58 protein-coding genes (1 of these 58 running past the window's edge) are annotated in these 56,675 nt (G+C 63.0%); 24 read left to right on the forward strand and 34 right to left on the reverse strand.

Annotated features, from left to right (window positions below; all coding sequences use genetic code 11):
* The first annotated feature begins 186 nt into the window (after window positions 1-186).
* Entirely contained in the window at window positions 187-504 is a 318-nt protein-coding gene (locus tag H7C86_RS12145; RefSeq protein WP_020907542.1) for a DUF2322 family protein, read from the forward strand.
* On the opposite strand, the gene H7C86_RS12150 is transcribed toward H7C86_RS12145, so the two are convergent.
* Window positions 475-1,152, reverse strand: a complete 678-nt coding sequence (locus H7C86_RS12150; RefSeq protein ID WP_020907541.1) for a Pr6Pr family membrane protein — start codon at window positions 1,150-1,152, stop codon at window positions 475-477. The two genes, H7C86_RS12145 and H7C86_RS12150, sit on opposite strands and share 30 nt — an antisense overlap.
* A 53-nt stretch (window positions 1,153-1,205) precedes the next feature.
* On the opposite strand from H7C86_RS12150, the gene hrpA reads away from it, so the two are divergent.
* Window positions 1,206-5,111, forward strand: a complete 3,906-nt coding sequence (gene hrpA, locus H7C86_RS12155; RefSeq protein ID WP_047889277.1) for an ATP-dependent RNA helicase HrpA — start codon at window positions 1,206-1,208, stop codon at window positions 5,109-5,111.
* Between the two features lie 286 nt (window positions 5,112-5,397).
* Here the strand turns inward: hrpA and nrdR are convergent, their stop codons facing one another.
* Both nrdR and H7C86_RS12165 read right to left on the reverse strand, forming a co-directional pair.
* Window positions 5,398-5,895: a transcriptional regulator NrdR gene (gene nrdR, locus H7C86_RS12160; protein ID WP_020907539.1), complete on the reverse strand. Its 498-nt coding sequence runs from the start codon at window positions 5,893-5,895 to the stop codon at window positions 5,398-5,400.
* A gap of 195 nt (window positions 5,896-6,090) precedes the next feature.
* Window positions 6,091-6,831, reverse strand: coding sequence for a LysM peptidoglycan-binding domain-containing protein (locus H7C86_RS12165; protein ID WP_047889278.1), 741 nt, complete (start codon window positions 6,829-6,831; stop codon window positions 6,091-6,093).
* A 301-nt stretch (window positions 6,832-7,132) separates the two neighbouring features.
* On the opposite strand from H7C86_RS12165, the gene lexA reads away from it, so the two are divergent.
* The gene (gene lexA / locus H7C86_RS12170) at window positions 7,133-7,861 is read left to right on the forward strand and encodes a transcriptional repressor LexA (protein WP_020723648.1); all 729 of its coding nucleotides are present in this window, start codon (window positions 7,133-7,135) and stop codon (window positions 7,859-7,861) included.
* 91 nt (window positions 7,862-7,952) lie between these two features.
* Here the strand turns inward: lexA and H7C86_RS12175 are convergent, their stop codons facing one another.
* From H7C86_RS12175 to H7C86_RS12185, 3 genes are all read right to left on the reverse strand, one after another.
* Entirely contained in the window at window positions 7,953-9,095 is a 1,143-nt protein-coding gene (locus H7C86_RS12175) for an acyl-CoA dehydrogenase family protein (protein ID WP_019748214.1), read from the reverse strand.
* A 185-nt stretch (window positions 9,096-9,280) separates the two neighbouring features.
* A complete protein-coding gene (locus H7C86_RS12180; protein ID WP_020907537.1) occupies window positions 9,281-10,561 on the reverse strand; it encodes a uracil-xanthine permease family protein in 1,281 nt (426 codons plus the stop codon).
* Window positions 10,562-10,636: 75 nt separating this feature from the next.
* Window positions 10,637-12,310, reverse strand: a complete 1,674-nt coding sequence (locus H7C86_RS12185; protein ID WP_182261598.1) for a putative PEP-binding protein — start codon at window positions 12,308-12,310, stop codon at window positions 10,637-10,639.
* A 191-nt stretch (window positions 12,311-12,501) separates the two neighbouring features.
* On the opposite strand from H7C86_RS12185, the gene H7C86_RS12190 reads away from it, so the two are divergent.
* From H7C86_RS12190 to H7C86_RS12205, 4 genes are all read left to right on the forward strand, one after another.
* On the forward strand, window positions 12,502-13,269 hold the full coding sequence (locus tag H7C86_RS12190; protein ID WP_182261599.1) for a DeoR/GlpR family DNA-binding transcription regulator: 768 nt from the start codon (window positions 12,502-12,504) through the stop codon (window positions 13,267-13,269).
* Window positions 13,266-14,261 (forward strand): 1-phosphofructokinase family hexose kinase, encoded by a 996-nt coding sequence (locus H7C86_RS12195; RefSeq protein WP_021344070.1) that lies wholly within the window; start codon window positions 13,266-13,268, stop codon window positions 14,259-14,261. Before H7C86_RS12190 ends, H7C86_RS12195 begins: the two co-directional genes overlap by 4 nt.
* A gap of 18 nt (window positions 14,262-14,279) precedes the next feature.
* The gene (locus H7C86_RS12200; protein WP_182261600.1) at window positions 14,280-16,343 is read left to right on the forward strand and encodes a fructose-specific PTS transporter subunit EIIC; all 2,064 of its coding nucleotides are present in this window, start codon (window positions 14,280-14,282) and stop codon (window positions 16,341-16,343) included.
* A 97-nt stretch (window positions 16,344-16,440) separates the two neighbouring features.
* Entirely contained in the window at window positions 16,441-16,698 is a 258-nt protein-coding gene (locus H7C86_RS12205; protein ID WP_003942144.1) for an HPr family phosphocarrier protein, read from the forward strand.
* A gap of 7 nt (window positions 16,699-16,705) precedes the next feature.
* Here the strand turns inward: H7C86_RS12205 and H7C86_RS12210 are convergent, their stop codons facing one another.
* The 7 genes from H7C86_RS12210 to H7C86_RS12240 form a co-directional block, all read right to left on the reverse strand.
* A complete protein-coding gene (locus tag H7C86_RS12210) occupies window positions 16,706-17,983 on the reverse strand; it encodes an esterase family protein (RefSeq protein ID WP_259349091.1) in 1,278 nt (425 codons plus the stop codon).
* Window positions 17,984-18,038: 55 nt separating this feature from the next.
* Window positions 18,039-19,046, reverse strand: coding sequence for a hypothetical protein (locus H7C86_RS12215; RefSeq protein ID WP_020907531.1), 1,008 nt, complete (start codon window positions 19,044-19,046; stop codon window positions 18,039-18,041).
* Window positions 19,039-20,514 (reverse strand): GTPase HflX, encoded by a 1,476-nt coding sequence (gene hflX, locus H7C86_RS12220; RefSeq protein ID WP_003942213.1) that lies wholly within the window; start codon window positions 20,512-20,514, stop codon window positions 19,039-19,041. Before hflX ends, H7C86_RS12215 begins: the two co-directional genes overlap by 8 nt.
* A 75-nt stretch (window positions 20,515-20,589) precedes the next feature.
* Window positions 20,590-21,459: a diaminopimelate epimerase gene (gene dapF / locus H7C86_RS12225; protein WP_080910529.1), complete on the reverse strand. Its 870-nt coding sequence runs from the start codon at window positions 21,457-21,459 to the stop codon at window positions 20,590-20,592.
* 32 nt (window positions 21,460-21,491) lie between these two features.
* Window positions 21,492-22,163: a class F sortase gene (locus H7C86_RS12230; protein ID WP_019748205.1), complete on the reverse strand. Its 672-nt coding sequence runs from the start codon at window positions 22,161-22,163 to the stop codon at window positions 21,492-21,494.
* 84 nt (window positions 22,164-22,247) lie between these two features.
* Window positions 22,248-23,183 carry a tRNA (adenosine(37)-N6)-dimethylallyltransferase MiaA gene (miaA, locus tag H7C86_RS12235; protein WP_019748204.1) on the reverse strand — a complete coding sequence of 312 codons (936 nt, stop codon included), beginning with the start codon at window positions 23,181-23,183 and terminating at the stop codon, window positions 22,248-22,250.
* Window positions 23,171-23,938: a class III extradiol dioxygenase subunit B-like domain-containing protein gene (locus H7C86_RS12240; RefSeq protein ID WP_182261602.1), complete on the reverse strand. Its 768-nt coding sequence runs from the start codon at window positions 23,936-23,938 to the stop codon at window positions 23,171-23,173. The genes miaA and H7C86_RS12240 overlap by 13 nt, the downstream gene beginning before the upstream one ends.
* Window positions 23,939-24,077: 139 nt before the next feature.
* Here H7C86_RS12240 and H7C86_RS12245 point away from each other — a divergent pair, with 139 nt between their 5' ends.
* A complete protein-coding gene (locus H7C86_RS12245; RefSeq protein ID WP_182261603.1) occupies window positions 24,078-25,463 on the forward strand; it encodes a DUF349 domain-containing protein in 1,386 nt (461 codons plus the stop codon).
* A 92-nt stretch (window positions 25,464-25,555) separates the two neighbouring features.
* Here the strand turns inward: H7C86_RS12245 and H7C86_RS12250 are convergent, their stop codons facing one another.
* Window positions 25,556-26,146: a hypothetical protein gene (locus H7C86_RS12250; RefSeq protein WP_020907525.1), complete on the reverse strand. Its 591-nt coding sequence runs from the start codon at window positions 26,144-26,146 to the stop codon at window positions 25,556-25,558.
* Window positions 26,143-27,690 carry a tRNA (N6-isopentenyl adenosine(37)-C2)-methylthiotransferase MiaB gene (miaB, locus tag H7C86_RS12255; protein WP_020907524.1) on the reverse strand — a complete coding sequence of 516 codons (1,548 nt, stop codon included), beginning with the start codon at window positions 27,688-27,690 and terminating at the stop codon, window positions 26,143-26,145. The genes H7C86_RS12250 and miaB overlap by 4 nt, the downstream gene beginning before the upstream one ends.
* Before the next feature lie 231 nt (window positions 27,691-27,921).
* Here miaB and gluA point away from each other — a divergent pair, with 231 nt between their 5' ends.
* The 4 genes from gluA (at window position 27,922) to H7C86_RS12275 (ending at window position 31,286) form a co-directional block, all read left to right on the forward strand.
* Window positions 27,922-28,650, forward strand: a complete 729-nt coding sequence (gene gluA / locus H7C86_RS12260) for a glutamate ABC transporter ATP-binding protein GluA (RefSeq protein ID WP_007735175.1) — start codon at window positions 27,922-27,924, stop codon at window positions 28,648-28,650.
* 126 nt (window positions 28,651-28,776) lie between these two features.
* Window positions 28,777-29,613 (forward strand): glutamate ABC transporter substrate-binding protein, encoded by an 837-nt coding sequence (locus H7C86_RS12265; RefSeq protein ID WP_020907523.1) that lies wholly within the window; start codon window positions 28,777-28,779, stop codon window positions 29,611-29,613.
* Between the two features lie 99 nt (window positions 29,614-29,712).
* Window positions 29,713-30,393 carry an amino acid ABC transporter permease gene (locus tag H7C86_RS12270; protein WP_019748198.1) on the forward strand — a complete coding sequence of 227 codons (681 nt, stop codon included), beginning with the start codon at window positions 29,713-29,715 and terminating at the stop codon, window positions 30,391-30,393.
* Window positions 30,390-31,286 carry an amino acid ABC transporter permease gene (locus H7C86_RS12275; protein ID WP_007735172.1) on the forward strand — a complete coding sequence of 299 codons (897 nt, stop codon included), beginning with the start codon at window positions 30,390-30,392 and terminating at the stop codon, window positions 31,284-31,286. The genes H7C86_RS12270 and H7C86_RS12275 overlap by 4 nt, the downstream gene beginning before the upstream one ends.
* Before the next feature lie 115 nt (window positions 31,287-31,401).
* Here the strand turns inward: H7C86_RS12275 and recX are convergent, their stop codons facing one another.
* From recX to H7C86_RS12315, 8 genes are all read right to left on the reverse strand, one after another.
* Window positions 31,402-31,980: a recombination regulator RecX gene (recX, locus tag H7C86_RS12280; RefSeq protein ID WP_020907522.1), complete on the reverse strand. Its 579-nt coding sequence runs from the start codon at window positions 31,978-31,980 to the stop codon at window positions 31,402-31,404.
* Between the two features lie 8 nt (window positions 31,981-31,988).
* Complete coding sequence (recA, locus tag H7C86_RS12285) at window positions 31,989-33,026, reverse strand: recombinase RecA (RefSeq protein WP_007735170.1); 1,038 nt, start codon at window positions 33,024-33,026, stop codon at window positions 31,989-31,991.
* A 321-nt stretch (window positions 33,027-33,347) separates the two neighbouring features.
* Entirely contained in the window at window positions 33,348-33,542 is a 195-nt protein-coding gene (locus H7C86_RS12290; RefSeq protein ID WP_003942185.1) for a DUF3046 domain-containing protein, read from the reverse strand.
* Between the two features lie 52 nt (window positions 33,543-33,594).
* Window positions 33,595-34,758: a glycosyltransferase gene (locus H7C86_RS12295; protein WP_021333599.1), complete on the reverse strand. Its 1,164-nt coding sequence runs from the start codon at window positions 34,756-34,758 to the stop codon at window positions 33,595-33,597.
* 12 nt (window positions 34,759-34,770) lie between these two features.
* The gene (locus tag H7C86_RS12300; RefSeq protein WP_084326616.1) at window positions 34,771-36,321 is read right to left on the reverse strand and encodes a glycerol-3-phosphate dehydrogenase/oxidase; all 1,551 of its coding nucleotides are present in this window, start codon (window positions 36,319-36,321) and stop codon (window positions 34,771-34,773) included.
* A gap of 2 nt (window positions 36,322-36,323) precedes the next feature.
* Entirely contained in the window at window positions 36,324-36,962 is a 639-nt protein-coding gene (locus H7C86_RS12305) for a TetR/AcrR family transcriptional regulator (RefSeq protein ID WP_019748192.1), read from the reverse strand.
* Window positions 36,963-37,035: 73 nt separating this feature from the next.
* Window positions 37,036-37,749 (reverse strand): PIG-L deacetylase family protein, encoded by a 714-nt coding sequence (locus H7C86_RS12310; protein WP_182261604.1) that lies wholly within the window; start codon window positions 37,747-37,749, stop codon window positions 37,036-37,038.
* A 17-nt stretch (window positions 37,750-37,766) separates the two neighbouring features.
* Window positions 37,767-37,943, reverse strand: a complete 177-nt coding sequence (locus tag H7C86_RS12315) for a hypothetical protein (RefSeq protein ID WP_003942133.1) — start codon at window positions 37,941-37,943, stop codon at window positions 37,767-37,769.
* 237 nt (window positions 37,944-38,180) lie between these two features.
* Here H7C86_RS12315 and H7C86_RS12320 point away from each other — a divergent pair, with 237 nt between their 5' ends.
* Genes H7C86_RS12320 through H7C86_RS12330 form a run of 3 tightly spaced genes read left to right on the forward strand, consistent with a single transcriptional unit; the run spans window position 38,181 to window position 40,066 of the window.
* Window positions 38,181-38,777: a biotin transporter BioY gene (locus H7C86_RS12320; RefSeq protein ID WP_019748189.1), complete on the forward strand. Its 597-nt coding sequence runs from the start codon at window positions 38,181-38,183 to the stop codon at window positions 38,775-38,777.
* Window positions 38,778-38,783: 6 nt separating this feature from the next.
* Complete coding sequence (locus H7C86_RS12325; protein ID WP_070797201.1) at window positions 38,784-39,464, forward strand: energy-coupling factor ABC transporter ATP-binding protein; 681 nt, start codon at window positions 38,784-38,786, stop codon at window positions 39,462-39,464.
* Complete coding sequence (locus tag H7C86_RS12330; protein WP_019748187.1) at window positions 39,461-40,066, forward strand: energy-coupling factor transporter transmembrane protein EcfT; 606 nt, start codon at window positions 39,461-39,463, stop codon at window positions 40,064-40,066. Before H7C86_RS12325 ends, H7C86_RS12330 begins: the two co-directional genes overlap by 4 nt.
* Before the next feature lie 39 nt (window positions 40,067-40,105).
* Here H7C86_RS12330 and H7C86_RS12335 read toward each other — a convergent pair whose 3' ends face one another.
* From H7C86_RS12335 to pgsA, 5 genes are all read right to left on the reverse strand, one after another.
* Window positions 40,106-40,951 (reverse strand): phage shock envelope stress response protein PspM, encoded by an 846-nt coding sequence (locus H7C86_RS12335; protein ID WP_259349094.1) that lies wholly within the window; start codon window positions 40,949-40,951, stop codon window positions 40,106-40,108.
* A gap of 31 nt (window positions 40,952-40,982) precedes the next feature.
* Entirely contained in the window at window positions 40,983-41,795 is an 813-nt protein-coding gene (gene pspA / locus H7C86_RS12340; RefSeq protein WP_003942098.1) for a phage shock protein PspA, read from the reverse strand.
* 156 nt (window positions 41,796-41,951) lie between these two features.
* The gene (locus H7C86_RS12345) at window positions 41,952-42,332 is read right to left on the reverse strand and encodes a helix-turn-helix domain-containing protein (RefSeq protein WP_003942191.1); all 381 of its coding nucleotides are present in this window, start codon (window positions 42,330-42,332) and stop codon (window positions 41,952-41,954) included.
* Between the two features lie 90 nt (window positions 42,333-42,422).
* Window positions 42,423-42,920: a CinA family protein gene (locus H7C86_RS12350; protein ID WP_021333594.1), complete on the reverse strand. Its 498-nt coding sequence runs from the start codon at window positions 42,918-42,920 to the stop codon at window positions 42,423-42,425.
* Window positions 42,917-43,558: a CDP-diacylglycerol--glycerol-3-phosphate 3-phosphatidyltransferase gene (pgsA, locus tag H7C86_RS12355; RefSeq protein ID WP_003942125.1), complete on the reverse strand. Its 642-nt coding sequence runs from the start codon at window positions 43,556-43,558 to the stop codon at window positions 42,917-42,919. Before pgsA ends, H7C86_RS12350 begins: the two co-directional genes overlap by 4 nt.
* A gap of 120 nt (window positions 43,559-43,678) precedes the next feature.
* On the opposite strand from pgsA, the gene H7C86_RS12360 reads away from it, so the two are divergent.
* Both H7C86_RS12360 and H7C86_RS12365 read left to right on the forward strand, forming a co-directional pair.
* Window positions 43,679-44,203, forward strand: a complete 525-nt coding sequence (locus tag H7C86_RS12360; RefSeq protein ID WP_019748183.1) for an amino-acid N-acetyltransferase — start codon at window positions 43,679-43,681, stop codon at window positions 44,201-44,203.
* Window positions 44,204-44,262: 59 nt separating this feature from the next.
* On the forward strand, window positions 44,263-44,547 hold the full coding sequence (locus tag H7C86_RS12365; RefSeq protein ID WP_020907517.1) for a YciI family protein: 285 nt from the start codon (window positions 44,263-44,265) through the stop codon (window positions 44,545-44,547).
* 10 nt (window positions 44,548-44,557) lie between these two features.
* On the opposite strand, the gene H7C86_RS12370 is transcribed toward H7C86_RS12365, so the two are convergent.
* From H7C86_RS12370 to thyX, 6 genes are all read right to left on the reverse strand, one after another.
* A complete protein-coding gene (locus H7C86_RS12370; RefSeq protein ID WP_019748181.1) occupies window positions 44,558-45,538 on the reverse strand; it encodes a TerC family protein in 981 nt (326 codons plus the stop codon).
* 45 nt (window positions 45,539-45,583) lie between these two features.
* Window positions 45,584-48,355 (reverse strand): DNA translocase FtsK, encoded by a 2,772-nt coding sequence (locus H7C86_RS12375; RefSeq protein WP_182261605.1) that lies wholly within the window; start codon window positions 48,353-48,355, stop codon window positions 45,584-45,586.
* Between the two features lie 124 nt (window positions 48,356-48,479).
* A complete protein-coding gene (locus H7C86_RS12380) occupies window positions 48,480-49,103 on the reverse strand; it encodes a TIGR03085 family metal-binding protein (RefSeq protein WP_182261606.1) in 624 nt (207 codons plus the stop codon).
* Between the two features lie 59 nt (window positions 49,104-49,162).
* Window positions 49,163-51,172 (reverse strand): ribonuclease J, encoded by a 2,010-nt coding sequence (locus H7C86_RS12385; RefSeq protein WP_019748179.1) that lies wholly within the window; start codon window positions 51,170-51,172, stop codon window positions 49,163-49,165.
* A complete protein-coding gene (dapA, locus tag H7C86_RS12390; RefSeq protein ID WP_003942142.1) occupies window positions 51,173-52,078 on the reverse strand; it encodes a 4-hydroxy-tetrahydrodipicolinate synthase in 906 nt (301 codons plus the stop codon).
* Window positions 52,079-52,121: 43 nt separating this feature from the next.
* Window positions 52,122-52,874, reverse strand: coding sequence for an FAD-dependent thymidylate synthase (gene thyX, locus H7C86_RS12395; protein WP_020907513.1), 753 nt, complete (start codon window positions 52,872-52,874; stop codon window positions 52,122-52,124).
* 154 nt (window positions 52,875-53,028) lie between these two features.
* Here thyX and H7C86_RS12400 point away from each other — a divergent pair, with 154 nt between their 5' ends.
* The 7 genes from H7C86_RS12400 to nuoD all read left to right on the forward strand — a co-directional run.
* Entirely contained in the window at window positions 53,029-53,508 is a 480-nt protein-coding gene (locus tag H7C86_RS12400; protein ID WP_019748177.1) for a toxin-antitoxin system HicB family antitoxin, read from the forward strand.
* 86 nt (window positions 53,509-53,594) lie between these two features.
* A complete protein-coding gene (locus H7C86_RS12405) occupies window positions 53,595-54,029 on the forward strand; it encodes an SRPBCC family protein (RefSeq protein ID WP_020907512.1) in 435 nt (144 codons plus the stop codon).
* A 180-nt stretch (window positions 54,030-54,209) separates the two neighbouring features.
* Window positions 54,210-54,602, forward strand: coding sequence for a response regulator transcription factor (locus H7C86_RS12410; RefSeq protein ID WP_044480360.1), 393 nt, complete (start codon window positions 54,210-54,212; stop codon window positions 54,600-54,602).
* 262 nt (window positions 54,603-54,864) lie between these two features.
* A complete protein-coding gene (locus H7C86_RS12415) occupies window positions 54,865-55,224 on the forward strand; it encodes an NADH-quinone oxidoreductase subunit A (protein ID WP_003942165.1) in 360 nt (119 codons plus the stop codon).
* 80 nt (window positions 55,225-55,304) lie between these two features.
* Complete coding sequence (locus tag H7C86_RS12420) at window positions 55,305-55,859, forward strand: NADH-quinone oxidoreductase subunit B family protein (RefSeq protein WP_003942234.1); 555 nt, start codon at window positions 55,305-55,307, stop codon at window positions 55,857-55,859.
* Complete coding sequence (locus H7C86_RS12425) at window positions 55,856-56,518, forward strand: NADH-quinone oxidoreductase subunit C (RefSeq protein WP_020907509.1); 663 nt, start codon at window positions 55,856-55,858, stop codon at window positions 56,516-56,518. The genes H7C86_RS12420 and H7C86_RS12425 overlap by 4 nt, the downstream gene beginning before the upstream one ends.
* On the forward strand, window positions 56,518-56,675 hold the start of the coding sequence (gene nuoD, locus H7C86_RS12430) for an NADH dehydrogenase (quinone) subunit D (RefSeq protein WP_019748173.1). It continues 1,174 nt past the right edge of the window; the window shows 158 of its 1,332 coding nt (coding positions 1-158); the start codon lies at window positions 56,518-56,520; its stop codon lies beyond the right edge, outside the window. Before H7C86_RS12425 ends, nuoD begins: the two co-directional genes overlap by 1 nt.

Raw genomic sequence — 56,675 nt, forward strand, 5'->3', positions numbered from 1 at the left:
GTTCTTCTCCACAGCGCCCATGTCCGCGAACCCGTGCCACAATGCCGAAGCCATCATTGTCCCCTTCGAATACAAACGATGCTGGTGTGCATACGATGTGCTGCGACTATATCGACACCGGGAATCGGCGCACGACGGCGCTCGCCGGGCACAGGCATTTCCGGGTACACACGTAATCTGTCGACCATGACTTTTGCCGACAATCTCGCCGCACTGCCCACCATCGATCATCTGGCCGCCATCGAGGTACTCGACGCCGACGGAACCGTCATCGACACCGTCGAGAACAAGCCCGGAAAGTCCGGCTCGGTCAAGGTGTACAACCATCTCGCTCAGGTCTACGGCGCGCTCACACCCGAAGCCGCCTCGGCAGGACTGACGATCTTTGCCGAACACACCGAGGACGCGCGGGCGAACCCCGGTAAGCACCCGAACGTGGACCGCCTCGAGCAGGTGCTCGCCTCCGGCAATCCACTAGGACTTCGCAGCGTTCCGTCCGCGTAGCCCGGCTCCCAGCCGTCCGACGGCATTGACCGCCAACGCCATCAGGGCCATCGCGATGCCCAGTACGACAAATCCGATGAACAGGGCCAGATAGCCCTGGTGGCGAGGATCCATGAACGGATACGGATACCAGTCGACGATCGGCCCTCGAATCAACGTGTACACCGCGTAGATCACTGGAAACAGCAGCCACTGCAGCGAGCGGATTTCGGAGATCCTGTGCCTCGAAGCGAAGAACACCCAGTCGAGGAGCATCACCAGCGGAAGAATGCGGTGGAGCGCCGAGTTGATCCACGCGTCGTTCAAATTGACGTCGATGTTCGCCAGTAGAACGGCGTAGATGATTCCGGTGATCACCATGTAGAGCGTCACCGCACCGCGAACCGACTGCCATGTCCGAGACTGCGGATCCCGAAGGGCGCCGACCAGCAATACGATCACCGCAAGGATGTTGCTCTCGATGGTGAAGTAGCTCAGATAGTTCGACAACGAGAATCCGTCGGCGTTTCGAATCGGAATCCACAGCAGCGCCGTGAGTCCGTAGAACGCGAACAACAGGCGAAGTACTCGCACGGCAACAGGCGTCGACGCAACCGGTGCAGCAGCCTCATTTGCGGTATTTGTCGTCACTGGTCGATATTTGCACATCAAAACGATCTGCGAGCGGTAGTTGTGAACGCGTTCGATAGGCTGTCATCAGCATGTCTACAACACCACCGGCCCCACTCTCCCCCAAGCGGAGTGACCTGAAGAGCGCGCTGGCGCAGGTCTCACTCCGCGACGAGAGTCGACTCCGTCGCAAACTCGACCGTGCCCGCACACCAGACGCTTTGGTGGCGCTGGCCGAGGAAATTGAAACGGCGCGCACACGGTTGGCGGCACGATCCGCCAATGTTCCCGCAGTCTCGTATCCGGAAGCTCTGCCCGTCAGTCAGCGCAAGGACGACATCGCGACCGCGATCTCGGAGAATCAGGTTGTCATCGTCGCCGGCGAGACCGGCTCGGGTAAGACAACTCAGATCCCGAAGATCTGTCTCGAACTCGGACGTGGCGTCCGCGGCCTGATCGGACATACACAGCCTCGCCGGCTGGCAGCACGCACCGTTGCCGAACGTATCGCCGAAGAACTCGACACCGAACTCGGCGACGCCGTCGGATACACCGTGCGGTTCACCGACCAGGTCTCGGACCGCACCTACGTCAAGCTCATGACCGACGGCATTCTCCTCGCCGAAATTCAGCGCGACCGTATGCTCCGACGCTACGACACGCTGATCATCGACGAAGCGCACGAACGCAGCCTCAACATCGACTTCATCCTCGGTTACCTGGCTCAGCTGCTCCCCCGCCGACCCGATCTCAAGGTCATCATCACGTCGGCGACCATCGATCCCGAGCGCTTCGCCAAGCACTTCGCTGTCGACGGTAAGCCCGCGCCGATCGTCGAGGTATCCGGGCGAACATTCCCCGTCGAAATGCGTTACCGGCCACTGACCGTCGAGTCCGGCGACATCACCTTCGACCGCGATCCCGTCGACGCGGTCTGCGAGGCGGTCGACGAGCTGAGCGCGGAGGGCGAAGGCGACATCTTGGTCTTCCTCTCCGGCGAACGCGAAATTCGCGACACCGCAGACGCTTTACGCGATCGGCGTCTTCGCAACACCGAAATCGTCCCGCTGTACGCGCGGCTGTCTGCTGCCGAGCAACACAAAGTGTTCTCGCCGCACACCGGCCGACGCGTCGTCCTTGCCACCAACGTGGCCGAGACCTCGTTGACCGTTCCCGGCATTCGGTACGTCGTCGATCCGGGAACCGCACGCATTTCGCGATATTCGGTGCGCACCAAGGTTCAGCGGTTGCCGATCGAGCCCATTTCGCAGGCGTCAGCTCGTCAACGTTCCGGGCGTTGCGGCCGCGTCGCCGAAGGAATCTGCATCCGCCTGTATTCCGAGGAGGACTTCGAGTCACGGCCGGCGTTCACCGAGCCGGAAATCCTGCGGACCAATCTCGCATCCGTCATCTTGCAGATGACGGCCCTCGGTCTGGGCGACATCGCTGCCTTCCCCTTCGTCGAACCGCCGGACCAGCGCGCCGTCAAGGACGGAATCGGACTGCTCGAAGAACTCGGCGCCATCGCGCGAGGTTCCGAGGCAAGCCACCCCGAACTGACGCCGGTCGGCCGCGAGCTGGCCCAGATTCCGGTGGATCCGCGGATGGCACGAATGCTGGTGGAAGCCAAGAACAACGGTTGCCTTCACGAAACCCTTGTCATCGTCGCGGCGTTGTCCATCCAGGACGTTCGCGAGCGGCCCGCCGAGTTCCAGCAGGCCGCCGACGAAAAGCACGCCAGGTTCAATGTCGAGAACTCCGACTTCCTGGCATACCTGAAACTGTGGGACTACTTACGCGAACAACGTAACGATCTGTCCTCCAACCAGTTTCGCAAGATGTGCCGGAACGAGTTCCTGCACTGGCTCCGCATCCGCGAATGGCAGGATTTGCACGGGCAACTCCGGCAGATCACCCGCGGCCTCGGCTGGACGGTGGGTGAGACACCCGCAAGCGAGAACGCGATCCATCAGTCACTCCTCGCCGGTTTGCTCTCACACATCGGGCTACGCGAGGGCGAGAAGCGGGACTACCTGGGCGCCAGGGGCAGCCACTTCGCGATCTTCCCCGGATCAGGACTGTTCAAGAAGCCACCACGCTGGGTCATGGCCGCCGAACTCGTGGAAACGTCGAGACTGTGGGCTCGCATGTCCGCGCGCATCGAACCCGAGTGGGCTGAAAAGCTCGCCCCGCACCTGGTGAAACGGACCTATTCCGAACCTCACTGGTCCTCCAAGCGCGGCTCGGCGATGGCATACGAGCGGGTCACTCTCTACGGAGTTCCTCTGGTGACCGGCCGCGCAGTGACGTACTCACGAATCGATCCCGAGGCCTCTCGCGATCTCTTCATCCGCCATGCGCTCGTGCAGGGCGAATGGCAGACGAACCACAAGTTCTTCCACGAGAACCGTGCACTGCTCGACAACGTCGAGGAACTCGAGAACCGCGCGCGCCGCCGCGACATCCTCGTCGACGACGAAACTCTCTACGAGTTCTACGACGAACGTATCGGCCAGGAAGCCGTATCCGCCAAGCATTTCGACCAGTGGTGGAAGACCGAGCGGCGCAAGAATCCGAGTCTGCTGACTTTCACGCCGGAAACGGTGGTCAACTCCGACGCGGCTGCAGTACTGGGCGGCGAGTACCCGGACGCCTGGCGCCAGGGCGACATGCAGTTTCCGCTCACTTACCAATTCGAGCCCGGAAAGGACGACGACGGCGTCAGCGCGCACATCCCGGTCGGCCTGCTCGCGCAACTTCAGCCGGTCGGCTTCGACTGGTTGGTCCCCGGTATGCGCGTCGATCTGGTTACTGCTCTGATCAAGACGTTGCCCAAGAACATCCGACGCGCTGTCGTACCCGCACCTGACTACGCCGCCGCAGCATTGGCAGCAGTCAAACCTCGATCCGAGCCGTTGATGACCGCAATGGCCCGCGAACTCTCGCACTTGGGCGGGATCCAGATCGACGCCAAGGACTTCGATCCCGCCGCGCTGCCCGACCATCTTCGGATGACATTTGTCGTCGAGGACGAATCGGGCACGGTTCTCGCGAAGGGTAAGGATCTGGCGCAGCTACGACGCACGCTCGCCCCGCGCGTACAGAAGGAAGTGGCCAAGGCGGCAACCGGTACCGAACGGGCAGCGGCAACCGTCTGGACATCCGAAACGCTCGGCGCACTGGAACCGACCATCACTCGCTCCATCGGCGGACAGCAGGTAACCGGCTACCCAGCACTGGTGCCGGAAAACGGCGGAGTTGCCGTTCGTGTCCTGAGTACGCCGGCTGCGCAGGCGCAGGCGATGCGGGAAGGCACTCGGGCGCTTCTTCTCGCGGCCGTTCCCACCCAGCTCAAGGCCGTGACCGCCGGCTTGTCGAACACTCAGCGTCTGGCTCTCGGCCAGAATCCGGACGGCGGCTTGGAGGCACTCGTCGAAGATTGCCGGGTGGCAGCTGCCAACGAAGTGATAGCTGCCCACGGCGGACCGGTACGCACGCCTGAGGCGTTCGACGCCCTGGTGAAGATCGCACGCTCCGAACTGGCCGGACGCGTCTCCGCGATCCTGCGCATGATTGTTCCGATCCTCGAACAAGCACACCAACTGAGCGTCGTTCTGGACCGCTCACGCGGCGAAGCAGCAGACGACGTCCGAGAACAGTTGACCTCACTGCTGTTTCCGGGATTTGTCGCCGAATTGGGCTCGGCCCGCCTACGCGATTTGCCGCGGTATCTTGCCGCAGCAAAATTCCGTCTCGAAGCTCTACCCGCAAGTGCACAACGAGATCAGCAGGCGATGGACGTCCTCGACCGGGTGTACGCAGCGTACGACCGGTTGTTGAGTTCACTTCCCGAAGAGCGTCGCACTGCTCGAGATGTCGACTCGATCAGCTGGATGATCGAAGAACTGCGCGTGAGCCTGTTTGCGCAGTCCCTCGGTACACCCACACCGATTTCCGAAAAGCGAGTCCTGAAAGCTATCGAAGCGATCAAGCGTTGACGTTCAGCGAGAATTGCGCGATCAGTAGATTGTCTGAATGTTGACGTTGGTGAGGAAACCACCAAAGGTGGCAACAGTGTTGGCGAACCCGAGGGTTACCAGGCTGTTCACGACTCCGAGAACTGCAACTAAGTTCATAACGCCTCCGTGAAGATCCGAGATGCGGACGAACGTACTTGGTCGACACTAAGCGAATAACTTGCCCGATTTGTTCGATTGTTCGCTTTGTGTTCTCAGCGTTACCTACGGCCGCTTTGTGCTCTCAGCGTTATCTAAGGCAAAGGCCTCAGTCGACGGAAACGGTCTCGGCGCCGGAAGCCTTGTCGGCAGCACGGGTCTCGGCATGTTCGCGCATGTCGGTGATCTCACGTTCGAAATCCGCGGCAGAACTGAAGGACTTGTACACCGATGCGAATCGCAGGTATGCAACCTCGTCGAGATTTCGAAGCGGATCGAGAATCGCGAGCCCTACCTCGTTGCTGGGAATTTCGGCAGAACCCGAAGCACGTACGGCATCTTCGACCTGTTGGGCCAGCAAATTCAGCGAATCGTTGTCCACTTGGCGGCCCTGGCATGCGCGACGCACTCCTTTGACCACCTTTTCTCGGCTGAACGGCTCCGTCACGCCGCTGCGCTTCACAACCGAGAGAACTGCCGTCTCAACCGTGGTGAATCGGCGGCCACACTCGGGGCACGAACGGCGCCGCCTGATCGCCTGGCCCTCGTCGGCCTCGCGCGAATCGACCACTCGGGAATCAGGGTGCCGGCAGAACGGGCAATGCATCGGGGTTCCTTCGTTGTCGCCGAAATGGCCGCAACTCAGATTCACTACCGACTGCAAATCCTCCGACGATTTACAGAGCAGATCCACGTACTCAACGCGACCACCCGAGGTGGTGGGACTGTCAAGTGGACAGCTTACTCGCTGTGAACCGACTGCTCTCACGCTCGGTACGCCCCCGCCTGGCACGGGGTACGGTCAGCGGCCCGAGGCCGGCACGATCAGCGTTTGCCCAACGGACAGTCCGGAACTCGACATCGCATTGAGATCCATGATCTGCTCGATCACCGAGCCGACAGCCTGGCCAGGCGCAACCTTGGCAGCAATATCACTGAGGGATTCACCCGCAGCAACACGAACCACTTCGGTCGCACCGTTTGTCGCAGCGACATCACCACTCGACAAAGCGCCGATCCCCACCAACGCCAACACTGCCAGTGCAGTGAATACGGCGCCAAGGAACACTGTCTTCCAACTGACGTCCTCGGCAGCCACTTCATGTTCGACCCGTGAGACACCGACTCTGTTTCGGTGCGCGAAACTTCCTCCGTACGGGCGTGACGAATCGTGCTCGCCGTCCCACCGGCGAGGAGATTCACGCAATGAACGCGAACCTGAAACCGCGCCCACCGCCGGAACACGACGAACGACGGCCGCCTGCGGTTCGTTGTCGACATACCTGGCCACGCCCCGCATTTCGGCCGTGCCGCGCCGTTCGAACGACACACCGTCAGCGTCGGATCCACCATCGGGCCCATAGAACGAGGGGTGGTACTTCAACGCCGACGTGCCGTCGAAACCAATCGCGTCATCACCAATCGCGTCATCACCAATCGCGTCGTCGAAAACCCTGTTGCTTCTCAGTGCTGCGTTACCCATCGTGACCTCCGCTGGTCGACACCGATCGATGTGTTCGATCATGCGTTCGATGGAACGCATGTTCGAATTTCTACCACGCCTGGCCGACAATGTCTCTACTTCAAGCGACACGAATCGAACAGATGTTTGAAACCGCGAGCAAATCCGGCTAGATTCGTGTCAGACCACACAGCGGGAATTGCGAAAGCCTCCGTGTTTGTCGACAGCTCGAATGTTGGCAGGAGGCACCGACAGGTTTCTGCGCGATTTGCACCAGGCACTTTTTCAGACACAGCTTTTTCAGACACAGCCTTTACAGACACGACTTCTTCAGACACGACTTCTTCAGACACGACTTCTTCAGACACGGAGGCAACAGGCCATGAAGGACGATCGCTCCAGCACAGCCGCGGAGGCAGGAGCTTCTGCAGTTCCGTCTCCGTCGAGCGAGACGCTCACCGAGCGTCAGCGGCGCGTTCTCGAAGTCATCCGCGATTCGGTGACGGAGCGCGGGTATCCGCCGAGCATTCGCGAGATCGGTGATGCGGTGGGGCTCACCTCCACGTCGTCGGTCGCACATCAACTGCGAACGTTGGAGCGCAAGGGCTTCCTTCGACGCGATCCCAATCGCCCTCGCGCAGTCGATGTTCGAGGTCTCGACGAGGTTGCGGCCGATACCGCCATCGCGTCGGTGTCAAAGCATTCCGGCGAGTACAACAGTGCCGACCCGCTACCGGAGCCGGCGTTCGTCCCCATCCTGGGTCGCATCGCTGCCGGCGGACCGATCCTTGCCGAGGAAGCGGTAGAGGACGTGTTCCCACTCCCCCGCGAACTCGTCGGCCAGGGTTCGCTCTTCATGCTCAAGGTTGTCGGCGAGTCGATGATCGATGCAGCGATCTGCGATGGCGACTGGGTTGTCGTCCGTCAGCAGAACGTCGCGGAGAACGGTGACATCGTGGCCGCCATGATCGACGGCGAAGCCACCGTGAAGACGTTCAAGCGTACGAAGAAGGAGGTGTGGCTGATGCCGCACAACGAACTCTTCGAGCCGATTCCCGGCAACAACGCCGTCATCCTGGGCAAGGTTGTCACCGTCATGCGGAAGATCTGAGTTCGCTCGCACCTCGATCACAAAACTCTGGGCCCCGGCATCAGCTGGGGCCCAGAGTCTTTTCGTGACGATCAGCGGTCCATCACCCGAATCAGAGATTCAGCGAACGTCCGATGATCTCCTTCATGATCTCGGTTGTGCCACCGTAGATGGTCTGCACACGAGAGTCCATGTACGCCTTTGCAACCGGGTATTCCTTCATGTAGCCGTAGCCTCCGTGCAGCTGGAGGCAGCGGTCGATGAGCTTGACCTGAGCTTCGGTGGTCCACCACTTCGCCATCGCAGCTTCCTGCACGGTCAGCTTCTCGGCATTGAGCTGCTCGATGAACTTGTCCACCAGGATGCGCACTGCCGTGGTCTCCGTTGCCAATTCGGCCAGTACGAATCGGGTGTTCTGGAAGCTACCGATCGACTTGCCGAATGCCTTGCGGTCGCGGCAGTACTGGATCGTGCTCTCGAGAACCGATTCCATTGCGGCAGCGGCAACGACGGCGATCGAGAGTCGTTCCTGGGGAAGGTTCTTCATCAAGTAGAAGAAGCCCATTCCCTCTTCGCCCAGCAGGTTGGCAGCGGGAACGCGTACGTCGGTGAAGCTGAGTTCGGCGGTGTCCTGAGCCTTCATGCCGATCTTGTCGAGGTTGCGTCCACGCTCGAAGCCAGGCATGTCCCGCTCGACCACGAGGAGGCTGAAGCCCTGAGCACCCTTGTCCGGGTCGGTGCACGCGACAACGATGATGATGTCGGCGTTGATTCCGTTGGTGATGAAGGTCTTCGAACCGTTGAGGACCCAGTGGTCCCCGTCGCGAACCGCTTTCGTCTTGATGCCCTGCAGGTCGCTACCGGTACCCGGTTCGGTCATCGCGATCGCCGAGATCAGCTCACCCGACGCGAATCCGGGTAGCCAACGCTGCTTCTGCTCCTCGTTGCTCAACTCCAGGAGGTACGGTGCCACGACGTCGTTGTGCAGCGTGAAGCCGATACCGCTGAACCCACCCTTGGTGGTTTCCTCGGTGATGATCGCGTTGTAGCGGAAATCCTTGACACCGCCGCCGCCGAATTCCTCAGGGACCGCAGTTCCCAGGAAGCCCTGCTTTCCGGCCTCGACCCAGACGTCACGATCGACGATGTTCTGCTCTTCCCACTTCTCGTGGTTCGGTGCCACGTGCTGTGCCAAGAACTTCTGGTACGACTCCCGGAAGAGTTCATGTTCCGGTTCGAACAGGGTGCGCTCCACGCCGACTCCTTGCAATTCGATATATGGCACTTCAGTGATGTACCCGCTGGGGATATACCCGCTGGGGTGTATTCGCTGAGACTGGGCACGCCGAAGTGCGCGGGCCCACGTCACTGCCTCCGACGGTAGAACCTGTTGCGATACCCGTCGATGACCCGAACGATCACGATTCGTGACTGTAGCGGTTATCTGTTACTCGAAGTACGGAATTTGGCGAGATATCGCATGATCGGGTACGCGACGAGGATGCCGATCGATCCCCAGGCGATGCCGCCCAACTCGACCGAACCGATGGTCAGCGTCAAGTTCCCGATGCCGGCGACCAACGCCGCCGCAGCGACCGTCAGGTTGACCGGATCGGTGAAGTCGACCTTCGCTTCCATCCAGATGCGCACACCGAGAATGCCGATGAGGCCGTAGAGAACCATCGTTGCGCCGCCGATGACGCCGTTCGGCACCGTGAAGACCAGTGCGCCGAATTTGGGCGAAAATGCCAGGATCACAGCGGTAGCGGCGGCTACCCAGTACGCGGCGGTCGAGTACACACGCGTCGCTGCCATGACACCGATGTTCTCGGCATACGTGGTGGTTCCGGATCCGCCACCGGCGCCCGCCAAGGTAGTGGCGAGACCGTCGGCAAACAGTGCATTGCCGGCCAGATCGTCGAGGGACTTACCCGTCATAGCGGACACCGCTTTGACATGTCCGACGTTTTCGGCGACCAGAACGATCACCACGGGGAGCGCGAGCACGATCACCGACCAGTCGAACGACGGTCCGTGCAGACTCGGCAGCCCGAACCAGTCCGCTTCGCGCAGAGCGGACACTCGTTCACTGTCGAGTCCGCCGATGACCGCGGCGAAGACCCAGCCGATCACGACGCCGACCAGAATGCCCAGCCGGCCGAGCAACCCGGGACCGACGACCGTGACCAGCAGGATCGAAACGAGCGTCACCGTGGCGATCAGCGGCTGCGATTCGAAGGAGCCGACCGCCGTCGGAGCGAGGTTGAGACCGATCAGCGCGACGACAGCGCCCGTCACCACCGGCGGCATGACGGCGTCGATGACCCGGCTGCCGATCAGACGTACGGCGACGCCGATCAACATCAACACGATGCCGACGGCCATGACGGCACCGAGTTGCGCGGCCGGGCCCGATCCTGCCGACGCTGTCAGCGGGGCGATGAACGCGAAGGACGAACCGAGATAGCTGGGGATCCGGCCCCGGGTGATGAGCAGGAACAGCGCGGTGCCGATACCCGAGAACAACAGCGTCGTCGTGACGGGGAAGCCGGTGATGGTCGGAACGAGCAGTGTCGCTCCGAACATCGCGATGACGTGTTGCATCCCGATTCCGATGGTGCGCGGCCAACTCAGTCGTTCGTCCGGCGCCACGACGGCTCCGTCGGCGATCCGCTTGCCGTCTCCGTGGACAGTCCAGCCGATTCCGCCGGCCCCGGTCATTGTTTCTCGTTCGATCACAGGTCGAAATACTAGAGGTCAGGCGCTCGGTCTCCGACCGAGACCGATCAAACCAGTTCAGCTGATTGCGTCAGCCGCCGCTTTGCGCGCTGCCACCGGATCACCGGTTGCCAGCACCGCTGCCGCAGCCGCCTCACATTGCGCCATGGTGACGGATCCGACCTTCGCGCCCACACCCGCGACCGACGCCGCAGCGCACGACAGCGAGGAAACTCCGAGTCCGGCCAGAACACACGCCAACAGTGGATCGGCGGCCGCCTCACCGCAGACGCCGACGCGCTTGCCTGCCGCCTGACCTGCCTGGGCCGTACGTGCGACAAGGGCGAGCACCGCGGGCTGCCATGGATCGGTCAGGTCGGCGAGTTCGGAGGACATCCGATCAGCGGCCATCGTGTACTGAGCGAGGTCGTTGGTACCGATCGAGAGGAATTCGACGTGTTCGAGAATCTGGTCGGCCAACAGCGCCGCCGCCGGGATCTCCACCATCACACCGGGAACAAGATCGCGTGCCCGCACCGCATCGGCAAAACGTTTCGCCTCGGCCGGGGTGGCGATCATCGGTGCCATGACCCACGGGGACGAGTTGGTCGACGCCGCGGCTGCCGCGATCGCGTCGAGCTGGCGGTCGAGAATTCCCATGTCCTGCCAGGCGATACGGACCCCACGAACGCCGAGTGCCGGATTCGCTTCCTCTTGATGGTTGGCGAATTTGAGCGGCTTGTCCGAACCCGCGTCCAACGTGCGAATGATGACCTTCTTTCCTGCGAAGGCCTCGAGAACCTCGGCGTAGATCGCCGCCTGCTCGTCTACGGTCGGTTCGGTCTCACGGCCGAGGAAGCAGAGTTCGGTCCGAAAGAGCCCGATGCCCCCCGCAGCAGTCGACGCCGCGGCGCGAGCGCCCGCGCCGTCTTGAACGTTGGCGAGAACGTCTACCGGCCGGCCGTCCGCCGTCTGGCCCGGTCCGGTCCAGGTGCTGACGCGTTCGCGATCGATCCGGGATTGTTCGACCAGTTCACGCGCGCGCCCGGGATCCGGCTCCGCGATCACGTCGCCGGTTGTTCCGTCGATCAGAATCGGTATTCCTGCCGAGATGGATTCCAATTCCTTCGCGGCGACGATGCACGGGATGCCCAACTGCCTCGCGATGATTGCCGTATGGCTGGTCGGGCCGCCGTAAATGGTCACGAGTCCGATGATCTTGGATGCATCGAGGCCCGCGGTGTCTGCAGGAGCCAGATCGTCCGCGCACAGCACCGACGGTGTCTCTGGCATGGGAACTCCAGGTTCGGGTAATCCGGAGAGTTCGGCGATCACGCGATCGCGGATGTCCTCGAGGTCGGTGACGCGCTCGGCCATCAAACCGCCGACCTTGGTGAACAGCACCACGAACTGCTCCGTCGCCGCGATCGCAGCCTGCACCGGGGGCACTCCGCCGGCGATCGACTTCTTGGCCGCCCCGATCCAGCCACGATCAGCTGCCATCGCCGCGTTGGCCTGCAAAACCTCTGCGGCCGCGCCGGTAGCTTCGGCGGCCCGTCCGAGAAGGCGGTTCTCGACAGCCTTCGCCGCTGCGACGAAGGCGTCCACGGCGGCCTCTCGATCGGCCTCGTCGAGTGCCGGCGCATCGGTGACGAGTTCTGGTCGGCTGGACGGCCAGATCGCCGGTCCGTAGGCGATTCCAGGCACCACGGGGGTGCCGTGCACGGTGATTCGGTTGAGCTGTTCGGTCATCTGTCCTCCTTGAGCGATGGGCCCGGTGTCACACCGGATCACCTCGAGCGCGTAAAGCCCTCACCTTCGTTGTGACGAAGATTACTCCCAAGTCTTGACATGTCAACACACTCGGGCGTAAAACAACATAAAGCAACATTCACTGTGATCCACAACGCACCGTCGGATCACACTTCGGAATCGGAGAGCACGTGTACGCGGAAGAACGCCAACAAGCGATCGGCACCATGGTGTCGCAGCGCGGACGCATGTCCGTGGCGGCTCTGTCGGAGACCTTCGGTGTGACCACCGAGACCGTGCGTCGCGATCTGGCCTTCCTCGAGCGGATCGGACAGATCAGGCGTGTACACGGCGGCGCCGTTCCGACCGGATCCCTCCACGTCACCGAACCGGGCATGGCGGAACGCGATCAGACCCGCGCGCAACAGAAGGACCGGATCGCCCGCTGCGCGGTCACCTACCTCCCTCCCACCGGCGGCAGCGTGATCTTCGACGCGGGCACGACCACGGGCCGCATGATCCCCGAACTGCCGACCGAGAACGACTTCACAGCCGTCACCAATTCCGTCCCGATCGGCGCACGCCTGGCATCGATGAACTCGATTTCCCTGATACTGCTCGGCGGTCGAGTACGCGGGGTGACTCAAGCCGTGGTCGGCGAGGACGCCCTACGCCTGCTGAGCACGTTGCGAGTCGACGTCGCCTTCATCGGAACGAACGCGATCAGCGTCGGGCACGGACTCTCCACTCCGGACAGCGAAGAGGCCGCCGTCAAACGAGCAATGGTCAAAGCCGCCAATCACGTTGTGGTGGTGGCCGATTCCACCAAAGTCGGCCGCGAGCACTTGATCAGCTTCGCCCCGCTCGACAGCATCGACGTCCTCATCACCGACGAAGAGATCAGTCCCACAGACACATCCGAGTTCCACGACCACGGAATCGAGGTGATGATCGCATGATCGTCACACTGACAGCCAACCCGAGTATCGATCGGACCGTGCAACTCGAGCAACGGCTCGAACGAGGCTCCGTCCTACGCGCCCACTCCACTCGCAGCGACCCCGGCGGCAAGGGGGTCAACGTCGCGCGTGTTCTCGCCGCAGCCGACCTCGACGTTCTCGCGGTACTGCCGGGAAACGGTGGTGACCCTCTGCTCTCGGCGCTGGCAGCCGGTGGGATTCCCCACATCGGTGTCGCCACAACGGGTCTGGCTCGCACCAACATCACCATTGCGGAACCGGACGGGACAACAACGAAGATCAACGAACCCGGCGCAACGCTGTCCGGTTCGACGCTCGACGCCCTGGCACAGGAGTTGATTGTTCGCGCCGATACCGCACTGTGGTTCGCGCTGTCCGGCTCACTGCCCCCCGGCGTTCCGCTCGGGTGGTACGGCGAACTCGTCGCGGCACTGCGCGATCACCCGTGCAAGGTGGCGGTCGACACCTCGGACGCCCCGCTGACGGCACTCGCCGAAGCGTTCCCCGACTCGGCACCCGACCTGCTCAAACCCAACGGCGAGGAACTCGCACAACTGACCGGCGTCGACGGCCACGTCCTCGAACGTGCTGCCGAGAACGGTGATCCCGGGCCTGCGATCACGGCGGCGCAGCGATTGGTCGACCGCGGCGTCGGCAGTGTGCTCGCCACGCTCGGCGCAGCAGGTGCTGTCCTCGTCACCGCCGACGGCGCGTGGATCGCCACCGCTCCCCCGATTGTCGCAGTCAGTACCGTCGGCGCAGGCGATTCGTCGCTGGCCGGCTACATCCTCGCCGAAGCGGGAGGCGGCTCGGAATCCGAGCGGTTACGTCACGCGGTCGCCTACGGAAGCGCCGCTGCCTCCCTTCCCGGCACAACTCTTCCCACGCCCGAACAGATCGATCTGGCAGCGGTTTCGGTATCTGCAGCCGATGCCTCCTCTCCCATCCCCGTCCCCACCGAACTCGCCTGACGCCCTAAGGAACCTGACATGTCCGATACCAACGCAGCCGGCGGTTCCGGCCCCGAGATCATCAGTCCCGAACTGATCTCACTCGACACCGACCTGGGTACGACCAAGGAAGATGTCATTCGTTCTCTCGCAGCGCGATTGACTGCAGCGGGACGGGCGAGCGACGCCGCGGGGCTGGTCGCTGCCGCACTCGCTCGCGAAGCGCAGTCCGCGACCGGACTGCCGGGCGGAATCGCCATTCCCCACTGCCGCGCCGAGGCCGTCTCGTCCGCGTCCCTGGGATTTGCTCGACTGGATCCGAAGGTCGATTTCGGGGCACCCGACGGCCCCGCCGATCTGGTGTTCCTGATCGCGGCACCCGAAGGCGCCGGAGCCGAGCACATGAAGCTGCTCTCGTCCTTGGCCCGAGCGCTCGTCCGACCCGCGTTTGTCACGTCGCTTCGTGAGGCGTCGACGCCGGACGAGATCGTGCGACTGGTCGACGAGGTACTCAATCCCGCGCCGAAGGATGCTCCAGCAAAGGCTGCGGCAGCCACACCCACTCCTCCTGTTTCCACTGGGAAACACTCCACCGAGGAGGCCCCAACGCCCGCGGAGCGTCACATCGTCGCGGTCACCGCGTGCCCGACCGGAATCGCTCATACCTACATGGCTGCGGACTCACTCGTCGCCGCGGGTGAACGCGCCGGGGTCAAGGTTCACGTCGAAACGCAGGGCTCGAGCGGAAGCACCCCCCTTGACCCTTCGGTCATCGCCGGAGCCGCCGCGGTCATCTTCGCCACCGACGTCGGAGTGAAGGGCCGCGACCGGTTCGCCGGCAAACCCGTTGTCGCTTCCGGTGTGAAGCGGGCGATCAACGAGCCGGACAAGATGCTTGCAGAAGCGTTGCGCGCCTCCGAGAATCCCGCCGCCGCCACCGTGGACGGTACCGCCGCCGCGGCCGCGGATTCCGATGCCGGTTCCGTAGGGTTCGGCACCCACCTCCGTCAGGTCCTCCTGACCGGTGTCAGCTACATGATCCCGTTCGTCGCGGCCGGCGGTCTGCTGATCGCACTCGGCTTCCTGCTCGGCGGATACGAGATCTCCGGTCCTGCCAAGGACATCGTTCTCAACAACTCGATCACCAACCTTCCCGACGGTGGTCTGGCCACCTATCTCGGCGCAGTGCTGTTCCAGATCGGTTCGTTGGCATTCAGCTTCCTGGTGCCCGCGTTGGCCGGCTACATCGCCTTCGCTATCGCCGACCGGCCTGGCATCGCTCCCGGCTTCACAGCCGGCGCGGTCGCCGTGTTTGTCGGTGCCGGATTCATCGGCGGCCTGGTCGGTGGTCTCATCGCCGGCGTCGTCGCGCTCTACATCGGCCGGATCGCCGTCCCGCAGTGGCTGCGGGGCCTGATGCCGGTGGTGATCATTCCGCTGTTCGCGACGCTGGTTGTCGGAGCACTGATGTTCATCGTCCTCGGTCGTCCGCTCGCTGCGATCACCTCCGGTCTCACCGACTGGCTCAACGGACTGTCCGGCAGCTCGGCCATCTTCCTCGGCATCATTCTCGGCCTGATGATGTGCTTCGACCTCGGCGGACCGGTCAACAAGGCGGCTTACGCCTTCGCTGTAGCCGGACTCAACGTCAACGACCCGGCCACTTTGCGCATCATGGCGGCAGTCATGGCTGCCGGTATGGTTCCGCCACTGGCCATGGCACTTGCCTCGACGGTGCTGCGTCCCAAGCTCTTCAGCGAAGCCGAACGTGAGAACGGAAAGGCTGCCTGGTTGCTGGGTTCGGCATTCATCTCCGAGGGCGCGATTCCGTTCGCCGCTGCCGACCCGCTTCGCGTGATCCCCTCGATGATGGCGGGCGGCGCCGTCACCGGTGCGCTGATCATGGCTTTCGACGTCACTCTCAGCGCCCCGCACGGCGGGATCTTCGTCTTCTTCGCAGTCGGCGGAATCGGCTGGTTCCTGGTCTCGCTCGCCGCGGGAACCGTGGTAGCTGCGCTCGCCGTCGTCGGAGCCAAGGAGTTCTTCCGCAAGGGGCCGTCCGATGCCGAACTCGACCCCGAAATCGTGCCCGCTGCGGCATGATCGACAGCAAGCAACGCTGCAGTCACCACTGTTGTCACCAAATCCGCCCAAAGACCCCACAACGTCCGCACCGATAGATTCACAACGAGGAGATCCCATGCCCAGCAAGACAGTTGCCGTCGGTTCCGCAGTCGGCCTCCACGCCCGCCCCGCCGCTCTCATCGCCGAAGCAGTCGGAGCCTCCGGCGCCACGGTCACCCTCGCAGTCGCCGACGGCGAACCGGTGGATGCAGGTTCGGCCCTGATGATCATGACGCTCGGAGCCGCCAAGGACACCGAAGTCACCATCGAGTCCGACGACGCCGACGCACTCGCCAAGGTCGCCGAACTGGTAGCCGCTGATCTCGACGCCTGACCTGATGTCAGTCGGTGCTGTGTAGCGGGCCGGACACTCTCACGGAGTCAGTGTAGTAGTCCACGTTCATGTCGGCGGCGCGCGCAGCCTCGAACATGATCTCCTGCTGAGGGCGGTAGATGTCGTCGTCTTCACCCGCGACAAATACACCAGACAACTGCGGATACCGATTCTGCGCCATCAGGTCTCGGGCGTTGACCGCGTCGAAAGCGTCTTCGTCGCCGTTGAACATCGCAGCCACAGTGTCCTCGTGGTCACCGGTCGACGGTTCGTCCTGGCCGGAGAAGTCCAGGAACGACGGGTATCGGTCCGGGAAGTTCACGGCCATTTCGATCGCGCATGTCCCGCCGTACGAAAACCCACCGATAGCCCATTGCGCAGCGTCCGGATTCACTTGAAGGTTCGATTCGATCCAGTTCGGGACGTCCTGGTCCAGATACGTCGCGACGTTGCCGAGCGCAGAATCCATGCAGCCGGGGTTGGCGTCGTAGTCCCCCAACGCGTCGGGCACCACCACCACGGGAGCAAGCCCGGAATGCCTCGATGCATAGGCGTCGACGGTGGTCGCGAGCCGGCCACTGTCCAGCCAGTCACTGGGGCTGCCGGGCTCACCCGCCACCAACACCAGGACGGGCAACTCCGCACGTGGATCGGCAAGATAGGCCGGCGGGAGATACAACGTCGCCGGCCTCGCGTCGAAACCCGAGATGTTTCCCGGAATCGACGCTTCCGTCACGACGCCGTTGCTCGGCATCCGCACCGGAACCTCCCAATGAGTTTCGGTGGGAAGTCCCCGCTGTAGCCGAGGTTCGGCCCCGGGGAGTGAATCGAAAGCAACGTGCTCGACCGAGCCGACCGGCCAGTGCCCGACCAGTGATCCGAGCGTGGGGTAAATGCCGGTCTGGGCATTGACCTGACCCACCGCGACGATCGCGGCCAGACCGGCCAACACCGTCACGGAAAGGCCGCGGGCCAGTCCTGGACGCCGAAGGAGAACAAGCGCCGCGCCGATGACTCCGAATATCGCCAACGCTATCCACACAAAACTCGACAGGGGTAGCTGCGCGGGCAACGGTCGATAACTGAGCCACACGAACATCGCGCCGCCGGCGGACCCTACCACTGACAAGCCCAGTGCGACAAGCACGGCCCGACGCGGCAACCAACGAAGCAAAAGCAGCGCGCCGACGCCGACGCCGACGGAACCAACGAGCAGCGCTGCGGTGATGTGTCCGTGCTCGAGTGAGATACGCGAGAGCCGCGTCAGGAGTTGATGCCCGTGCATTCGTTCCAGTATCCACATCCACCGGCAGTCTGCGAATTCGTGGAATTGGTGGGAATCAGCGGCGTCGTCGAGATCTCACGAACGCCACACCTCCGAGCGCGCATCCTGCCGCGACCAATCCGGCCCACACGAATGTCCATGGATCGACCCCGACGCCGACCGAATCGCCAGACGAGACTGCCGTCGATTCGGTCGCTTCCACGAGCGCGCGCATCACGTGAACCGGCGGCAAAGCTCCACCCGCAGATTCCGATCCGATCAGAACATCGCCCGCGTCGTTGAACGCCACGGCCTCGCCCTGAGGCTCCGTCGGGAGCGGGATCCGCAACGGTTCGGTATCGGTGAGCGTCGCGCCGATTCCGCCGTCCACGACCTCGTACAGGTACAGATCGGAGTAACTCCGAAGCGCGATCGCCGAACCGTCCGACGACACCGCTCCCCCGGTGAACATCACCGACACGGGCTTCTCCGGTCCGAGAGATACGGCTCCGACGCGCTCGAGCGGCGTCGGGCCGGGTTGCGCCAAGTCACTCAGTTTCTGATCCCCGACGGGTGTGTAGACACTGCTGGAGCCGAACAATTCCTTGGTCACGACAAACACATGGCCGTCAGGGTCGAGCAGAATCGATTCGGTGTCGTGCGCGCCGTCCGGGTACGTGAGGCGGTGCAACGTACCGTCACCGGAATCGAGGTCCATCGTGATGAACGCCACCGTGTCGCGGGTTCGGAGGTTGTCGCCGGTATCCGACAGAACGAGCGTTCGACCACTCACCGCAAGATCTTCGACGTCGTATGGATCGATCGGAACCGGAATCTGTTTCTGGACAACACAGTTCAGGTCCATTTCGAATACGAAGTCGTCACTGCCGCCGTCACCCATCGCGTAGATCCGATCGTCGACGACGACCATCCCCGACAACTCCTGGAGCGCAGGATCGGTAGGTGTACAGAGTGGGGCGAACTCGCTCGGCTCGAACGACGACGCCTGTGCGAGCGCTCCGGGAAGCAGTGCGGTTGCCGTAGTCGCAGCAAGCACCGCGACCACGACCCCGAAACTACGCACTAGGTGCGTACTCCACCAATGCCGAGGCCAACATCTGTGGCACGCGTGCGTGCACCCGCGTTCCCGCCTCTTCGTGAGTCGATTCCAAAATCGTTCCGTCCGAGTGGATTCGAGCCATCAGATCACCGCGCGTGTACGGCACCAGCACGTCGACCTCGACCTCCGGCCGAACCAGCACCTCGCTGAGATGTGCTCGTAGTTCAGCGATTCCTTCACCGGTCCGCGCCGAGACGAACACGGCACCAGGCAACAGACCACGTAGTTGCGTCAAGGTAACCGGATCTGCCGCGTCGATCTTGTTGACCACGATCAACTCCGGCGGAGCCTTCGAATCCGTCTCGCGCAGAACATCGGTGACGACTTCCCGCACAGCCTTGATCTGTTCTGTCGGCAACGGATCCGAACCGTCGACGACGTGCAGAAGCAGATCCGCGTCGGTCACTTCCTCGAGAGTGGACCGGAATGCCTCGACCAACTGAGTCGGAAGGTGTCGCACGAAGCCGACCGTGTCGGTGAGTACGTACTCGCGGCCGTCGTCGAGTGCGGCGCGGCGAGTTGTCGGGTCCAAGGTGGCGAACAACGCGTTCTCCACGAGCACACCGGATCCGGTGAGCGAATTGAGCAGACTCGATTTGCCCGCGTTCGTGTATCCGACGATGGCGATCGACGGGATGTCGCTCTGCAGTCGACGTGTGCGCTTGGTGTCGCGGGCGGCCTTCATGCCCTTGATCTCGCGGCGCAGTTTTGCCATGCGCTCACGAATACGGCGACGGTCCGTCTCGATTTTCGTCTCACCGGGACCACGCAGGCCCACACCTCCGTTACTGCCGGCACGGCCACCGGCCTGGCGCGACATCGACTCGCCCCAACCACGCAGACGCGGGAGCATGTACTCCATCTGAGCGAAAGCCACCTGGGCTTTACCCTCACGAGACGTGGCGTGCTGAGCAAAGATGTCGAGAATCAGAGCCGTCCGGTCGATGACCTTGACCTTGACGATCTTCTCCAGCGCCGTGAGCTGCGCCGGCGTCAGCTCACCGTCGCAGACGACGGTGTCGGCGCCGGTCGCCAGGACTACTTCGCGCAGTTCCTGGGCCTTGCCGGAACCGATGTAGGTGGCAGCGTCGGGTTTGTCGCGGCGCTGAACCAGTCCTTCGAGGACCTCGGAGCCTGCCGTCTCTGCCAGTGCGGCCAGCTCGGTCATGCTCGCCTCGGCCTGCTCGGCAGTTCCCTGCGTCCAGACGCCGACCAGGACAACTCTTTCGAGTCGAAGCTGGCGGTACTCGACTTCGGTGACGTCCTCGAGCTCGGTCGACAGACCGGCCACGCGGCGCAGGGCGCCGCGATCTGCGAGTTGCATCTCACCGGTCGACGGGTTGCCCGATGCGGACGCTGCCGTGTATTCGGCTTGCGCGTACTCGGACTGCTCGTGAGCGGTGGACTCTTCGTTTTCATGTGTGTTCGTCATACAAGATCCATGGTCCCACGAAACCTGGCCACGGTGCATCCGTATTTCCTGCAGGCGTATTTCCCGCGGGCGATATCACACGAGCGATTGCCACCAGGCATCGCTGATCGTCCCGTTCGCCACCAGAACCGAGGGCCCCCGCAACGACCCTTCGCCGCCTTCGACGGTGACCTGCACTTCGCCGCCGAGCACGCGCACCAGCACCGAGCCTTCGTCGCGGCCGTCGAACTTCAGCGCCGCGGCCGCAGCTGCGACCGTTCCGGTTCCGCAGGAACGAGTCTCGCCCACACCACGCTCGTGTACGCGCATGTGGACCCCACCGTCGTGGATCGGCGTCACGATCTCGATGTTGACCCCGTGCGGGAAGAACCCGGGATCGAAGCCCGGAGAAACACTCAAATCGAGCGCACTCAAAACTTCTGCCGTCACGTGCTCGTCGACACACGCCAAATGCGGATTGCCGACGTCGATGCCGACGCCGGCGAAGACGCGGCCGTCGATTGTTGCCGAACTGGTGCCGAGGTCCTTGATCGGGCCCATCGCCACGGTCACGTCACCATGTGTGGCGTCGTAGCCGTGCACCACGACCGGACGCGCTCCGGCACGACTGCCGACCACGAACTCGTCCTTGCTCTCCAAGCCCGAGGCCTTGAGATAGTGGGCGAATACGCGAACTCCGTTTCCGCACATCTCCGCGATGGAGCCGTCGCTGTTGCGGTAGTCCATGAACCAGTCTTCGGCAGCGACGCCGTCTGGCAGCGCAGCGAGCACGCCCGCGTCCGCAAGTGCGCCTGCCCGGGCGACACGAAGGATGCCGTCGGCGCCGAGGCCACGCTGACGATCACACAACGCTGAAACTCGCGCCGGCTCGAGATCGACCCGAACGTCGAGGTCAGGGAGAACAACGAAGTCGTTCTGCGTGCCGTGTCCCTTACTGAAATCCATGGTCGCCATCCTATCCGGACCTACCGACCGACTCACGCAGGTGACGCGGTGACCACGACGTTCTGTTCGTACGTGAATCCAGACGGCAACGAGGGGTCGGGCACGGTTGCGCCGCCGCAGGTCACGAGGACCAGCCTGGGCGCACCCGTTTCGGAAAAGAACTCGGCCGGCAAAGCCACCTTTTCGTACAGCTTCAGGCTCGCTGCGTGATAGATGAACATCGTTCCGGTGTCGTCGCTCACGTAGATCGGTGTTCCGGGCTTCATCTGGTGCAGCGCCCACAAGGCGCCGTGCGTGCGATCACCGTCGTCGACGTGGCCGGCAACAAGATTGGTGCCCTCCGAAGATCCGAACTGCACGCCGTTGGTGAAATGCGAAACCTTGTCAGGATGCGGAAGGATCATTCCGCGGTTGGCGCCGAACCCACTGGTCACGATGTCGGCTCGCACATCCAGATCGGGAATCGCAAGCGTGTTCGGCGGCAGATCCGTTGGCGCAGGCGCCCAACTCGCCCCTGGATCGGTTGGGGCTCCCACGTCGAAGGGTGCTTCGGGAACAGGTGCGCTGATGGGCTTCCCGGCCGCACTCACCGCAAAATAGACGAGCACCCCGCCGACCGCGAGAAATGTGACGAGCAGTAGGAGAAGCGGCAGCCGACCCGCGCGTCGGCCTCTCGGTCGCGCGTGTGTCCCGGTCTGCGCCATGTTCGTTGTCCTCCAGTCCGTCGATCGCGAAACGAATGGATCGCGAAAGAGCTAACTGTAAGATAGCTGATCGGCGCGATCGTGTTACAGGCCGCGATCTGCAAGGGCAGCGAAGGCCGAGCGAGCCAGCTCCGGATCGGCGCCGTCGAGCCAGTGCACGCGTGCGTCACGACGGAACCATGATCGTTGGCGGCGAACGTAGCGCCGCGTCCCGATGAACGTCCGTTCGAGTGCTTCGGCCAGATCGTATTCACCGTCGAAATGTGCGAGCACCTGTGCGTAGCCGATGGCTCGCGGCGCTGTGACGCCCTCACGCAATCCTTGCTCGACGAGTACGGCGACTTCGTCGACAAGTCCGCCTGAAAACATCAGCTCGGTTCGCAACCGAATCCGTGCGTCGAGTTCTTCCGTATCCCGATCCACGCCGAGAATGCGGGTTCCCCATCGAGGGGCACCGATCTGCGGAGCTGAGGCCGCGAACGGCAGACCTGTCAGCTCGACGACCTCGAGCGCCCGAACCATCCGCCGGCCGTCCGTCGGCAGTATCGACGCCGCCGCTACCGGATCAGCAGCAACAAGCGCCGCATGCACCGCACCGACCCCACCGTCGGCCAGCACTGCCTCCCACTTCGCACGAACCTCGGGATCCGTTGCCGGAAAGGACCATTCGTCGAGTAGAGACTGGACGTACATCATGGATCCGCCGACGATCACCGGAACCTTGCCCGCCGCGATCAGATTCTCGGCGATCGCGATCGCGTCGCTTTGATAACGCGCGACGGTGGCGGTCTCCTTCACGTCGAGAACGTCGAGCAGGTGATGCGGAATCCCGCGACGCTCGGCCGGCGTCAGTTTGGCGGTCCCGATATCCATGCCGCGATAGAGCTGCATCGCGTCGATGTTGATGATCTCACCGCCGAATTCTTCGGCCAGTGCCAACGCGAGATCGGACTTTCCCGACGCGGTCGGACCGACAACTGCGATCGGGCGAAGTTCTTCAGGGACGTTCACGGCCGCCACGTCCCGACGTGGTAAGCGACGCCGAACGGCGCGTCGCTGTAGTCGACCACCGAACGTGTCGTGGTTGACCGAGACGAGTCCATGAAGACACCGGCCAGGACCTGCCACGCCGCACGCCCCTGGGCTCCGACACTCCGGCAGAGCTCCGGATCGAGAGCAAGAAGTGCCTCCGGGTCACCGGCGGTCAGGGCATCGTCGATGGCTGATTGCACGCCCGCGGCGCGCTCGTCGAAGCTTCCGGGCGCCTTGGCCGTCAGCGTGGACGCACCGTCAGCCACGATCAGAAGCCCTTGCGGTCGGTTGTCGCTGTCGAGTTGCTTGCGCAGCTGCTGCCCGAATTCACGACATTCATTCACCGACGCCTCTGCACTGACGACGTGCATGTCGACGGTGATCTCCACGTCCGTTCGGGCACGCAGCCAGCCGGCAACAAGGGCGCACAGTTCGAGAGATGGCAGCGGTTCACCTGCCGCATCCGCGTCCAGGGACGTCCGGACATCGGCGCCGAATCCCGCGAAAGTACCGATCTGCCCACGTCCGACGCCCGATCGCCAGAGTTCGCCTGCTGCATTCTCGGGTTCTGCATTCTCGGGGCCGACACCGACACCGACGCCCACCCAGTGAACCGCCTCGTGAGAGAGCCGGCGCACGGCGGCTATCGCTGTAGCGCGCACCTGAGCGGACTCGGCCGAATCACCGGACAATTCCGGCACGAGTAACGGCGCCGAGGGGACGAGAACAGCGGAAGTCAACACAGTTGCCACGCTAGTCGACCCCGAGGTGGCGACCTCACACCCTCTTACCTGATTCAATAGTCGGAGAACGTGAGTACCGGGTTCAATGGAACCAGGAATGCGATCAGGCAGCCGTGACGCGCGGCAGAGACGAGGACCGATGACCGAGAACAGTGAACCCACCACCGGCGCCGACAGCAGTTCGGCCAGCCCGAACCCGGCAGCACCCAAACCCGGTGCTCCCAAACCTGGTGGACCACGCCCCGGTGCGCCCCGCCCCGGAGCACCTCGCCCCGGCCCGGCAGCCTCGCATGCCGTCACCGCCGCGCCGGCCAGCGACCCGAGCAAGTTCGGCCGCGTCGAGGAAGACGGAACCGCCTGGGTGAAGACCGCTGACGGTGAACGCCAGATCGGTTCGTGGCAGGCCGGCGACGCCACCGAGGGCCTCGCCCATTTCGGTCGTCGCTACGACGACCTCGCGACCGAGGTCTCGCTACTCGAGGCTCGTCTGACGTCGGGCGCCGGAGACGCCAAGAAGACCAAGGCTGCCGCCATCGCTCTGTCCGAATCCCTCTCCACCGCTGCCGTGATCGGTGACCTCGACGCTCTGGCCCGCCGACTTGACGTGATCGTTGCCGGGTCCGACGAGGCCGCAGCGCACGCGAAGGAAGAGAAGGAACAGTCTCGCGCCGCGAGCACCGCCCGCAAGGAGGCCCTCGCAGTCGAGGCCGAACAGATCGGTTCGGAGTCGACCCAGTGGAAGACCGCGGGTGATCGACTGCGCGAGATTCTCGACGAGTGGAAGACGATTCGCGGAATCGACCGCAAGGTCGACGACGCACTGTGGAAGCGGTACTCCAAGGCTCGCGAGTCCTTCAACCGACGGCGTGGAGCGCATTTCGCCGAACTCGATCGTGATCGTGCGAGCGCCCGTTCGACGAAGGAAGAACTGGTCGAGCGCGCCGAGAAGCTGTCGACCTCCACTGAATGGGGACAGACCGCTGGAGAATTCCGCGATCTGCTCAGCGAGTGGAAGGCTGCCGGCCGCGCACCGCGCGAGGCCGACGACAACCTGTGGAAGCGCTTCAAGGGCGCTCAGGACGTGTTCTTCGCCGCACGCAACGCTGCTGCATCCGAGCGCGACGCCGAATTCGAGCAGAACGCAGTCGCGAAGGAAGAGCTGCTCGCTGCGAACGCGAACATCGATCCGGCACACGGACTCGAGAACGCTCGTGCAGCGCTGCGAGACCTGCAGGAGAAGTGGGACGCGATCGGCAAGGTGCCGCGCGACCGGATGCAGGAACTCGAAGCGAAGCTCCGGGCCATCGAAACCAAGGTGCGCGACGCCGTCGACGCCGAGTGGCGTCGTACCGATCCGGAAGCACTTGCCCGGGTCGCGCAGTTCAAGGAGCGGGTCAGCCAGTTCGAGGAGCAGGCCGCCAAGGCTCAGGCTGCCGGCAAGACGAAGGACGCCGAGAAGGCTCTCGCTCAGGCAAAGCAGTGGCGTGAGTGGGCCGAAGCAGCCGAGAGCGCTGTCAGCGAGTAATCGACGACGAGCTGCTTTGACAACAACGCCGGCTGACTCCGAAAGGAGTCAGCCGGCGTTGTCTTGCGCTATTGGCTAAGAGAACTTCCGTGTCAGCCGACGTTCCATTCCTGATGCTTCTCGGCTTCAGCCGCAGCGATCCGGCGTTGCTCCTCGGCGGCGAGCTGAATGTTGGTTCGGGTCCAGACCACCTTGAGCCAATGGAACGTCAAGAACACGACGGCAAACCATCCGATGACCAGCCCGATCGACGGTCCTGCCACGTTGAATCCGGCGGGAATGGTCTGACGTGACCAGACGGCCATCATTCCCAGCGCACTCGCCACGGCACTACCGGCCAGCGCGACCCACGCCAGACTCCAGCGCCGCGTCACGAGTGCGAGCATCGAGAATCCGATGCCGAAGATGACAACGAACCACACGAACAAGCGTGAGAACAGTGCAATCCGTTCACTTTCCGCGTCCTGGTTGTACGCGAGCACATCCCAGCCGTTCGCCACTCCCGCATGGGGCAGTGCAAGTGTGCCGACCAGCACGAGCACCGCAACCGCGACAACCATGGCGCGCGCACCCGGATCGATTTCCCCCGCGACCTTGCGTTCCGCGTCGTCGAGGTCCTTGCGGTAGCCCTCGAAGGCGTCGTCGCCCGGCTGAGGTGTCTTGTTCTCGTGTTGCGAGGTCATGCGTTGCATCCCATCTGGACGGGTTGTGGGGCCGGGGCACCTATCTTCGGTAGTCCGAGACCTACGCCGATGGGCGGGGTCTTGGGTGTGATGCCCTTTTCGAACGAATCACCGGCGCGGGTCCGACGGTGCGTGAGCACTCCGTCATCTGCCACGAGGTGATGGGGGGCTCCGTGGGTGACGACGACCGTCACCACGTCGCCGGGTCGGATTGTGCCGTCGAGGTTTCCCTCGGGTCGGAAATGCACCAGGCGGCCGTCTCGCGCGCGACCGCTGAGACGGTGAGTCGCTGCGTTCTTGCGGCCCTCACCCGCAGCCACCAGCAGTTCTACCTCGGTGCCGACGAGTTTGCGATTTTCCTCGATGTTCACTTCTTCCTGAACCGCGAGCAATCGCATGTAGCGTTCCTGGACAACCTCTTTGGGGAGTTGATCGGCCATCTCCGCCGCCGGCGTGCCCGGGCGCTTGGAGTACTGGAAGGTGTAGGCGTTGGAGAATCGCGCCTTACGCACGACGTCCAGCGTCTCCTGGAAATCCTCTTCCGTCTCCCCCGGGAACCCGACGATGATGTCCGTGGTGATGGCGGCGTGCGGCATTGCGGCGCGCACCTTCTCGATGATCCCGAGGTACTTCGACTTGCGGTACGAGCGCTTCATCGCCTTGAGAACCTTGTCCGAACCGGACTGCAACGGCATGTGCAGTTGCGGGCAGACGTTGGGAGTGGTTGCCATAGCTTCGATGACGTCATCGGTGAACTCTGCCGGGTGCGGCGATGTGAACCTGACCCGTTCGAGGCCGTCGATGTGTCCACATGCCTTCAAGAGGGAGGCGAAGGCTCCGCGATCGCGCGGTTGTTCCGGATCGGCGAACGACACGCCGTAGGCGTTGACGTTCTGTCCGAGCAGGGTCACTTCCGAGACACCCTCGTCGACGAGTGCCTGCACCTCGGCCAGAATGTCGCCGGGACGTCGATCCACTTCCTTGCCACGTAAGGCCGGAACGATGCAGAACGTGCACGTGTTGTTACAGCCCACCGAGATGGAAACCCAACCCGCGTAGGCGGATTCGCGCTTCGCGGGCAGTGTCGACGGAAACGCCTCCAGCGCGTCGAGGATTTCGACTTCGGCGCGCTGATTGTGGCGCGCGCGGTCGAGCAGCGCGGGCAGCGAGCCGATGTTGTGAGTGCCGAAGACGACATCGACGAACGGCGCCTTCTTGACGACGGTGTCACGATCCTTCTGCGCCAGGCACCCACCGACCGCGATCTGCATGTCGGGGTTCGCCTCCTTGTTGGGGGCGAGCTGGCTGAGGTTGCCGTACAACTTGTTGTCCGCGTTCTCGCGGACCGCACACGTATTGAAGACGACAAGATCAGGATCGGTTCCGGTCTCCGCCTTCGAATACCCGGCGTCCTCGAGCAGACCGGACAGTCGCTCGGAATCGTGGACGTTCATCTGACAGCCGTACGTCCGCACCTCGTAGGTGCGAACAGGCGTAGCAGTTGCCTCCGGAACTGCAGTCGGCTCCGGAAGTGCAGGGGACATTTCGTCGATCAGTGACACGCTTCAGCCTAGCTCACGTCCACTACGACGTGTAATAACGCCCTGATAAACAACCGAAACGCGACATAAACGTCGTCACAGTAAAATTTCCATTACATATGGCAAGAACCATGGCGAAATCACGGGCGTCGACGCAAACTACGCCTAAGGTTCTCGTTTATGACCCAAGCCGACGATGCGACGACGCCGACCACCTCCGGCGATTCCACATCCATGATTTCGATGACCTCGGTGAACAAACACTTCGGGGAACTTCACGTCCTGCAAGAGGTCAATCTCGAGGTACCCAAGGGCCAAGTGGTGATCGTCCTCGGTCCGTCGGGCTCCGGTAAGTCGACTCTGTGCCGCACCATCAATCGCCTCGAACCCATCGACTCCGGCACCATCGCCGTCGACGGAAAGACGCTCCCCGAAGAGGGCAAAGCACTTGCCGCACTTCGTGCCGACGTCGGGATGGTCTTTCAGTCTTTCAACCTGTTCGCGCACAAGACGATCCTCGAGAACGTCATGCTCGCACCGATGAAGGTCCGCAAGGCAAAAAAGGACGAAGCCAAGAAGACCGCGCAGGCGTTGCTCGAACGTGTCGGTATCGCCAATCAGGCCGACAAGTACCCGGCGCAGCTTTCCGGCGGTCAGCAACAGCGTGTCGCCATTGCTCGCGCTCTTGCGATGCAGCCGAAGGTGATGTTGTTCGACGAGCCCACCTCCGCTCTCGACCCCGAGATGGTCAACGAAGTCCTCGACGTCATGACCTCCCTCGCGAAGGAAGGCATGACCATGCTCGTGGTCACGCACGAGATGGGCTTCGCGCGCAAAGCCGGCGATCGTGTGCTGTTCATGGCTGACGGCCAGGTCGTCGAAGACACCACGCCCGAAGAGTTCTTCACCCATCCCAAGTCGGATCGGGCCAAGGACTTCCTCGGCAAGATCCTCACGCACTGATTACAGTCTCCCCTCCGACAGTCCTGTCCTCGTCCACAAGACAACTTGCTCGACTGCACCGTTCACCTCGGCTGCACCGTTCATCTCGACTGCACTGTTCGTGTGTCGACAACTGAGAGGATCTTCATGAAGATCAATCGTTCCGTCCGTTTCGGAATCGGAATCATGGCCATCGCGTTCGCTGCCACGGCCTGTGGCGGCGGCGAGGAGAACAAGTCGATCACCGAGAGCGCTTCCGACGGCACTCTCACCGTCGGCATCAAGTTCGATCAGCCCGGCCTCGGTCAGCGCAACCCTGACGGCACCTTCTCCGGCTTCGACGTCGAGGTAGCCCGTTACATCGCAAACGAACTCGGCGTGAAGCCCGAAGGCATCACCTTCAAGGAATCTCCGTCAGCCCAGCGCGAGACCCTGATCCAGAACGGCGAGGTCGACTACATCGTCGCGACATACTCGATCACCGACACGCGCAAGGAAAAGGTCAGCTTCGGCGGCCCGTACTTCATCGCAGGCCAGTCGCTGCTCGTTCGCTCCGACAACACCGACATCACCGGCCCCGATTCCCTGACCGGCGGCAAGAAGCTCTGCTCGGTGTCGGGTTCGACTCCGGCGCAGAACATCCAGGACAACTACGCCAAGGACGTCCAGCTCCAGCCGCTCGACACCTACTCCGCTTGTGTCGAGGCTCTGCGCAACGGCGCTGTCGACGCTGTCACCACCGACGACATCATCCTCGCCGGCTACGCTGCCCAGTACCCGGGCGAGCTGAAGGTCGTCGGAGAACCGTTCACGACCGAAAAGTACGGTGTCGGCCTGGCCAAGGACGATTCCGAGGGTCGCGGCAAGATCAACGATGCCATCGAGAAGATGATCTCCACCGGCGCGTGGGAAGAAGCCTTCAACAACACCGTTGGCGCTTCGGGCTACCCCATCCCGGCCCCGCCCACCGTTGATCGTTACTGACCTGCTTTTTTCACCGTCAATCTCGCTGCGGCTCCCCACTTCGGGAGCCGCAGCGCGTGACGCCACCAACGGAGATCCCGTGATCTGGGGAGACGGCAAGTGAACCTTCTGAGCAAGTACGGCGACCAGATTCTGGAAGCCTTCTGGACCACGATCCAGCTGACGTTCTTCTCCGCGATCGGCGCCGTCATCATCGGTGTCCTGATCGCGGCCATGCGCGTGTCACCCGTTCCGGTCGCCCGATTCCTGGGTACCGCGTACGTGACCGTGTTCCGCAACACCCCCCTGACACTGATTCTGCTGTTCTGTCTGTTCGGTCTGTCGCAGACGCTCGGAGTCAATCTCGCCAAGTCGGACTCACCGACGTTCTTGACAGACAACAACTTCCGACTCGCAGTACTCGGCCTCAGTGTCTATACCGCCGCGTTCGTGTGTGAGTCACTTCGATCGGGAATCAATACCGTTCCGGTCGGCCAGGCCGAAGCGGGCCGATCACTCGGTCTGTCGTTCGCACAAAATCTTCGGCTGATCGTCCTGCCTCAGGCATTTCGCGCGGTCACAGCACCGCTGGGTAGCGTGCTGATCGCACTGACCAAGAACTCGACCATCGCCGCGGTGATCGGCGTATCCGAAGCGTCAGCGCTGATGAAGAAGATGATCGAAAACGAAGCGGCGATCTTCGTCGTCGGTGGAATCTTCGCTGTCGGTTTCGTGATCCTGACACTTCCCATGGGCTTGATCTTCGGCAAGCTGAGCAAGCGATTCGAGGTTTCACGATGAGCAACCGCGCAACAGTCCTCTACGACGCGCCCGGCCCCAGAGCGCGAAATCTCTACCGATTCGCGTCCCTTGTCGTCGCTGCACTCATGGTCGCAATCGGTTACGTCATCTACCGCGCACTCGACGAAAAGGGCCAGCTGACAGCAGCGAAGTGGGATCCGTTCCTCGAATCCACGTCGTGGACAACGTATCTGATACCCGGCATCCGGGGAACGCTGATCGCGGCTGCGATGTCCATCGTCTTCGCGCTCATCCTCGGTTCTGCCCTGGGTATCGGCCGACTCTCCGAGCACAACATCATTCGGAAGATTTGCGGCGTCATCGTCGAATTGTTCCGAGCAGTACCGGTTCTGATTCTGATGATCTTCTCGTATCAGGTGTTCGCCGAATACGAGGTCTTCAAGTCCAAGTACCTCGCACTCGCGGCAGTCGTCGTGGGTCTGACTTTGTACAACGGGTCAGTGATCGCCGAGATCGTCCGTGCCGGAATCAACTCACTCCCACGAGGGCAAAGTGAGGCCGCCAAGGCACTGGGCATGCGCAAGACGCAGATCATGGTGACGATCCTGCTCCCCCAGGCGGTTACCGCCATGCTCCCGGCACTGATTTCACAGATGGTCGTGGCGTTGAAGGACTCCGCCCTCGGTTACCTGATCGGGTATGTCGAGCTGGTGCGTCAGGCCCAACAGCTCGGCACCTTCTACGGAAACTTCCTGCCGGCGCTCATCGTGGTCGCCGCGATTATGATCGCTCTCAACTCGGCTCTGACCTTCCTGGCAACCAAGGTGGAGAAGCGCCTGCGTTCCGGAAAGCGAAAGGGTAAGGGCCCCATCGCGGCTCCGTCCGCCGACCCAGCCGTTTCGGTTCCGGGTATGGACCTGACCAAGCCGTGAATCAGATGGAACCGTGAGTCGAATCCAGCCGCGTTAGCGCGAATACACAACAGGGCGGGGGTACCACCGAATTTCGGTGGTACCCCCGCCCTGTTGTTCTGAATGCTGCACTTCGCTACGAGTCGGTGACCGCCGCCATCTCGGCTTTGACCACCTCGTACGACATCCCAGCTGAATATCCCTTGCGTGCCAGCATCGAGACCAGTCGACGCGTGACCTTGTCACGATCATCGACGGGCTTGTTCTTCAGCTTCCGCCGAACCAGCTCCGCTGCTCGCTCGCGCTCATCTTCCGGATCGATCTGCGACAACGCTTCGGAAGCGACGTCCTGGTCGATTCCTTTGAGCCGCAACTCGACTGCAAGCGCACGCTTTCCCTTGCCCGAGTACGTATGCCGCGAATGAACCCATTGGTTCGCGAAGTCCGCGTCGTCGATCAACCCGATTTCCTGGAGTCGATCGAGGACCTTGGTAATGATCTCGGGTTCGAAGCCGCGTCCGCTCAGCTTGGTTTCCAGTTCGGAGCGGCTGCGCGCCCGGTCGGTCAGAAGGCGCAGGCAAGCATCTTTGGCCTGCGCCTCCGTCCCACCTTCTGCGCGTTGCGACGGCTTCTCGGATCGTTGACGGGATCGACGCCGAGGAGCGCCGTACTCTTCACGAGCATTCTCGCCGTTGTCACCGTCGTCGAAGCTCATCACTGAACTCAGAAGTCGGCGGGAGCTTCGTCGGTTGCAGTGACGTCAGCACCGATACCGAGCTTTTCCTTGATCTTCTTCTCGATCTCGTCACGGATATCGGTGTTCTCCAGCAAGAACTTACGAGCATTTTCCTTGCCCTGACCCAACTGGTCACCTTCGTAGGTGTACCAGGAGCCGGACTTGCGGATGAACCCGTGCTCGACACCCATATCGATGAGCGAGCCTTCCTTGCTGATGCCCTGGCCGTAGAGAATATCGAACTCGGCCTGCTTGAACGGCGGCGCGACCTTGTTCTTGACGACCTTGACTCGAGTGCGGTTACCGACTGCGTCGGTACCGTCCTTGAGAGTTTCGATACGACGGATGTCGAGGCGGACCGAAGCGTAGAACTTCAGTGCCTTACCACCGGTGGTGGTTTCGGGAGAACCGAACATCACGCCGATCTTCTCGCGAAGCTGGTTGATGAAGATGACGGTGGTGCCCGAGTTGTTCATGGCACCGGTGATCTTGCGCAGTGCCTGGCTCATCAGTCGAGCCTGCAAACCGACGTGGCTGTCACCCATCTCGCCTTCGATCTCGGCGCGAGGAACAAGAGCGGCCACGGAGTCGATCACGACGATGTCGAGGGCGCCCGAACGGATCAGCATGTCGGTGATTTCGAGAGCCTGCTCACCCGTATCGGGCTGCGAGACCAGGAGTGCATCGGTGTCGACGCCCAGCTTGGCTGCATAGTCGGGATCGAGTGCGTGCTCCGCGTCGATGAACGCCGCGATGCCGCCGTTGGCCTGAGCATTGGCAACTGCGTGCAGTGCCACGGTGGTCTTACCCGAAGATTCCGGGCCGTAGATCTCGATGACGCGGCCACGCGGCAGTCCGCCGATACCCAGCGCGACGTCGAGCGCGATGGAACCGGTGGGAATGACGGCGATGGGCTGACGAACACCCTCGCCCAAGCGCATCACCGAACCCTTGCCGAAGTTCTTGTCGATCTGCGCCAACGCGAGGTCGAGTGCCTTGTCCCGATCAGGTGCCTGTGGTGCCATCGTGATCCCCATCCTTGTTTCAGTCTTCAGTGCCTGCCTGAGCAGACTCCGTCTCTTCAGCGCCTGCCTGAGCCGACCCTGTTGGTGTGTTGCGATCAGAGTAGATCCGGCCACCGACAGACTTTTCGATCTTGCTTTCGCGCTTGTCGATAACTGTGCTTGTCGATCACTGTGCTTGTCGATAACCGTGCTTGTCGATAACCGTGCTTGTCGATAACCGAAAGTTCGCAGTTACGAAAGGAGCGTCACCACCGAACAGCTTCAGCATAGACGAACACGTGTTCGAACAGAAGATGGGAGACGTTCGACACGCCGAAAAAATCAGCGGCGGGCGGGCGGTACGTCGAACTCCACACAGAGCGCACGCCACACTTCGCGAGGCTCCCAACCTGCTTCGACGGCCTCCGCAGCAGTCATTCCGTCGAGACTCTGGAGTACATGGTCGATCAGCATCGAGTCGCCTCGTACCTGCCCGAACTCTTCGCGCACCATTTCATGAAATTCGGTCAACCGCACAGCCGCCACCGTAGTCCACAGAGCGGTGCACCTGCATTCAGGCGCAACATGCTCACGCCGTCACACCGCCGTTGACCACCTGTCGGCACACCGCCACCGGATCGGCGACCTGCGACGCAGTCGCGGCAGCAGACATCGCAGCTTCCGCGAATCGTTTGTCGGAGAGCACCTGCAGTACGGCATCGCGAATCGAGCGGGCATCTGCGGGCCGCACGATCACCGACGTCCCTGCCCGCGCAGCGCGATTGGCCAACTCCCACTGGTCCCCACCCCCGGGAACGACGACCGTCGGCACGCCGGCCAGCAAGGCCTTCGCCAACATGCCGTGCCCGCCGCCGCACACCAACACCGACGCGTCACGCAGCATCGCGTCCTGGCGTCCGAGACCTGCACGAACCCAATCGGGATGCTCGCCTTCGGCTCCGTCGAGCATCGACGCGATCAGCCGCACACCGGCGCCGCCGAGTCCTTCGACCGTGCCCTCGAACATTCCCACTGCGCCGGTGTGCGCCGTGGACGGCGCCACCATGACCAGCGGTTCGTCACCTGGCGGTGGGTCCAGAATCACCTCGGTCGGCTCCCAGAGAAGCGGGCCGACGACGTGGGCGTGCTCCGGCCAGTCGGGACGCGGCACTTCCAGTGCCGGAAGTGTTGCGATCAGGCGAGCATGCGGGCCTGGATCCAGGGCGGGTAGCCCGATGCCGACACGGGCCTGCGAGCGCTGCGCCAACCCTTGCTTGATCGAACGTCCTGTTGCGGCGCGCATCAGGGTGTCGCGAAGTCGACCACGAATTCCGATGCCGGGCGCGAGCCCACTGCCGATCGGCGGTAACCCCCGCGACGGTGAGTACAGCGGGTGAGGCGAAAGTTCCACCCAGGGGATGCCGAGTCGTTCGGCGGCCAATCCGCCTCCGGCAGTGAGGATGTCGGAGACGACGAGATCCGGGGAGACGGATTTCAGGTCGGGAAGCAGTTCGGTGGAAATATAGGCGGCGCGCGAATGAATCCGAGCGCCTGCATCAAGATCGTCGTCTCCCGGCCGCGGGGCCAAGCCCTTGAGAGGCTCGGCTTCCACGCCGGCCGCTCGCGCTGCCTCGACCCACCGGGTCCCCGTGTACAGAATCGGGTCGTCGCCGGCCTGGATCAACGCCAGCGACAACGCTATTGCGGGAAAAGCATGACCCGGGTCCGGCCCGGCAACAACGGCTACACGCACCGGATCAGAGTGTCACACCGAGTGAAAGGCCTGTTCCGCCGCACCCAGTGCGCGTTCGCGATCCGAAGCCACCAATCCGATTCTCGTCCTGCGATCAAGGACGTCGTCGACGTCGAGTGCGCCTTCATGCGATACCGCGAAATCGAACTCGGCGCCGCAGATCTCCAAGTCCGCAACCGATCGGAGTCGATCGCTGCTCGCCGCGGCCACGACCTCGGCCTCTGTGCCGTATCGCGCCACCAACGACGCCGGTGCCTTGATCTTTTTCAATTCCATCGGTGATGCAGCGCCTACCAGCGGCAACGCGCGTGTCCGACACGCCCCGGCGCTCAGCGATCCGACCTCGACCGCGGCGTCGACGGCGTCTTCGGCCATCTTGCGGTACGTCGTGAGTTTTCCGCCCACCACCGTGACCAAGCCCGAGTCCGAACGGACTACAGCGTGATTGCGCGAGAGGTCGGCCGTCGAGCCTTCACCGGTGTCCAGCAGCGGACGCAGACCCGCGAAGGTCCCCAAGACGTCCTCACGGGTCAGCGGAACTTCCAACGCCGTGTTCACGGTGTCGAGCAGGAAGTCGATCTCGTCCTCGGACGCCGTCGGTACGTCGGGCACCGGTCCCGGCGCTGCTTCGTCGGTCAACCCGAGGTAGATCCGGCCGAGCTGCGCGGGCAGCGCGAAGACGAAACGGTTGGTCTCGCCGGGAATCGGCACGGTCAGTGCTGCCGTGGGGTTCCCCAATCGCTCTGCATCGAGCACCAGGTGCGTCCCGCGGCTGGGGCGCAGGGTGATGCTGGAGTCGACCTGATCAGCCCAGACACCGGTCGCATTGACCACGACGCGGGCACGCATCAAGAACTCGGACCCGGTCAACTCGTCGCGCAAGGTGGCCGACGTTCCGGATACGTCGTATGCACCGACGCGGGTCAGGATTCGCGCGCCGTAGGACGCTGCGGTTCGGGCGATGCCGACGACGAGCCGGGCGTCGTCGATGAGCTGCCCGTCGAACGCGGTCAAGGCGCCTCGTAGGTTCTCCTGCTTGACCGCGGGAGCCAATTCGCGCGCCCGCGCAGCGCTGACCGTCCGTGATCTGGGTAAAACCGAAGCCGGGGTTCGCGCCGACATGCGCAGAGCGTCACCGGCCAGGAAACCGGTACGCACCAGGGCCTTCCCGAAGAACGACGTTTCGGGCAACAGCGGTACGAGTTGAGGCATGGCGCGAACGAGGTGCGGCGCGGTGCGCGTCATGAGAATGCCGCGCTCGACCGCACTTTCACGCGCTATACCGACATTGCCGGAAGCCAGGTACCGAAGGCCGCCGTGTGCCAGTTTCGAACTCCAGCGGCTGGTGCCGAACGCGAGGTCGTGCTTTTCGACCAGCGCAACACTGAGCCCACGAGTCACGGCGTCGAGAGCGACACCGACACCGGTGATTCCGCCGCCGATGACCAGGACGTCAACCGAATCGCCGTTCGCCAACTGCTCGAGCTCACGAGTACGCCGCTGTGCATTGAGAGCTGAATCGCCGCCTGCTGAATCACTGCCTGCTGAATCTCGAGGGTCCACAGCTATTCTCCCGAATTCTTTGCAGGTGCCAGATACGCAGCGACCGCATGTCTGAGTTGCTCGACCGACGCGTCGGCGGAAAGTTCCGGCTCGAGAGTCGGTGCGGAGATGACGACGGACTGAGCCATCAGTAGAACCATCGCCGCAATCTCGTTGACGCTTCCCTCGCGAATCGAACCGTCTTGTTGACCGGCAGCTACGACGGAAGTGATCAGTTCGAGAATCGACTTCTGGCTCGCGCCGAGTCGGTCCACGATGTAGGTGGTGAGCAACTCTTGATCAGCGTGCCGAATCTTCACGAAGAGCGGATGGTCGCGAATCTGGCCGACGACGTCCCCGATCGCTTCCACGAGCAATGTGGCCGCAGACCCGGTGAAGGTCACCTCGGGCAGCACCGATCGAATCTCCCGGGTGAGCAGATCCGCGACGACGGCTCGCGTGTCCGGCCATCGCCGGTAGACGGTCGGCCGGCTCACGCCGGCGCGACGCGAGATCTCCGCAAGTGTGGTTCGCTGCATTCCGAAATCGAGGACACACGACCTTGCTGCGTCGAGAATCACGTCGTCGATCTCGCGGCTGGGGATGCGCTGACCGTCTGCCTTGCGAGGGACAATTGGGCCATCTGCGTTACGGATTACCATCGTATGTAACACAATACCGGACAAGTCGCCGGTAATCCCGTCGGGACTTGCGAGTTCTCTCGCTCAGAGATCATCAGAAATAGTACAACTCGAAACCAACTGCGCGCTCGGCGTCGAATCCAGGCTTCGGTCCGCTGACCATGTCGATCTGTGCGCGCGCCTGTTCCCGGATCGGCGTGGAACTCAACGCCGCCAGATATCGCGCATGTTCCGCGAGCGAATCCACGGCGCGATCGACCGTCGACGTCACGTCGACGCAGTGTGTAGGAGTCATCGTGTTGACCGCAACCCACCGAACGCCGGACCACGGCGCCAGTCCCTGCGCCGTCAATGACGGAAAGATCCATTCGTTCGCCGCATCAGCGGTCGCGTCCAGGACGCTGATCCCGAGCGCTCGGTGATCCGCGCTGTTGAGGTAGCCAGGTCCCCAGGTATGGGAGAAGTTCATCGTCACCACCAATTCCGGGCGGTGACGACGAACTGCTGCGGCGAGAGTCGAGCGCAACTCCAAGCCTTCCACGAGACGACCATCGGGCAGGCCGAGGAATTCCACCTCACTGACACCGACGATCGCGGCCGAGCGACGCTCTTCTTCTTCGCGGACCTGGCCGGACTCCTCGGGCGACAGACCGGCGATTCCGGCCTCGCCGCGCGTGGCCAGGACATATCGCACGTCTTTGCCGCGATCGGTCCACTGCGCCACTGCTGCGGCTGCGCCGTATTCGATGTCATCGGGATGCGCCACGATGACAATCGCGCGCTGCCAGTCCTCGGGGAAGTTTTCCATAGGGCAGATCTTGCCCGTCAGAACCGCGAAGCGGGCGAATTGTCGTCACTTCCCGACATCGCCTTCACCAGGAAATAGATTCCGAAGCCGACAGCGCCGACCACCAGAACCCAGAAAAGCCCCTTGATCAGCGCACCGACCACCGCGAGTGCGACCCACACCAGTACGACGGCCAAAACGATCTTCCAAAACATGCTTGCCTCCAACGTGCCGTTGAATAATCAGTCGAATCGGACAGGTGCTGCGTCGTCCGTAGAACCAGCCTGACAGGTCTGGCGTGACAAAGCAGCAGCTCAGCGGCAAGTTCAGGTAAAGATCAGGGTTCACCCCGAGACCGGCCCTCACGCAGGTCAGGTGTCCAACCCATCGGAGCTTGCTCCTGGCGTAAACTCGCGAAGTTCGATCCCGTATGCCGAAGGAGCACGTCCGCAGTGTCTACGACCCGTTTCCCCGCTCGCGATCTCGCGCATGTAGCCGTCTTCGCCGCACTCATCATCGCGCTGGGCCTCCCCGGGTCGATCAACATCGGCATCTCCGGTGTACCGATCACACTTCAGTCCATGGGCGTCATGATGGCCGGCGCTCTACTCGGACCGCGCAAGGGTGTTCTCGCCGTCCTGACGGTCATTGCCCTGGGATTGGTCGGTCTACCGGTCCTTGCCGGCGGTCGCACCGCACTCGTGTCCCTCTCCAGCCCGACGGCCGGATTCCTCATCGGTTGGATCCCGACGGCGTTTGTCATCGGATGGCTGACTGCCAAGATGCTGCCCAAGTACCGGATCATCGCGGGCATCGGCATCAACCTTCTCGGCGGCGTCGTCATTCTCTACGCGTTCGGCATCGTCGGAATGATGGTCCGCGGACACATGAGCTTCGTTGCCGCATGGTCGGCCAACGCCGCCTTCATTCCTCTCGACGCCGCAAAAGCGGTCGTCACCGCGTTGGTCGCGTCCCAGGTCCATCGGGCATACCCGGCACTACTGCGCGACTCGGTGATCTCGTCGAACAAGACCGTGGTGGCGAATTAATCTCCGATGAGTGAGATCGTCTTCGAGAACGTCGGACACAGCTTCGGTGAACGAACGGTCCTGCAGCAGATAAATCTGCGACTGAGCGAGCAGCGAATCGGAATCGTGGGTGCGAACGGAAGCGGCAAGTCGACCCTCGCTCGCATGATCAACGGACTGGTCGTTCCAACGGAAGGACGCGTCCACGTCAACGGCTTGGACACGGCGAAGAAGGGCCGCGACGTACGCAAGCAGGTCGGATTCGTCTTCACCGATCCCAACCACCAGATCGTGATGCCGACGGTTGCCGAGGACATCGAATTCTCGCTCCGCCGTAGCGGATTGGGCAAAGCCGAGCGCGCCGCAAAGGTGGCCTCGGTGCTCGAACGCTACGGCCTCGCCGGGCACGCCGACCATCCCACCCACCAGCTTTCCGGCGGGCAGAAACAGCTCCTCGCGCTCGCGGCCATCATGGTGACGGAACCGAACGTACTCGTCGCCGACGAACCCACCACGCTCCTCGACCTTCGCAACTCTCGGCTGATCAGTTCGGTATTCGAGTCACTCGATCAGCAACTTATCGTCGTGACCCACCAACTCGATCTCCTCGAATCCTTCGAACGGGTGTTGGTCGTCGACCAAGGCCGCGTCGTCGCTGACGGCTCCCCCGCCGACTCCATCGATCACTACCGGTCGTTGGTCTCGTGACCACTCTCGGCGTCTACCGACCGGGCTGCTCACTCCTGCACCGGATGCCGACGGGGATCAAGCTCTTCGCCTTGGTCGTGGCCATCCTCGCCGTCTCGATCTTCGTGCGTGAGCCGTGGCAACTGGCAGCTCCCACGATCGTCGTTGTGGCCCTGTACGCGATTGCGCGCATTCCTCCGATGACTGCAATCCGGCAGCTGCGTCCAGCGCTGTGGATGTTGCTCTTCATCGGGGCGTTCCAGCTGGTAGTCGCGGGATGGCAGCGAGCGGCCGTCGTTTGCGGGGTTCTGATCATTTCGATCGCCTTCGCGGCGATCATGGGTCTGACCACACGGATCTCCGAGATGCTCGACGCGATCACCAGATTCCTGACACCCTTGCGACGCTTCGGCGTCAATCCCGAACGGATCGCCTTGCTCCTCGCAATGACGATCCGGTGTATCCCGCTGATGTTCGAGGTCATCACACAGGTGTCCGAGGCACGCAAGGCGCGAGGGCTCGGATTCTCGCTGCGATCCTTCGCAGTGCCGGTCATCGTCGGCACCCTGATGACCGCGGACGCAATGGGTGAAGCATTGGCGGCCCGCGGCGCCGACGACTGAGACGTCGAACAGGGAGCATTGACCCGGCGCGAGGGCCGATCAGTTGTACTTGCGGGTGATGTCGTCCACCTCGCCGATGGCGTCGGCAAGCGCCGAGAGCCGCTCGGCGGCCGCGTGCAGCGCCGAAAGCTCTCGGTTGAATCCCACGAGCGCCGACGGGCTGTGAGGCGCTGTCAGAGCAGCTGCCGAGGTCACCAGATCCTCGTACTGATCCAAGCCCGACTGCAACTCACGGACTGCGCCGTCGATGGTGGGATCAAGAGGTTCGGTTACCTTCGGCGTCGCGGCCACGGCGCGTTCCATCGCGACGACATCCGAAGACACCGCGAACATCGCTCTCAGTGCCGAATCGGCGGTAACAGTGATTTCGTCCAACTCACCGGGGTCGATGGTGTCGGCGCGTCTGAGCACACTCAAGATCTCGAACAGCGAAGTCTCGGCGCCGATGAGGCGCGACATCGGGATGAACGCGCGAGACGACGACGGTGGCAACCGCCTGCGAATCGGCGCGGACGGCGGTGGGCCGGAACTCATCGAACGGTAGCGGCCGACCGCGATCACGGCGGGAACCGCGAACAGTGCCGCTCCCCCGCCTGCCACGACCACCGACCACTCGGGAGCCGACGCGACGGCGAGGCCGGCCGTGCCGACCACGGATCCGCCGGACATGAAACCCCAACGCTGAGCGCGTCGGCGCGCACGGGCACGCTTGCGCTCGAATTTGGCCCGCGGGTCCTGCCACCGCCGAGCGGCATCCGCCGCCGAAAGCCCGACCTCGCGCAATGTATCCGCGGTGCGTCCCAAGGCTCCGAAAGCGCCGGATACGGAAACGGGAACGGCCGACCGGGGCTCACGCCCAGATCGACAGTCTCGTGAAGAAAACATCAGAGCATCACTGCCGACATCGAGGATTCGGCTACTGCCCGGTCTGACCGGCAGCCGGGGGCTGCTTCTCGACGGACGGAGTCGCGGGAGTGGCTGCTGCGCCGCCGGACGGCAGCGCCTCGCCCTTCATGGATGCACGAATCTGCTCGAGGCGACTGTGCCCTGCCATCTGGACCGAGGCCTGCTGGACCTCCATCATGCGGCCCTGAACGGAGTTCTGGGCGAGCTCGGCCGAGCCGAGTGCGTCAGCGTAGCGACGTTCGATCTTGTCGCGCACAGCATCGAGGCTGGGTGTGTTGCCCGGAGCCGACAGCGTGCTGTCCATGGAACGAAGGGACTCGCTCACGCGCTCCTGCATCTTGGCCTGCTCGAGCTGGCTGAGCAGCTTGGTGCGCTCGGCAACCTTTGCCTGCAGAGTCATCGCGTTCTGCTCGACGGCCTTCTTTGCCTGAGCGGCTGCCTGCAAGGACTGGTCGTGCAGTGCCTTCAGATCCTCGACGCCCTGCTCGGCCGTCACCAACTGGGCCGCAAAAGCTTCTGCAGCGTTGGTGTACTGAATCGCCTTGTCGTTGTCGCCGGCAGCAGCGGCCTGATCGGCGAGGTTGACTGCCTGGCGCGCGTTGGCGTTGAGCTTTTCGACCTCGTCGAGTTGACGGCTGAGCTTCATCTCGAGTTGACGCTGATTACCGATCACCGACGCAGCCTGCTGGGACAACGCCTGATGCTGGCGCTGTGCGTCCTCGATCGCCTGCTGAATCTGAACCTTTGGATCTGCCTTCTCATCGATCTTCGAATTGAAGAGCGCCATCAGGTACTTCCAGCCCTTGACGAAAGGATTAGCCATTGGTTTGATCCTGCCTCCATCTGATGCGCCGCGCCGAACGCGACCCGGAGCGCGACCGTCGCGCACCGAAACAAGGGCTGCGCCCTATCTGCTCTGACCCCACCTGCTGGAAACCGGCGGTTACGTACAAAATCTATCGGTTACGGCCGGTAGTGGCTACGCCGCCGCCAACCTTCGAGCGTTCGGTGCCGGAATCACGACGCGGGTGTCGCGTGCGATAGTCGGCGAACCGGAAGCCGAGACAGAGCCGGAAGCCGACACGGCAGGTTCGGCAACCTGCCGACCAGCTACCGGAGCGCTCTTCTTCGTGGCCAGGGTCTCGCTCACGTCGACCAGCACGTCGGACAGTGGGACTGCGAGCGCATCACAGATCGCCGCCAACAATTCGCTCGATGCTTCCTTACGTCCACGTTCCACTTCGGACAGATAGCCCAAGCTCACACGCGCGCTGTTCGAGACCTCACGTAGCGTGCGGCTCTGCGAAACGCGCGTACGCCGGAGACTGTCACCGATTGCCTCACGCAATAGCAGCGCCATCTCGCTCCTCCTTCATCCGTGACCTCATCGTGCATGGTCGTACGTCTTCACAATCGTCAACGTCCGAACACATCCGATTGGTTCCCGAGCCTATCGTGCCGCACGCTCTACGACACGATCACGCAACCGCGACACGGCAGTCGCGACCGCGGTTGTCCGAATCTCCCACCGTTCGCCGCCGAGCGCGAGCGGTTCGCATTCGGTTCCGTCAGGGCCGGCGATACCGAGAAACACTGTTCCGACCGGGTGTCCGTCCTGCTCACTCGGACCGGCGACTCCGGTCAGACCGATACCCCAGTCCGCACCGCACTTCGTCCGGGCACCGAGCGCCAATGCCACCGCCGTGCTCTCGGACACGGGGCCGTCCGTTGCCAGGCGGCTTGGATCCACACCAGCCAGCGTTGCTTTCAGGTCGGTCGCGTACACGACCAGGCCCCCGCGCAGCACCGCGCTCGACCCCGGCACCGACGCGACTGCAGCCGTGAACAACCCTGCTGTCAGAGATTCGGCGGCGGCGACAGTCTGCTTCGCGGCGCCGAGGGCCTCGACAAGTTCGACCACTCCGAGTCCGAGCAGCGGGTCGGTCATGACTCGACTGCGCGAACTCCGGCGCGAAGCCTGATCGCCTGCACGATGTATTCGATTCCCGTCGCCACCGTCAGCACGACGGCAGCAGCCATCAGCAGCCCGCTGACGATGTCCCAACTGCTCGGCAGCGGGCAGAGGTAGAACCCGATCGCAACGGCCTGCACGAGGGTCTTGAGCTTGCCGCCCTTGCCCGCCGGGATGACCGCGTGCCGCAGAACCGCGAACCGCAGCAGCGTGATTCCGAGTTCCCTGGCGATGATCACTCCGGTCACCCACCACGACAGATCGCCGAGAACCGAGAGCCCGATCAGCGCGGCTCCGATCAGCGCCTTGTCCGCGATCGGGTCCATGAGTTTGCCGAAATCGGTGACCAGACCGTACTTCCGAGCCAATTGGCCGTCGATCCGATCCGTGATCGCGGCGACGATGAACACGCCCATCGCCCCGAGACGCCACCACGTCGAGTGTCCGCCGTCGACGAACAGAACAACGAGAAACACCGGAACGAGAACCATCCGGACCATCGTGAGAATGTTCGCGATGTTCAGCAACGGAACCGGGTTGTCCGCGACAGGTGTGCCGTCGGACGGGCCGACGGCGGCGCGATGGGCGTCGGTCTGATCGCGCGGGGTACTCATCGGATCACCGCACAGGCGGTGAGCCGAACCCGGGATACAGCCGAGCGGCGCGGGAATTGCGTGGGGCGGACAGGCACGCGACTTAGAATATCGGTAGGGCCATTGACTAATGTGCACCACATGACTTCGACCGCGCCGACCTATACCGAGAGCCAGTTGATCGTGCGTCGCGCGCGAACGTCGGACATCCCCGAAATCAAGCGTCTGATCGACATCTACGCCGGCAAGATCCTCCTCGAGAAGAATCTCGTGACGCTGTACGAGGCAGTCCAGGAGTTCTGGGTCGCCGAGCGGGGTGACCAGGTAATCGCTTGCGGCGCACTGCATGTGCTGTGGGCGGACCTGGGTGAGATCCGCACCGTCGCAGTCGATCCGACTGCGAAAGGGCAGGGCGCAGGTTTCCACGTCGTCGACAAACTCATCGAGGTCGCCAAAGAATTGGAGTTGGAACGGTTGTTCGTTTTGACGTTCGAGACCGAGTTCTTCCACCGTCACGGATTCGCGGAGATCGACGGCACTCCCGTCACCGCCGAGGTCTATGCGGAAATGTGTCGGTCCTACGACGCCGGCGTCGCCGAGTTCCTCGATCTGAGCTATGTGAAACCCAACACACTCGGCAATACTCGCATGCTCCTGACTCTCTGAACCGTTCAGACTCTTCAAACACACCTGTCTCGATCACCAGCCTCCGAAAGCGGTTCACGATGTCGTTGTTCCTCGTCGAATACACCTACGCACCCGAGAAGAACCCTCAGCGCGACGAAGTCCGCAGCGATCACCGCGCCTGGCTCGCGGATCTGGTTTCCCGCTCGATCGTTCTGTCATCTGGCCCGTTTGCAGATGGAAACGGCGCGCTGATCATCGTCGACGCCGCTGACGCCGACACCGTTTCACTGCTCTTCACCCACGATCCGTTCGCGATCGCCGATTTGATCGAGAAGGTCCGGATCACCGAGTGGGTTCCGGTGTTGGGTCAGTTCAGCGCCTGAGAGCGTCGGCCTACTCCCCGGCCCGGTCGCGAGTCTTCAACAGGCTCGCGACCGTCGTCACCGCCAATACTCCGATGATCACTCCGAGTGAGAGTGCCGTGGAGATTTCCGGCACGGAGACGTGTTCACCTCCGTTGACGAACGAGAGGGTGTTCTCGTGCAACGCGTGAAGTACCAGTTTCACACCGATGAACGCCAAGATTATCGAGAGCCCGTACGAGAGATAGACCAGCCGTTCGAGCAACCCGCCGATCAGGAAGTACAGCTGCCGTAGACCCATCAGCGCGAAGGCGTTGGCGGTGAAGACCAGATACGGTTCCTGAGTCAGACCGTAGATCGCCGGAATCGAATCGAGCGCGAAGAGCACGTCGGCAAAGCCGATTGCGATGAGCGCCAACAACAACGGAGTCACGACGCGCTTGCCGTCGATCCGGGTGATCAACTTGTCGCCGTCGTATTCCTCGGTAGTCGGCAGCACCCGTTTCACGAGCGAGATGATGCGACTGTCGCGCTTCTCCTCGGCTTCCTTCTCATGCCCGTGATCGCGGATCAGGGTGTACGCGGTGTAGATCAGGAACGCACCGAAGAGGTAGAACACCCAACTGTATGCGTTGATGGCGGCGGCACCGACACCGATGAAGATTCCGCGCATCACCAACGCGAGGACGATGCCGATCAGCAATACCTTCTGCTGGAACTCTCGTGGTACCGCGAAGGTCGACATGATGATCACGAAGACGAACAGATTGTCGACCGAGAGCGCCTTTTCCGTGACATAGCCGGCGAAGTACTCACCACCGTACGTGGTGCCCCAGATCCACATCACGACGAGGCCGAAGACGATGGCGATCGAGATGTAGACCGTCGACCAGAATGCGGACTCCCGGAAGGTCGGCGCATGCGGAGTCCGGACGTGGGCGAAGAAGTCGAAGACGAACAGGCCGAGGATCACCACGATCGTGATTCCCCAAGCCAACGGCGTCACATGCACGGGTTCCTCCGGTCGTCTGTCGACGGCTTGTCCGCCGAGGTGTCCCTACTCGTCTGCGGGTGCCTCATCCGGGTCGCCGCCGCGAATCGACCACAGCAGACCGTCGAGTTCCTCAGGCTTCATGAGTACCTCGCGGGCCTTCGAGCCCTCGCTGGGTCCGACGACGCCACGATTTTCCATGAGGTCCATCAGTCGGCCGGCCTTGGCGAACCCGACTCGCAGCTTGCGCTGAAGCATCGACGTCGAACCGAACTGGCTGGTGATCACCAATTCCACGGCCTGCAAGAGGACATCCATGTCGTCGCCGATGTCGGGGTCGACGTCTTTCTTCTCCCCGGCCTTCTGCGCGGTGACACCTTCGGTGTACTCGGGCTCCGCCTGGTTCTTCGCGAAGTCGACGACCGCCGAGATTTCTTCGTCGGTGATGAACGCGCCCTGCATACGGGTCGGCTTACCCGCACCCATGGGCAGGAAGAGGCCGTCACCCATACCGATGAGCTTCTCGGCGCCTGGCTGATCGAGGATGACTCGCGAGTCCGTCAGTGAAGACGTCGCGAACGCCAGACGAGACGGCACGTTGGTCTTGATCAGGCCGGTGACGACGTCGACGGACGGGCGCTGCGTTGCCAGCACCAGGTGGATACCGGCAGCACGGGCTTTCTGCGTGATGCGGACGATCGCTTCTTCGACGTCGCGGGGAGCGGTCATCATGAGGTCGGCCAGCTCGTCCACAATTGCCAGGATGTACGGGTACGGACGGTAGACGCGCTCGCTGCCCAGCGGGGCGGTGATTTCGCCGGACTTGACCTTGGAGTTGAAGTCGTCGATATGACGCACCCGGTTGGCCTGCATGTCCTGGTAACGCTGTTCCATCTCCTCGACCAACCAGGCCAGCGCTGCCGCGGCCTTCTTCGGCTGAGTGATGATCGGCGTGATCAGGTGCGGGATACCTTCGTACGGCGTGAGCTCGACCATCTTCGGGTCGATGAGGATCATCCGTACTTCTTCCGGCGTTGCTCGGGTGAGCAACGAGACGAGCATCGAGTTCACGAAGCTCGACTTACCCGAGCCGGTCGAACCTGCCACCAGAAGGTGGGGCATCTTCGCGAGGTTGGCACTGACGAAGTCACCTTCGATGTCCTTGCCCAGACCGATCACCAGTGGGTGGTGATCGCGTCGGGTGCTCGGCGCGTTCAGCACGTCGGCGAGGCGAACCATTTCGCGGTCGGAGTTCGGTACCTCGATGCCCACCGCGGACTTACCCGGAATGGGGGCCAGGAGGCGGACGTTGTCGGTAGCCACTGCATAGGCGATGTTGCGGGCGAGCGCGGTGATCTTCTCGACCTTGACGCCTGGGCCGAGTTCGACCTCGTACCGCGTCACTGTCGGGCCCCGCGTGAATCCGGTAACGGCGGCGTCGATCTTGAACTGTTCGAGGACCTCGCTGATCGCTTCGATCATCGCGTCGTTCGCAGAACTGCGGAGCTTGGGCGGGTCCCCTTCGATCAGCAACGTCGTCGGAGGGAGGTTGTAGTCGCCGTCGGTGACCCGATCAGTGACGAAGTGTTCCTTCTCCTCCGGCTCCGGTTCGGGTTTCGGCACAGGCTTGGCGATAGGGACGGAACGGGCCGGCACCTTGGGGCGCGGCGCCGGAGTCTCCACGACGGGCGCGGCAGCAGCCACGACGGGCTCGTCGGGTACTGCGGTGTCGTCGGTGTTCCACAGACCGAGTACTTCGGTCTTCTTGTCGCCGGATTCGAACTCGTCCGTCGGGTAGTTGTCGATCGGTGCGCGTCGGCTGGTCCGCTTGGCGGGCTTGAGCGGTGGCTCGGCGTAGGTGTCGACCGGGTAGCCGTCGGCGTCGAACAGTGAAGGATCGTAAGCAGATTCGCCGTAGTGGTGCTCGCCGTCCTCGTCGAATTCGGATCCGTAGTCGCCGTATTCGTCCGAGCGATACGAGGCACCGAAGAAGGACTGGAACTTGCTCGGCACCTCACGCAGCGTGGTTCCGGTCAGAAGGAGGATTCCGAATCCGGCGGCGATGACCAGCAGCGGCGCAGACAGCCAGACGGTGAGCCCGTTGGTGAGCGGGCCGCCCACGACGTACCCGACGAACCCTGCACCGTTGGAGCGACCGGTGGAGTCTGTCGGTGAACCCGAGATGATGTGCCAGAGGCCGAGCGCAGGCAGACCGACCAGCAACGATCCCATGATCAGTCGGGGGCGGATCTCAGGTTTCGGTTCTGTGCGCATCAACAGGATCGCGAGGCCGACGCCGACGATGGGGAGCACGGCCGAGGCCGCGCCGAAGATAGCGCGCACAAGGGTGTCGATGCCGCCGCCGATCGGACCACCGGCCTTGAACCAGACGCCGCCGGCGATGACGACGCTGAATGCGATCAGGCCGAGCGCTATTCCGTCGCGGCGGTGGCCGGCTTCGATCTCGCCGACCTTACTGACGGTGCGTGTGGTGGCGCCGACGCCGCGGGCAGCCAGGGACCACCCGGCTCCTATTCCCTTGCCGACGGCCGCCAACGGACTGGCCCGCTGAGACGTTTTCGATACCGGGCGGCGCGCGGCCGACGACGTACCGGAGGCCTTCTTGGGCGCTGGCTTGGAGCCTTTGCCCGAGGCCGGGCGCCCACCAGCCCTGGCCGAAGTCGTGACGTTCCGAGGAGTCGACACCGTCCGTGTGGTGCGCGAGGTGCGAGGTTTTGCGGTCGTGCGCGCACTCGGAGTGGAGGCTGACGACCTGGTCGATGCCCTGGACGTGGACGTGCTTGTACTGGATCCCCGGGCGCTCGACTTACCTGCCATGGAGTTCAGGCTAGTCTGTGCGACCCCATCTGGACCATCCGCAACACCAGCAACACTGGTCGCGAGTGCGAAACGTGATCTTCGCAACCCGTCGGTCGAGCGCTACTCAGGTAGAAAAAGGCAATCAGAAACTGCGATCGAGCGCCATCACGGATTGGACGTCGGCCAGTTCACCTTTGGCTTCGATCTTCACTTCGTTGCGACCGAAAGCGTGCAGCAGCAACTCGGCGGGTTCGCCCTGCAAGACAACACTGCGAGAGCCGGATTTATGGACGACCGCACTCTCGCCGGAGGGAAGTTCGAAAATTACCTCGACAGCAGCGTTGCGGTAGCCCATCTTGCCGATCTGGCGTGCGTACTTCCACAGCTGAGCCTGCCGACCCTCCGACAACGGACGCGGCGCCCAGTTCAGATGTGCGCGGCGTACGTCTTCGTGGTGAACGAACATCTCGGTGGTGTTGACCTGCGCGTCGAGCCAGTACATCGGCGACCATCGCGGCGGCCCGCTCCGAACGTCGTCGAGGATCTCCTCCCACGGACGCGCCGCTGCGGCCTTTCGAACGCTCTCGGTGTGACCGGCAAGAGGGCTCAACATGATTCCGGGAGCGGCGTCGAGACGCCGCTCCCGGACAATCAGATGTGCTGCCAGGTCACGATTGGTCCACTCCCCACACAGTGTCGGAGCATCGGGGCCGAACTCGACCATGCTGTCAACCAGGGCGAGTCGTTCGTCATGAGCGAAGGTCACCTTCGCCAAAGTACTCGAACCGGACCGGGTTCGAGCGGAAGCGACCTGCTGTGCCGAATCTACGGAACCGCGATGACCGTCGGAATGATCATCGGACGGCGGCGGTACTTGTCCGCGACCCAGCGTCCGACGACGCGGCGCACGGACTGCGCGATGCGATGAGCGTCGATGACGCCTTCGCTCGCCAACCGGGCCAGGTCCGATTCCACGAGATCCGCGGCGGCCTTGAGTGCCGTCGGATCGTCGGAGAAGCCGCGACCGGACACCTCGGGAGTGCTGACTGCGCGTCCTGTCGACTCGTTGATGACGATGGTGATGGCGATGAAGCCGCCTTCACCGAGTACGAGGCGATCGGAGAGCGTCGGCTCGCCGACGTCGCCGACTGAAAGACCGTCGACGTAGACGTGTCCGACCGGTACGCGTCCCACGATCTCGGCGAGGCCGTCGACCATGTCGACCACGACGCCGTCCTCGGCCAGCACGATGCGCTCTTCCGGAACGCCGGTGGCCTTGGCAAGGGCGGCGTTGGCACGCAGGTGGCGCCATTCACCGTGGACGGGCATGGCGTTGGTGGGCCGAACCGCGTTGTACAGGTAGAGCAGCTCACCGGCGGACGCGTGGCCCGAGACGTGAACCTTGGCGCTCTGCTGGGTCACGACGGTGGCACCGCGCTTGGCCAAGCCGTTGACCACGGCAAAAACGGAGTTCTCGTTACCCGGAATCAGCGAGGATGCGAGAACGACCAGGTCGTTGGCACGGATATTGATCTGGCGGTGTTCGCCGCGTGCCATCCGCGAGAGCGCTGCCAACGGCTCACCCTGCGAACCCGTCGAAATGAGCACCAGGCGATCGTCGGGAAGGGTGGCGGCGGTGTCGATGTCGACGACCAGGCCGTCTGGCACCGTGAGGTAGCCGAGATCCTGGGCGATCTGCATGTTGCGGACCATCGAGCGGCCGACGAAGACGATTCGACGGTTGTATCGAGCGGCAACGTCGACGACCTGCTGGATGCGGTGCACGTGGCTGGCGAACGATGCCACGATGACGCGCTGCTTCGCCTTGCCGATGACGTTGTCGAGCACTCCCCCGATTTCACGCTCGGGCGTGACGAATCCCGGGACCTCGGCGTTGGTCGAGTCCACGAGGAACAGGTCGACACCCTCGTCGCCCAGGCGGGAGAAACCGGCGAGGTCGGTCAGGCGGCCGTCGAGAGGCAGCTGGTCGAGCTTGATGTCACCGGTGTGCAGTACAACTCCGGCGTCGGTGCGAATCGCGATCGCGAGCGCGTCGGGAATCGAGTGGTTGACGGCGAAGTACTCGCAGTCGAACGGCCCGTGAGTGGTGGTGTTTCCTTCGACGACCTCGACGAGGTTCGGTCGCAGGCGATGCTCGCGGCACTTGGCGGCAACGAGGGCGAGAGTGAACTTCGCGCCGATGACCGGTATGTCCGCGCGCAAGCGCAGCAAGAACGGCAGAGCACCGATGTGGTCCTCGTGGCCGTGAGTCAAGATGACGGCTTCGACGTCGTCCATACGGTCTTCGATGTAGCGGAAGTCCGGGAGGATCAGGTCGACGCCGGGCTGCTGGTCCTCGGGGAACAGCACACCGCAGTCGACGATCAGCAACTTGCCGCGGTGCTCGAACACCGTCATGTTGCGACCGATTTCGCCGATGCCGCCGAGAGCAACGATGCGCAGACCTGATGCCGGCGCCTTCGGGGGTGTTCCGAGGCGACCTGTGGGATCGACGGCCGGACGGTTCTCGGGGCGCTTGTTTCCGCGCCCGTTGCCCGCCTTCGACGCTGCCGGACGGTTGCCGCCGGCAGATTTGCGCGGCGACCTGTCTTCGGTCGATTTCTTGGGTGCAGCAGATTTGGTGGCGGCGGACTTGGTCGCTGCAGATTTGGCTGCTGCGGCCTTCTTGGGCGGGGCGGCCGCGGCGGGGGCCGCTTCTGCCGCCGGCGCAGCTGGTGCCTCTACCGGTGCGGCCTTCGCGGCCGTTTCGGGAGCCGGAGGCGAAGGCGGACCGGCTTGACGACTGGCACTACGACGTCGGGGGGGACGGGTCATTTACAAAACTCCTGCCGCATGCAGATCGGCGGCAAGACCGTCGATCTGCTCTTTAGTGGGTGCAACCTGCGGAAGGCGTGGTTCTCCGACATCGATTCCGATGAGTCGCAGACCCGCCTTCGAAGCGCTGACACCGCCGAGGCGGGCAACGGAACGAATCACAGGGATCAAACTGAGGTTTATCTCGCGTGCGCGGGCGATGTCGCCGGACACGAACGCGGTGTGGAGGTCGCGGAGGCGACCTGGAACGAGATGGCCGATGACGCTGACGAAGCCGGTAGCACCGACAGCGAGCCACGGCAGGTTCAGCGGGTCGTCACCGGAGAAGAACTGAAGCTCGGTGGTGCCGATCAACTCTGCGCCGGCGTTGAGGTCGCCCTTGGCATCCTTGACGGCCTTGATCCGCGGGTGCTCGGCGAGTCGGCGGATCGTTTCGGTCTCGATGGGGACGACGGAGCGGGGCGGAATGTCGTACAACATGACGGGCAGGTCGGTCGCGTTGGCGACGGCGGTGAAGTGTGCAAAGAGTCCGGCCTGGGGCGGACGCGAGTAGTACGGGGTGACGACGAGCAGACCGTGCGCACCGGCGCGAGCCGCGTCACGGGCGAGTTCGACACTGTGGGCGGTGTCGTTGCTCCCGGCGCCTGCAACGATCTTCGCGCGGTTGCCGACGGCGTCGATCACTGCGCGGAGCAGGTCGAGCTTCTCGGACTCGGTGGTGGTGGGAGACTCACCGGTCGTGCCGGCAAGAACGAGGCCGTCGCAGCCGTTGTCGACGAGATGGGCTGCGAGGCGCACTCCCGCGTCGACGTCCAACTTCCCGTCGGCAGTGAACGGGGTCACCATCGCAACGGAAATGGTGCCGAACGGACGCTCGACAAGAGAAGCGGAATCACCGTAGGTCATGGTCAGAAGGTTACCCGGTTCAGCTCTTACTTCTGCACACGAGTCACGACTCGGCCGCAAATGCACTGACGGCGATTTCCGATCCGTCGCTTCCGCGGAGAATCTCGTAGTCCCCGAACACATTTGGGGCGACGTCACGAAGCTGACGTAGGCACTCGATCGCGACTCGCCGGATCTCGACGTCGGCATGTTCGGTGGCGCGCATCTCGACGAAGTGCCGCCAGGCCCGATAGTTCCCGGTCACGACCAAGCGCGTCTCGGTTGCGTTGGGCAGCACCGAGCGCGCAGCTTGCCTGGCTTGCTTCCCACGCATCGGGGCACCGGGCACTGATTGCAATTTCCCCTCGAGGGCGGTCAGCAGTTCGCCGTAAGCGCGACGGCTCTCGTCGGTGGCAGACAGAAACAGTGCTTCGAGCTCGGGATCACCTTCGACCGCGGGAGGCACGACAACGTTCGCATCATTCTCGCGAACGAATCGCTGCGAGAGTTGCGAGTACGAGAAGTGCCGGTGACGAATCAATTCGTGAGTGCACGAGCGCGAGATACCAGTGATGTAGAAGCTCACCGTCGCGTGCTCGAGCACCGAAACGTGTCCGACCTCGAGCAGATGCCTGAGGTAGCCGGCGTTGGTTGCGGTTCGCGGATTCGGCTTGGACCAACTCTGGTAGCAGGCTCGGCCGGAGAACTCGACGAGCGCTTCGCCGCCATCCGCGTCCGTCTCCCACGGAATGTCCTCGGGCGGGAAGAACTCGGACTTCGCCACCAACTGCACTTTCAGCGACACCGTGTTCGGCACAACCCACTCCTCGACAAGCACGAAACGACCAGCACGAAACCCGGGCGCCGTTCGCCTCAGGTGCTGGGCAACTCTATAGCGGTCGACCACCACCAAGATCGAGTGACGTCATCACATCCTTGACTGACGTCACTTTTGACGCCACTCTGGTGTCATGGACATTTCGGAGTACACCGCGAAGCTGCAGAATGACCTCGTCACCGCAGCCGAACTCGGCGACGATCACACGCGCCGGATTGCGGCGTCGTTGTCCGCCGCCATCGAACCCTCGGTCCGCCTGGTCTTGTTGGCCGCGGCGACGGAGTTGGCCAAGGAGATCGGGACCAAACTCGACGGCCGCGAGGTCAGGGTCAATCTCGACGGCAACGAGATCGTGACCGACGTCGTCCGCCCGACGAATTCGACCGGCGGCGAGGGCGGAAACGAGAAGGCAGACGACGAGAAGAAGGACTCCACTTACTCGTTCGACGACGTCAGCGGCGATATCAGCCGAGTGACGTTGAGGATGATGGAGCAGATCAAAGCCCGCGCCGAGGAGGCAGCCAATCAGAACGGAGTCTCCCTCAACTCGTGGGTTTCACAAGCCGTTCAGGGCGCATTGCGGGACCAGATGCGCAAGAACGGCATGGACTAGTTCGACGCCACCCTGATCGCCGATGATCTAATTGCGCAACTGCAGTAATCACGAACCGTTGCCGCAAGGCGAGAAGGAGCACGTTCATGGCCGTTTCGGGCGTCAAGGAATTCGAGATCAAGGCTGATCCGGAAACGGTGATGAAGGCCGTAGCTGCAGTCGATCGGCTGCCGGAGTGGTCGTCTGCGCACAAGAAGATCACCATCGAGAGCACTCACGACGACGGTCGACCCCATCGCGTTCGCATGGCCGTGTCCATTCTGGGAATCAACGACGAGCAGGTAGTCGACTACACCTTCGAGGGCGACGACAAGGTGACCTGGACACTCGTCGAGAGCGGCCAGCAGAACCAGCAGGACGGCTCGTACGTCTTGACTCCCACCGACGGTGGAACCAAGGTCACCTTCGAACTGACCATCGATCCCAAGATCCCGCTGCCGGGCTTCCTGGTGAAGAAGGCGCAGAAGACGGCCCTGGAAACAGCAAGCAAGGGCCTGACGAAGTTCGTCGAAAACTTCTGAGCGCACACGCAATTCAGGCGGCCCTTACTTCGGCGTTCATCGCCGGGTAGGGGCCGTTTGCTGTGACGCCCAGCTGCGATTTCTCGGAAGTTCTTGCCGATGTTGAACATTCGCCGGTAGCCGGGGACCGCCCAGAGTAACGTCGGCCGCGTGTCCGCCGAGACCGCAGAGCCCAACTCCATGGCACCCGTGCGCATCCTCGTCTACAGCGACGACGCACACACCCGCGAGCAAGTTCGGCTCGCTCTCGGAGAGCGCCCACATCCTTCGATGCCCACCATCGACTACGTCGAGGTCGCGACCGCGCCGATCGTCGTCGACAAGCTCGATGCCGGCGGAATCGATCTCGCCATCCTCGACGGCGAGGCGAGTCCGGCGGGCGGCATGGGCGTCGCGAAACAACTCAAGGACGAGATCGTCGACTGTCCGCCGATCCTCGTACTGACCGGTCGACCCGACGATGCGTGGCTGGCGTCGTGGTCGCGAGCGGAAGCCTCAGTGCCGCAGCCGATAGATCCGATGGAACTCTCTTCCACCGTCATCGCGCTTCTGCGTCGGCAACTGAGCCGGTGAGCACCCGTTGCAGCGGTGATTCGTTGCGGCGCCGACTACTTCGGACTTTCGAGAGCGAAACTCGGCACCTCGAAAATCAACCCAATGTCGGAGGCCTCCCCTAGTGTGGGTGTCGCAGGTCACATAAGTGTCGAATTGCTGGCAGTATCGAAATCGAACGGCACCTTCGGGTTAACGGCACCTTCGGGTTAACGGCACCTTCGGGTTAACGGCACCTTCGGGCTAGGCGGACATCCGCACAGCGGAGAGGAGTTCGGGTGAGATGAACGCTTACATCCCCATTCTCGTTCTCGGGGTCATCGCGATGGCCTTCGCTGTGGTGTCGGTTGTTCTCGCGTCCGTGGTCGGCCCGAAGCGGTACAACAGGGCGAAACTCGAAGCCTACGAATGCGGAATCGAACCGGCACCCCGTACCGCTGGTGGCGGACGGTTTCCCGTCAAGTTCTATCTGACGGCAATGCTGTTCATCATCTTCGACATCGAGATCGTTTTCCTCTATCCGTGGGCGGTGCATTTCGATTCGCTCGGCTTGTTCGGCCTCGCGGCGATGGGCCTTTTCATAGTCAACGTCTCGGTGGCATACGCATACGAATGGCGACGAGGCGGTCTCGGTTGGGACTAGCTCAGCGAACACAGGAACAGCACACACGAGTCAGACAAAACCGGTCACACCGCAGCTGTTACGACTGAAAAGAGTCGGATATGGGTCTCGAAGAAAAGCTCCCCAGCGGATTTCTACTGACCACGGTCGAGGGCCTGGCAGGTTATGCCCGCAAAGGATCACTGTGGCCTGCCACCTTCGGGCTCGCGTGCTGCGCCATCGAGATGATGGCAACCACGTCGGGTCGCTTCGACCTGGCGCGGTTCGGTATGGAGGCATTCCGCGCGTCGCCGCGACAGGCAGACCTTCTGATCGTGGCCGGGCGGGTCAGTCAAAAGATGGGCCCGGTACTTCGTCAGGTCTACGACCAGATGGCCGAGCCGAAATGGGTTCTGGCCATGGGTGTATGCGCGTCGTCCGGCGGAATGTTCAACAACTACGCAGTGGTTCAGGGCGTCGACCACATCGTGCCGGTCGACATCTACTTGCCCGGCTGTCCGCCGCGGCCGGAGATGCTCCTGAACGCGATCATCGAACTGCACCGAAAGATCCAGGAAATGCCCCTCGGCGTGAACCGCGAAGAGGCACGCGCGGCAGCCGAGCGCGCCGCACTGGCATCCACCCCCACCATCGACATGAAGGGGCTGCTGCGATGACCTCGGGTAACACCGGCGCGAGAGGGATGTTCGGGGTCCGCGGCACTGGCGACACCTCGGGCTACAGCAGGCTTGCCCCTCCGATCTCTCTAGAGGACAAGGCTTCTCGACCCTTCGGCGGTTATTTCGATGCAGTCGCGGATTCGTTGGACGCGGCATTGAGCAGCGCGGGTGGCACTTTCGCCGCTGCAGTCGAGCGTGTGGTGATCTTTCGAGACGAGATGACGCTGCACGTCGAACGCTCCCACTTGCCGCAGGTTGCGCGAAGACTGCGCGACGAACCGGACCTTCGCTTCGAGCTCTGCCTGGGTGTCGACGGAGTGCACTACCCGCAGGACACCGGTCGTGAACTGCACGCCGTGTATCCACTTGCCTCGATTACGCACAACCGCCGAATCAGGCTGGAAGTATCTGTGCCGGATTCCGATCCGCATATTCCGTCGATCGTCGGGATCTACCCGACCAATGACTGGCATGAACGCGAGACGTACGACTTCTTCGGGATCGTCTTCGACGGTCATCCGGCCCTGACCCGCATCGAGATGCCCGACGACTGGAAAGGCCACCCCCAGCGGAAGGACTATCCGCTCGGCGGTATCCCGGTCGAGTACAAGGGCGCCCAGACTCCGCCTCCCGACGAGCGTAGGTCGTACAACTGATGAACGAGACGACAGGAAGCAACTCCGGTGCCACGACGGAAACCGTCGTCACGGCATCGGGTCAGGACTGGGACGACATCGTCACCGCGGCCGCCCGCCAGCGAACCGGCGAGGCGGAACGGATCGTGGTCAACATGGGCCCACAGCATCCGTCCAC

The organism is Rhodococcus sp. UFZ-B548 (assembly GCF_903819475.1).
GTDB lineage: Bacteria > Actinomycetota > Actinomycetes > Mycobacteriales > Mycobacteriaceae > Rhodococcus_F > Rhodococcus_F erythropolis.

What these genes read in the sequence shown, in the direction of transcription:
- nrdR (WP_020907539.1), bottom strand. Translation starts at nt 5,895, where the DNA reads ATGCATTGCCCGTTCTGCCGGCACCCTGATTCCCGAGTGGTCGATTCG.
- H7C86_RS12415 (WP_003942165.1), top strand. Translation starts at nt 54,865, where the DNA reads ATGAACGCTTACATCCCCATTCTCGTTCTCGGGGTCATCGCGATGGCC.
- miaB (WP_020907524.1), bottom strand. Translation starts at nt 27,690, where the DNA reads ATGTCCCCTGCACTTCCGGAGCCGACTGCAGTTCCGGAGGCAACTGCT.
- H7C86_RS12405 (WP_020907512.1), top strand. Translation starts at nt 53,595, where the DNA reads ATGGCCGTTTCGGGCGTCAAGGAATTCGAGATCAAGGCTGATCCGGAA.
- hflX (WP_003942213.1), bottom strand. Translation starts at nt 20,514, where the DNA reads ATGACGAACACACATGAAAACGAAGAGTCCACCGCTCACGAGCAGTCC.
- H7C86_RS12365 (WP_020907517.1), top strand. Translation starts at nt 44,263, where the DNA reads ATGTCGTTGTTCCTCGTCGAATACACCTACGCACCCGAGAAGAACCCT.
- H7C86_RS12335 (WP_259349094.1), bottom strand. Translation starts at nt 40,951, where the DNA reads ATGTTTTCTTCACGAGACTGTCGATCTGGGCGTGAGCCCCGGTCGGCC.
- H7C86_RS12400 (WP_019748177.1), top strand. Translation starts at nt 53,029, where the DNA reads ATGGACATTTCGGAGTACACCGCGAAGCTGCAGAATGACCTCGTCACC.
- pspA (WP_003942098.1), bottom strand. Translation starts at nt 41,795, where the DNA reads ATGGCTAATCCTTTCGTCAAGGGCTGGAAGTACCTGATGGCGCTCTTC.
- dapF (WP_080910529.1), bottom strand. Translation starts at nt 21,459, where the DNA reads ATGGATTTCAGTAAGGGACACGGCACGCAGAACGACTTCGTTGTTCTC.
- H7C86_RS12245 (WP_182261603.1), top strand. Translation starts at nt 24,078, where the DNA reads ATGACCGAGAACAGTGAACCCACCACCGGCGCCGACAGCAGTTCGGCC.
- gluA (WP_007735175.1), top strand. Translation starts at nt 27,922, where the DNA reads ATGATTTCGATGACCTCGGTGAACAAACACTTCGGGGAACTTCACGTC.
- H7C86_RS12165 (WP_047889278.1), bottom strand. Translation starts at nt 6,831, where the DNA reads ATGCGTTCCATCGAACGCATGATCGAACACATCGATCGGTGTCGACCA.
- H7C86_RS12305 (WP_019748192.1), bottom strand. Translation starts at nt 36,962, where the DNA reads ATGGTAATCCGTAACGCAGATGGCCCAATTGTCCCTCGCAAGGCAGAC.
- H7C86_RS12425 (WP_020907509.1), top strand. Translation starts at nt 55,856, where the DNA reads ATGACCTCGGGTAACACCGGCGCGAGAGGGATGTTCGGGGTCCGCGGC.
- hrpA (WP_047889277.1), top strand. Translation starts at nt 1,206, where the DNA reads ATGTCTACAACACCACCGGCCCCACTCTCCCCCAAGCGGAGTGACCTG.
- H7C86_RS12315 (WP_003942133.1), bottom strand. Translation starts at nt 37,943, where the DNA reads ATGTTTTGGAAGATCGTTTTGGCCGTCGTACTGGTGTGGGTCGCACTC.
- H7C86_RS12325 (WP_070797201.1), top strand. Translation starts at nt 38,784, where the DNA reads ATGAGTGAGATCGTCTTCGAGAACGTCGGACACAGCTTCGGTGAACGA.
- H7C86_RS12275 (WP_007735172.1), top strand. Translation starts at nt 30,390, where the DNA reads ATGAGCAACCGCGCAACAGTCCTCTACGACGCGCCCGGCCCCAGAGCG.
- H7C86_RS12265 (WP_020907523.1), top strand. Translation starts at nt 28,777, where the DNA reads ATGAAGATCAATCGTTCCGTCCGTTTCGGAATCGGAATCATGGCCATC.
- H7C86_RS12185 (WP_182261598.1), bottom strand. Translation starts at nt 12,310, where the DNA reads ATGACCGAACAGCTCAACCGAATCACCGTGCACGGCACCCCCGTGGTG.
- H7C86_RS12385 (WP_019748179.1), bottom strand. Translation starts at nt 51,172, where the DNA reads ATGACCCGTCCCCCCCGACGTCGTAGTGCCAGTCGTCAAGCCGGTCCG.
- H7C86_RS12375 (WP_182261605.1), bottom strand. Translation starts at nt 48,355, where the DNA reads ATGGCAGGTAAGTCGAGCGCCCGGGGATCCAGTACAAGCACGTCCACG.
- pgsA (WP_003942125.1), bottom strand. Translation starts at nt 43,558, where the DNA reads ATGAGTACCCCGCGCGATCAGACCGACGCCCATCGCGCCGCCGTCGGC.
- recA (WP_007735170.1), bottom strand. Translation starts at nt 33,026, where the DNA reads ATGGCACCACAGGCACCTGATCGGGACAAGGCACTCGACCTCGCGTTG.
- H7C86_RS12210 (WP_259349091.1), bottom strand. Translation starts at nt 17,983, where the DNA reads ATGCACGGGCATCAACTCCTGACGCGGCTCTCGCGTATCTCACTCGAG.
- H7C86_RS12350 (WP_021333594.1), bottom strand. Translation starts at nt 42,920, where the DNA reads ATGACCGACCCGCTGCTCGGACTCGGAGTGGTCGAACTTGTCGAGGCC.
- lexA (WP_020723648.1), top strand. Translation starts at nt 7,133, where the DNA reads ATGAAGGACGATCGCTCCAGCACAGCCGCGGAGGCAGGAGCTTCTGCA.
- H7C86_RS12180 (WP_020907537.1), bottom strand. Translation starts at nt 10,561, where the DNA reads ATGACCGGGGCCGGCGGAATCGGCTGGACTGTCCACGGAGACGGCAAG.
- H7C86_RS12145 (WP_020907542.1), top strand. Translation starts at nt 187, where the DNA reads ATGACTTTTGCCGACAATCTCGCCGCACTGCCCACCATCGATCATCTG.
- H7C86_RS12310 (WP_182261604.1), bottom strand. Translation starts at nt 37,749, where the DNA reads ATGGAAAACTTCCCCGAGGACTGGCAGCGCGCGATTGTCATCGTGGCG.
- H7C86_RS12420 (WP_003942234.1), top strand. Translation starts at nt 55,305, where the DNA reads ATGGGTCTCGAAGAAAAGCTCCCCAGCGGATTTCTACTGACCACGGTC.
- H7C86_RS12150 (WP_020907541.1), bottom strand. Translation starts at nt 1,152, where the DNA reads ATGTGCAAATATCGACCAGTGACGACAAATACCGCAAATGAGGCTGCT.
- H7C86_RS12230 (WP_019748205.1), bottom strand. Translation starts at nt 22,163, where the DNA reads ATGGCGCAGACCGGGACACACGCGCGACCGAGAGGCCGACGCGCGGGT.
- H7C86_RS12250 (WP_020907525.1), bottom strand. Translation starts at nt 26,146, where the DNA reads ATGACCTCGCAACACGAGAACAAGACACCTCAGCCGGGCGACGACGCC.
- H7C86_RS12360 (WP_019748183.1), top strand. Translation starts at nt 43,679, where the DNA reads ATGACTTCGACCGCGCCGACCTATACCGAGAGCCAGTTGATCGTGCGT.
- H7C86_RS12195 (WP_021344070.1), top strand. Translation starts at nt 13,266, where the DNA reads ATGATCGTCACACTGACAGCCAACCCGAGTATCGATCGGACCGTGCAA.
- dapA (WP_003942142.1), bottom strand. Translation starts at nt 52,078, where the DNA reads ATGACCTACGGTGATTCCGCTTCTCTTGTCGAGCGTCCGTTCGGCACC.
- H7C86_RS12205 (WP_003942144.1), top strand. Translation starts at nt 16,441, where the DNA reads ATGCCCAGCAAGACAGTTGCCGTCGGTTCCGCAGTCGGCCTCCACGCC.
- H7C86_RS12200 (WP_182261600.1), top strand. Translation starts at nt 14,280, where the DNA reads ATGTCCGATACCAACGCAGCCGGCGGTTCCGGCCCCGAGATCATCAGT.
- H7C86_RS12410 (WP_044480360.1), top strand. Translation starts at nt 54,210, where the DNA reads ATGGCACCCGTGCGCATCCTCGTCTACAGCGACGACGCACACACCCGC.
- recX (WP_020907522.1), bottom strand. Translation starts at nt 31,980, where the DNA reads ATGAGCTTCGACGACGGTGACAACGGCGAGAATGCTCGTGAAGAGTAC.
- H7C86_RS12345 (WP_003942191.1), bottom strand. Translation starts at nt 42,332, where the DNA reads ATGGCGCTGCTATTGCGTGAGGCAATCGGTGACAGTCTCCGGCGTACG.